Below are 56613 nucleotides of genomic sequence, written 5' to 3' on the forward strand. Positions count from 1 at the left end.
GGTCATCACCGAGAAGACCAAGGTCGTCTCGTTCGTGCTGGTCTCCAACATCCTCGGCACCGTCAACCCGGTCGAGGCGATCGTCCGCCGCGCCCAGGACGTCGGCGCCCTCGTGGTGATCGACGCCTCCCAGGCCGCCCCGCATATGACGCTGGACGTACAGGCGCTCCAGGCCGACTTCGTGGCCTTCACCGGCCACAAGATGTGCGGCCCGACCGGGATCGGGGTGCTGTGGGGCCGCCAGGAGCTGCTGGAGGACCTGCCTCCGTTCCTCGGCGGCGGCGAGATGATCGAGACCGTCTCGATGCACTCGTCCACCTACGCCCCGGCGCCGCACAAGTTCGAGGCCGGTACGCCCCCGATCGCCCAGGCCGTCGGCCTCGGCGCGGCCGTGGACTACCTCACCTCGATCGGCATGGACAACATCACCCGCCATGAGCACGCCCTCACGCACTATGCGGTCGGCAGGCTCCTGGAGGTGCCGGATCTGCGCATCATCGGCCCCACCACGGCCGATGAGCGCGGCGCCACGATCTCCTTCACGCTCGGCGACATCCACCCCCACGATGTGGGCCAGGTCCTCGACGAGCAGGGGATCGCGGTCCGGGTCGGCCACCACTGCGCCCGCCCCGTATGCCTGCGCTACGGAATTCCGGCGACCACCCGAGCGTCGTTCTATCTGTACTCCACGCCCGCCGAGGTCGACGCCTTGGTGGAGGGCCTGGAGCACGTACGGAACTTCTTCGGGTAGGGGCGTGCCGCGTGAAGCTGGATTCGATGTACCAGGACGTCATCCTGGACCACTACAAGAACCCCCATGGGCGGGGGTTGAGGAACGGCGACGCAGAGGTACACCACGTCAATCCGACCTGTGGTGACGAGATCACGCTCCGGGTGCGGCTTGACGGCGACACCATCGAGGACGTGAGCTACGAGGGCCAGGGCTGTTCCATCAGCCAGGCCAGCGCCTCCGTACTCAATGAGCTGCTGGTGGGCAAGGAGCTGGCCGAGGCACGCCGGATCCAGGAGACCTTCCTGGAGCTGATGCAGTCCAAGGGCCGGGCCGAGCCCGACGACGCGATGGAGGAGGTGCTGGAGGACGCCATCGCGTTCGCCGGTGTCTCCAAGTACCCGGCCCGTGTGAAATGCGCCCTGTTGAGCTGGATGGCGTGGAAGGACGCCACGGCGCAGGCACTGGGCGAGACCGCCGGAGGGAAGACCGCATGAGTGACAACGTGACCGCCATCAAGCCCGCGAGCGAGGAAGAGGTCCGCGAGGCCCTGTACGACGTCGTGGACCCCGAGCTGGGCATCGACGTGGTCAACCTCGGTCTCGTCTACGGCATCCATGTCGACGACGGCAATATCGCCACCATCGACATGACACTCACCTCGGCCGCCTGTCCGCTGACCGACGTCATCGAGGACCAGGCCAAGTCCGCGACCGACGGCATCGTCAACGAGCTGCGGATCAACTGGGTCTGGATGCCGCCGTGGGGCCCGGACAAGATCACCGACGATGGGCGTGAGCAGCTGCGGGCGCTCGGCTTCAACGTCTGACGGCTCCCCTGGGTTTTTCGAGCGGCCCCCGCGCTTCGGCGCGGGGGCCGCTCATGTTTCCGGAACCGCCGCATCCGGTTGTGTACGGCCGTACGCATCGTTGTGTACGCTCGTACGCATGGCATATGTGACACTCTCCGGGGCCATCCTGGCCGAGATCCTGGCGACCACCTCGATGAAGTACAGCGAGGGCTTCAGCAGGCTCTGGCCCTCGCTCGCCACGGGCGCGGGCTATCTGCTGTCCTTCGTGCTGCTCGCGCATACGCTCAAGAGCATCTCCGTCAGCACCGCGTACGCCATATGGTCCGGAGCCGGGACCGCCGTCATCGCCGCGATCGGCATGCTCTTCCTGGGGGAGGCGATGACCGCCGCCAAGGTGTTCGGCGTGCTGCTGGTCATCGCCGGTGTGGTGGTGCTCAATCTGAACGGCGCCCACTGATGGCGCGCCGCTATGACCCCGAGCGGCGGCAGCGGATCATCGACGCCGCGATCACGGTGGTGGGGGAGCGCGGAATCGCGGCGCTCAGCCATCGCGCCGTGGCCGCCGCCGCGGATGTGCCGCTCGGATCGACCACGTACCACTTCGCGACCCTCGACGATCTGCTGGTCGCCGCCCTGGAGCAGGTCAACGCCGAGTGGCTGGCCGATGTGGAGCGCTGGGTGCGCGAGGCGCCCCCCGAGGCATCGCCCGCCGACGCGATGGCCGAGCTGATGGAGCGGATGCTCCAGGGGGACCGCGATCGGCTGGAGCTGGAGTACGAGCTGTATCTCGCCGCCCTGCGGCGCGCCTCGGTGCGGCCGATCGTCGCCCGCTACCTCGACGACACGGCGGAGCTGCTGGCGCGGCGGACCGGCGATCTGGAGGTGGCGCGCCAGGTCGGCGCGCTGTTCGACGGATTGTTGCTCCAGCTCCTGCTGACCGGGCGGCCCTTCGACCGGGCCGAGGCGCGGGGGGCGTTCGAGCGGGTGACCGGGGAGGGGCGGGGCGGGGCCGCGTCATCCGGCGATGTCGCCGGTGGGTGAGGTGGCGGCTGGGAGCGGGCGGTCGCCCGGATTGGTCGCCGGGATCGCTCGCCGGGACCGGTTGCTGGGGGTTGGCTGCTGGGATTGGTCGTCGGGACGCGCCGTTGGGGCTGACCGTTGGGACCGGCTGCTGGGATCGCTCGCCGGGACCGGCCGTTGGGACCCGCCGTCGGGACCGGTCGCTGAGACCGGTTCGCCTCCCGGGCCCGGCTCCGGTTAGCGTTCTGAGCATGACCGATGCACCCACCACCCGCACCGGCGCCGTCGCCGCCGGTCTCGCCACCCTCACCGAGGACGGCACCGTTCTCGACACCTGGTTCCCGGCCCCCGAGCTGACCGCCGAACCCGGCCCGGCCGGGACCGAGCGGCTCGACGCCGAGCGCACCACGCAGCTGCTGGGCGAGACCGCCCTCAAGGCGGTCGGACCGGACGCCCGGCGCGGCGTCGAGGTCGTCGCCGTGCGCACGGTCATCGCCTCGCTGGATGAGAAGCCGCTGGACGCGCACGACGTCTATCTGCGGCTGCATCTGCTCAGCCACCGGCTGGTCAAGCCGCACGGCCTGAACCTGGACGGCCAGTTCGGCCTGCTCGCCAATGTCGCCTGGAGCTCGCTCGGCCCGGTCGCCGCCGACCAGGTGGAGCGGGCGCGGCTCGCCGCCCGTGCCGAAGGGGCGCACCTGTCGGTGACCAGTGTCGACAAATTCCCCCGGATGACCGACTACGTCGTCCCCTCCGGTGTCCGCGTCGGTGACGCCGACCGGGTCCGCCTCGGCGCGCACCTCGCGCCCGGGACCACGGTCATGCACGAGGGCTTCGTCAACTTCAACGCCGGCACGCTGGGCACCTCCATGGTCGAGGGTCGGATCAGCGCGGGCGTCGTGGTCGGCGACGGCTCCGACATCGGCGGCGGCGCCTCGATCATGGGCACCCTCTCCGGCGGCGGCAAGCAGACGATCACCATCGGCGAGCGCTGCCTGCTGGGCGCCGAGGCGGGCCTGGGCATCTCGCTGGGCGACGACTGCATCGTCGAGGCGGGGCTGTATGTGACGGCGGGCACCCGTGTCTCGCTCCCGGACGGCAAGATCGCCAAGGCTCTGGAGCTCTCCGGTGCGAATAACCTGCTCTTCCGGCGCAACTCCATCACGGGGACGGTTGAGGCGCTGCCTCGCACCGGTTCGTGGGGTGGGCTGAACGAGGCGCTGCACAGCCACAATTGAGTTGGGGCGCGCGCCTTGGGTTTCGTTGCCTGGTGCGGGGCGGTGGGAGGTGTTGTGCCCACCCGTTCCGCCCGGAACGATTGCCCACAACGGTGCGCCACCTGACGGTATGCACTCCGGGGGGCAAGCCCCCCGGAGTGGTTTGTTCAGGGGCGTAGCCGGACCACCTGCGGGTCGTGGTCGCTGGACTGGTCCGCGAACTCGGCGTTGATGTGGACGATGTCGTAGTCGGCCCGGCGCAGCGCACTGCTGGTCAGGATGTGGTCCAGCACCTGCGAATTGCCGCTGTAGACATAGCCGTAGCGCTCGTCCTTCGGCAGCCGGGTCACCAGGTCGGTCAGCACTCCGCCCTTGGCGAGGTCCGCCAGCGCGGGTGAGAACTGGTAGTCGTTGAGGTCGCCCGCGACGACCACCGCCGCCTTCGGATCGGCGTTCAGCAGCGACTTGACGAAGGTGTTGACCGCCGTGGCCTGTCCGGTGCGCTGGGTCTCCGAGGAGCGGGCCGGGGGCTGGAAGCGGCTGTCCAGGCCCTGGTCGCCGCCCTTGGAGTTGAAGTGGTTCGCCACCACGAACACCGGGCGGCCCTGGAAGGAGAACTGCCCGACCAGCGGCTTGCGGCTGTCCTTCCAGACGTCGTTCGCCGGGTCGATACGGCCCGGGGAGGCCGACAGCGTGGCCTTGCCGCCCTTCTTCTCGACCGTCACCGGGGTGGTGGAGTCGCCGCCCGGGATGTCGGTGAAGGAGACCCGCTCGGGGTTGTAGAGGAACGCCACACGGATGTTGCCGCCCGGCTCGCCGCCGTCCTGGTCGTCAACCGGGTCGATCTGGCGCCACTCGTACGAGGGGCCGCCCGCCGCCTTGATCGCGTCCGTGAGCTTCTTCAGGGTGGCGTCGGCGCTCACCACCGAGTCGTTGGTCGCGCCGTTGTCGTCCTGGACCTCCTCCAGCGCGACGATGTCCGGCGAGGCGAGGTGCTGCACCAGCCCCGTGGCCAGCCGGTCGAACTTCGACTGGGCGGTCTTGGGGGAGAGGTTCTCCACGTTGTAGGTGGCGATGGAGAGTTCGTCCGCCTTCTGCTTGCGGGTGCTCTCCCGCTCGGGGCCGTGGTCGGCCAGTTCGCCCAGGGTGTCGGCCGCGATCGTGTAGCCGCCGAAGTTGTCGTAGTCCAGCGGTCCGGCGGTGGTGCCGGTCAGCGCGTCGCCGACGTCCGCCACCGGGAAGGGGTGCTCGGCGTACGGGAGGAGGGAGACCACCTTCACCCGGCCCGCGTTCGGGTCGCGGTAGGAGCTGTAGAGGGCGCCGCCGCGCGCGGTCCGCTCATGGTGGGGCTCGGCGGTGACCCACAGCTCCTTGTAGGTGTTGGTCGCGCCGACCACGGGGGCGTTCTCGACCGAGACCCGCATGCCCTCCAGCGACTCGTAGCGGTCCAGGGCGTAGGAGCGCGGCCGCAGCGTCAGCCCCTCGATGGACTCGCCGCCGGCCTCCGGCGTGTAGCGGTCGGGGAGCGTGGCGGGGCTGAGCCGGAACGCGGCGGGCAGCGCGTTGCCGGAGGAGCGGACCGTCCAGGTCGCCTTGGAGATCTCGGTGAGCGACTGGAGACCGGCGTCCTTGCCGCCCGGGTAGTACTCGGACACCGTCCCGGAGACCAGCACCGAGTCGCCCACGGCGACCGAGGGCGTGGTCGATCCGGTGAAGACGAAGATCGCCTCGCTGGTGGCCGCGTCCTTGTCGGGCCGGGGGTCCTGGATCCAGAAGCCGCGCGACGAGCCGAAGGAGCGTATCGCCGTGACCGTGCCGGGGACGTCGGCCACCTGCTGCCCGGCGAGCGGGGATATTCGGGTGCTGCCCTGGATGTCATGGACGCGGATCTCGGCGGCGGAGGCCGAGGAGGGCACGGCGAGCAGCCCGGCCGCGAGGGCGGAGGCGGCGACGGCGGTGACGGCGACGGGTCCGCGCGGGGCGCGAAGGGACATGGTGGTGGCCTCCGGAAAGGAGCGAATGGCGAGGAAGACGCCTCTACGCGCGTCAATCTCTGTCCTCGCCAAGGAAGTTGTCAAGGGAGGAGGGATGGCTCGCGCACGGCGGAGGCGGGACGGGGGCAGGAACGAGCGCGGCCGCGCGCCCCCTCGCACCGGCCGCTTTCCCGGGTCCGCAGCGGCCCGTGCGAGGGGTCTGTCGGCCGAAATCACCGGTTGCCGTGGCACGGGATGGGGCGCGGGACCACATCGGGACGAAAGTGCCGTCCCGTTCCGTCTACGCTGGGGTCCGGGCCGTGCCCGCGCACCCGCGCCCGTACACCCGCATATCCATACCCTCATGGCTCCACGGCCCTGAGACCCCTAGCTCCACAGCCCCCATACCCCCGCGTTCGCGCGCACGACTTCCGTGCCCCTGAGGAGTGACGTCCGCCCATGCCAGAAGAGCGCCCCACCATGCCGCCCGTACGGCTTCACACCGACGCGGAACTCGCGCGGGACGCACTCGCCGCGCCGCTTCTCGCCCGCGCGGTCCGGCTGGCCCGCTGGGCCGAGCCGGGGCGGCCGGTCGCGTCGGGCGGGGCGCTGCCGGAGAGCGAGCTGTCGGCGGCGGCCGAGCTGCTGGGGCTCGCGGGGGACGAGGACGGGCCGCTGTACGCGGCGCAGGCGTGGCAGCTGGCCGTGGACACCGGGCTGGTCGAGATCGAGGAGTCCGAGGAGCCGACGCCCGGCGAGGCGTCGTCCTCCCGGCCCGGCGGCGAGAGCGGCGGCGACGGTGACCCCGACCCGGCGGACGGCGAGGCGCCGGCCGTGGGCGACTTCTCCGCCGTCGCGACCAGCGGTGCGGAGCTGCGGCTGATCGCCGAGGGCGGCCCCCGCGACATCCTGGACATCTGGCTCGACGGCTTCGAGACGGTGCTGGCCGACGCCGCCGCCCCCGATCTGAACGACATCGCCGACCAGATCGGCGAGGACGGTGAGCTCGACCTCGACGCGCTCGACTGGAACCCGGAGGAGGAGGCCGAGTTCCTCGACGGGGTGCTGGGCAACCTCTATCTGCTGACCGCCCTGGACGAGGAGGCCGCCGCGGCCCCCGTACCGCTGCCCGCGCTGGCCGCATCCATGATCGTCCCCGAGGACATGGACGAGCCCACCGACGACATCCTCGAAGAGGTCTCCGAGGCGATGGTGCGGCTGGACGACCAGTTCCGGCTGCTCGCCCCGACCGGCCTGATCGACTACCAGCCGGTGGACGAGGCGTTGATCGAGGAGGTCGACGGCGAAGGCCGGATCCAGGAGCCCGAGACGGCCCAGGAGTTCGAGGACGAGGACGTCTCCCGCTACGGCATGGTGCGGCTCACCCCGCTCGGCGTCTACGCCGTACGGGCCCGGATGGTCGAGGCGGGCATCGACGCCCCGGCCGTCGGCGACCTGGCGGACAAGGGCGCGGGCATCCTGCTGGACGCCCTCCCCGGCCACCCCGAGCCCGCCGCACAGGCCGAGGCCGAGCAGTGGCTGGCCCGCCGTACGCCCGAGGGGGCCGCCCGGGAGCTGCTGGCCGCCGCGCGTGGTGACGACGAGGACGCGCCGTTGCGCCGCCTCACCTGCCAGCAGACGCTCTCGCTGGCCGGGGTCGAGGCCGAGCCCGCGCTGCGCGAGGTGCTCGACGACCGCCATCTGGGCGGGCTGGCCCGGGTCTGGCTGGCCGAGCGCGGGGTGGCGGATGTTCCGGAGCCGTCGGAGGAGATGGTCTTCTGGCTGACCGTGGACACCCTCGCGGCCCAGCTCGCCACCGAGGGCGACTCGGCCGAGCTGCGGGATCTGGTGCGGGGCCTGGTCGACCAGTCCGGGAGCTTCTTCGACTCGGCCTGGCGGGTGGACCACCCGGCCACCGCGGATGTGCTGGAGGCGATGGGGCGGCTGCACCCGGACAAGGAGGCCGCCAAGGAGGCCCGTAAGGCTGCCTTCAAGGCACGCTCCCGGGCATAGCTGCCCCTGGTGGGCGTGCCGCCGCGCTGCCCGCCCCGCGGGCGCACCGGGCCTGCGGCCGCTCCCCGCGGAGGTGATCGCGGGGCGGCCGCCGGGCCCTCCGGGGCCCGGGTGGCGCCCGGCGGGCGGGGAAAGTCGCTCGCCGCGTCGGAGCCGTAACCCCCTGCGCACCGTATAAGGGATCGGCAGTCATTCGTCCGTTGATGTCGCGCGCCGTTCAACTGATGTTCGGCCGGGGACGGAAACGTATGGCCGCAGTCCGGAGGACACCATCCTGCGCTCGGGAGAAGACATGCCGCTCAGCCGAAGAGACTTCGCGAGGCGTTCCGCGTACACCGGGGCCGGGTTCGCCCTGGTCGGAAGCGCGGGGGTGCTCGCCACCGCACCCGGCGCGCTCGCCGCCGAGGTGACCGAGGAGGGCGTCGCGGGGGTCGAGGGCCACGGCGGCTCGTCGCTCGGCTACGGTCCGCTCGTCGCGGACCCCAAGGGCATCCTGGCCCTGCCCAAGGGCTTCCGTTACAAGATCATCACCCGCACCGGTGAGACGAAGCTGGAGTCCGGCGAGTCCACCCCGTCCAACCACGACGGCACCGCCACCTTCGAGGGTTCGCGCGGTGCGACGCTGCTGGTCAACAACCACGAGCTGGCCGGTCCCCGCAGCGACTGGCCGCACCCGGTCCCGCTGACCGAGGGCCTGGTCTACGACCCGGCGGCCTCCGGCGGCTGCACCGTCGTCGAGGTCTCCAAGCACGGTGACCACGTCACCGAGTGGGTCGGCATCGCGGGCACCGCCACCAACTGCGCCGGTGGCCGCACCCCTTGGGGCACCTGGCTGACCTGCGAGGAGACCGAGGACAAGGCCGGCCAGAACGGCATGACCAAGGACCACGGCTACGTCTTCGAGGTCGACCCGCACGACCGCAGGGCCAACCGTGACCCCAAGCCGATCAAGGCCCTGGGCCGGTACGCCCACGAGGCCGTCGTCGTGGACCCCAAGCGCGGCGAGCTCTACCTCACCGAGGACGCCTCCAAGCCGAACGGCCTGCTCTACCGCTGGGTCCCGCCGCACGGCTTCGAGCACGGCCGGGGCAAGCTGGGCACGCTCAAGGACGACGCGGGCGTGCTCCAGGCCCCCAAGTGCTACGACTCGGGCGGCAACTTCGTGGACGACCTGTCCCGCGCCACCAAGACCGGCACGGTCTACGGCGTGGACTGGGTTCCGGTGCCGGACCGCGACGCGAAGTCCGTGTCGGTGCGCAAGCAGTTCAAGGACGGCGAGATCACCCGCGCCCGCAAGCTGGAGGGCATGTGGTGGGCGGACGGCGGTGCGTACATCGTCTCCTCGTACGCCCGTGCGGAGAGCCCGCTCCAGCACGACGGCCAGGTCTGGTTCTACGACCCCAAGCGCCGCACCCTCACCCTCAAGGTGCTGCTGGGCGTCAACCCCGACCCGTCCAAGGACGGTGCCTTCGACGGCCCGGACAACATCACCGTCTCGCCGTACGGCGGTCTGGTCATCGCCGAGGACGGCGAGGGCATCCAGCACCTCTTCGGCGCCACCGATGACGGCCGGACGTACCCGATCGCGCGCAACGACCTGAACATCGGCACCGCGGAGGAGCCGGAGTTCAGCGAGTTCACCGGTGTGGTCTTCTCGCCCGACGGATCGACGCTGTACGCCAACATCCAGACGCCGGGCATCATGCTCGCGATCACCGGCCCCTGGCGCCGCCAGCGCTGACGGCACGGGGCCGGGGGAATCCCCCCGGCCGGGGCACGCGTTGACATGAGGGTGACCTCACGTCTGCGCACCACCCCCTTCTCCATCCTGGACCGCTCCCGCACCCGCCAGGGACGGGAGCGGTCGCAGGCGCTGCGCGACACCGTACGGTTCGCGCAAGCCGCCGAGGCCCTCGGCTACCACCGCTTCTGGGTCTCCGAGCACCACAGCGTGCCCGGCGTCGCCGGTTCGGCGCCCACGGTGCTGGCGTCCGCCGTCGCGGCGGCCACGCTCCGCATCCGGGTGGGCACGGGCGGGGTGATGCTGCCGAACCACCGCCCGCTGGTGGTGGCCGAGCAGTTCGGGGTGCTCGAATCCCTCTTCCCGGGCCGGATCGACATGGGCCTGGGCCGCTCCGTCGGCTTCACCGACGGCATACGCCGCGCCCTGGGCGCCCAGAAGGACGCCGCGCGGGACTTCGGCGCCCAGCTGGACGAGCTGCTCGGCTGGTTCACCGGTGAGCAGGGCGCCTACCCCCAGGTCCACGCCCATCCCGCGGAAGGGCTGCGGCTGCCCGTCTTCGTCCTGGCCACCGGAGCCGGCGCGGATCTGGCGGCGGAGGCCGGACTGTCCCTGGTGATCGGCGATCTGCGGGGCCGGGACGAGATGCTGCGCGCGATCGACCGCTACCGCACCGGCTTCCGCCCCTCGGCGTGGTCCTCCGCGCCGTACGTCGTCGTCTCCGGCAATGTGGCGGTGGCCGGCACGGCGGAGGAGGCCCGCCGGCTGCTGCTCCCCGAAGCCTGGGCGATGGCCTACTCCCGTACCCACGGCGTCTTCCCGCCGCTGGCCCCGGCCCCGGAGATCGAGGCCCGGGAGATGACCGAGAAGGAGCGCGGCTTCTACGAGCGGGGCCTGCGGGGCCAGCTGTACGGCACGGAGGACGAGGTCGCCGCCGCGCTCGAGGAGCTGATCGAGCGCAGCGGCGCCGACGAGGTGCTGGTCACCACGAGCACCTATGACCGCGAGGCCCTGCTGGACTCCTACCGCCGCCTGGCCCGTGTGGCGGGTCTGCCGGGCGACCTCGACTCCGGTCCCGTGGGCCCCGGTCCGGGCCCCGATCCGGGTCCCGGCCGGGTGTCAGAGGGCCTTGCCGGCGGGCTTGGCCATGCCGCGCACGGTGCGTGAGTCCACGTACTCACCCATCGCGGTCATCTCCCACTCACCCGAGAACTGCTTGATCAGCTTCGCCATCATCACGCCCGTGCGCGGCTCGGCGTGGGTGAGGTCGAAGCGGACCAGCTCCTCGCCGCTCTGGGCGTCGAGCAGGCGGCAGTACGCCTTGGCCACATCGGTGAACTTCTGGCCGGAGAAGGAGTTGACCGTGAAGACCAGGCCGGTGACCTCGGGCGGAAGGCCACCGAGGTGGACGGTGATGGACTCGTCGTCGCCCCCGCCCTCACCTGTGAGGTTGTCGCCGGAGTGCTGAATGGCGCCGTTGAGGATGGCCAGCTTGCCGAAGAAGCAGGCGTCGATCTTCTTACGGTCGACACCGAAGGCGATCACGGACGCGTCCAGGTCGATGTCCTTGCCGCGGAAGGCGGGCTCCCAGCCCAGGCCCATCTTCACCGAGCTGAGCACCGGGCGGCCGCCCTTGACCAGCGAGACCGTCTGGTTCTTCTGGAGGCTGACCCGGCCCTTGTCCAGGTTGATCTTCCCGGTGGACGGTGCCGCCGCGGCGGGGGCCGCGGCCGGGGGAGCGGGCGGCGGGGCGGTCGGCATCGGCGGCGGGGGCTGGAAACCGGCGGGCGGACCGCTCGGCGGGGGCGGCATCTGGGCGGCGGGGGCGACGGGAGCGGCCGGTGCCGCGGGCTCCTCGACCGTCACCCCGAAGTCGGTGGCGATGCCCGCCAGACCGTTGGCATACCCCTGCCCGACCGCGCGCACCTTCCACGCCCCATTGCGCCGGTACACCTCCACGGTCACCAGCGCGGTCTCGTTGCCCAGCCGCGGCGGGGTGAACGTGGCGATCACCGCGCCGTCGTCGGCGCCGCGCACGGTGGCGGTCGGCTCGGTGCCCGCGAACGTCGCCCCGGGCGCGTCCAGGCTCGCGGTCACCACGATCTTGTCGATGTCGGCGGGGACGGCGGCGGTGTCCACGGTGATGGTGTCGCCCGCGCCCGCCGTCCCGGCGCGATGGGTCACCCCCGGCCCGGCGGGCTGGTTGTAGAAGACGAAGTCGTCGTCGGAGCGCACTTTGCCGTTGGCGGTGAGCAGCAGGCCCGATACGTCGAGCCGCACCGGGGCGGTGACGTCAACCGCCACGCGCGCGACGGGGAGGGGGAGGTTCGAGCCGGGTGTCATAGCGGTCATGCCCGGGGTAACGAACGCACCCGCTTTACGGTTCCTTGACCTGCGGGGTGACTTCTGCCATGCCATGTCCCGCCGCGGTCGGCCCGGTTCGGCCGTGAACGGCCGCGATCGGCCGCGATCGGCCGCGATCAGTCGGGGTCGGTCGGGATCGGCCGCCATCGGTCGGGGTCGGCCGCGATCGGCTCCGTTCGGCTGTCGGTGCCGTCCGCCACCATGGTCCGCATGACGACCGAGCCCGACGCGCTGCACACCCTGGCCCGCACCCATCTGCCCGCCGACCTCGCCGACCGCTGGACCGGGCTGCTGCGCCCGGCCGCCCACCTCCGCCGGGCCGGGGCGGCCGATCCGGTCGTCGGCCGCCTCGGCGGACTGCCCCGGCTGCCCGAGGGCATGGACTGGCCGATGTGGGAGGGGCACGGCCCGCTGGCCTTCGTGGCGGAGGTGGACTGCGCCGCGCTGCCCGGGGACCGGCTGGACATACCGCTGCCCGCCGCCGGCCGTCTGGCCTTCTTCTACTACGGCGACGAGGACGACGACGCGCTGGTCGACACCGCCGACCCGGACACCTGGGCCGGTGCCCGTGTGCTCCACCTCCCGGCCGCGCCCGCCGACGCGCCCGAGCGGCCCGCACCGGCCGGTCTCACCCCGTACCCGGAGGTGCCGCTGACCGCCCATATGGGCCCGAGCGCCCCGGACTTCGATCTGCCCGCGCTGACCGCCGCGTTCGGCGAGGGCGCGTTCCCGGACGCGTTCGAGCGGGCGATATGGGGTCACCAGAGCGGTGTGGCCCATCAGATCGGCGGCCATGCCCAGTCCGTTCAGGGCGCGGTGGAGATCGTGGTCGCCCATGGCGCGCTGGGCGGGCGGGACGTGTCGTGGGAGGACCCGCGGCTCGAGCGGGAGGCGGGGCGCTGGGCGCTGCTCGCACAGTTCGACTCCGACGAGGACGCGGACATGATGTGGGGTGACGGCGGGGCGCTGTACTGGCTGATCCGCCCCGACGACCTGGCCGCGGGCCGCTTCGAGAAGGCCGTCTTCGCCTGGCAGTGCTGCTGACGGGTTTGCCGTCCCGGCAAACCCCGTTGGGGATCCGCCGAGCGCCGATCGATTCTGCGGGCCGGCCCATCGGAGAGGCCGACCCCGGCAGAGAGGCACCCCTCCCATGCATGTCTTCGTCACCGGCGCGAGCGGCTATATCGGCGGCACCGTCGCCGTCCGCCTCCTCCAGGCCGGTCATCAGGTGAGCGGTCTGACCCGCGACCCGGCCAAGGCGGGGCGACTCGCGCGGCTGGGCATCGAGCCCGTGGTGGGGTCGCTCGACGACACGGATGTCCTCACCGCGCGGGCCCGCCGGGCCGACGCCGTGGTGAACGCGGCGGACAGCGACCACCGCGCGGCCGTGGAGACGCTCATCGCCGCCCTGGCCGGATCGGACAAGCCGCTGATCCACACCAGCGGCTCCAGCACGGTCGGCATGGGAACGGAGGGCGAGGCGTCGGAGGCGGTCCACGGCGAGGACCTCCTCGACCCGGGTTCGTCCTGGGAGCCCGACCACCCCGTTCGCGCGGCCCGGGTCGCCATCGACCGTCTGGTCCTGGGCGCGGCCGGGCAGGGCGTGCGGTCGGCGGTGCTGTGCGACAGCCTGATCTACGGGCGCGGCCGGGGCCCGGGCCGGGAGAGCGTCCTGATCGCGGCGCTCGTCCGGCAGGCCCGCGCGGGTGGAGTGGTCCGCCAGGTCGGCCCCGGCCGCAACATCTGGTCCACCGTCCATGTCGACGACGTCGCCGACCTGTACCTCCGCGCGCTGGAGAAGACGCCTCCGGGCACCTTCTACTTCGTGGCGAATGGGGAGGAGTCGTTCGGCGCGATCGCCGAGGCGGTCGCCCGCGCCCTCGGCCTGCCCGGCCCCCGCCCCTGGGACCCCGACGCACCGGACAACGTCTGGGATCCCGCGTTCGCCCGGCACGCCCTGGGCGCCAACAGCCGGGTACGGGCGCACCGCGCCCGTGAGCTACTCGGCTGGGACCCGCGGCACCGCTCGATCACCGACTGGATCCTCCGCGAGCTGCGCTGACCGGTCGGGGCGGCGGCGTGCGGTGGCGGCCGTCACGCCGATCACACACACCGCCACGCCCGCGAGGGCGGTCCACCCGGGGGCGTCCCCGAACATCGCGTAGGCCCACACCAGCGTGGTCGGGGGCGTGAGATAGATCAGCGCGCTGGTGCGGGTGACGCCGTTGCGGCGCAGGCTCAGCCAGTAGAAGCCGTAGCCGCCGACCGTGGAGAGCAGCACGGTCCAGACCACCGCCGTCCAGAAGCCCCCGGCCGCCGGGGGCGCGGCATGGCCTCCGACCAGCGCGACCCCGGTGAACAGCACGGCGCTGACCAGGCAGTGGAGCGGTATGGCGTCCACGGGGTCCAGCGGCGCCCGCACCCTGCGTTCGAGGAAGCTCGCGGCCAGCAGCGCCGCCATGGCGGTGAAGGGCAGCCCGTACGCCCAGGCCGGGGCGGCGGCCGGGCCCGCCGACAGATCGCCCTGGACGACCAGCGCGACCCCGCCGAGGCCGATGGCCAGCCCCGCCCACTGGCGCGGGCTGACCACCTCCCCGAGCAGCCGCCCGGCCAGCGCGCCCGCCGCGAGCGGCTGCACCGCGGCGATCAGCGCGGCGGTGCAGGACGGCACCCCGAGCCCGACCGCCCAGACGATCCCGCCGAGATAGCCGCCCTGCGAAAGCGCCCCGATCGCCGCCTGCTCGGCCAGGGCGCGAGAGGGGATCCTGCGGCGTCTCAGCAGCAGCCAGGCGCCGCCCAGCACGGCGGCGGCCGCGAGGAAGCGCCACATCAGCAGCGTGTCGGCGGTGGCCTCCCGAGTACCGAGCTCGGCTCCGATGAAGCCGGAGCTCCACATCACGACGAGTCCGATGGAGGTGACGGCGGCGCTGATGGGCATGGGGCGTTCCTCGTTCTGGGTTGGGGTTCCGGGTCGATTCAGGCTCCGGGTATACCGGTCTGTTTACTCCCTCATGCACTAGACTAAACAGATCGGTATACACGTCAACCCTTCACCCGGAGGTGATCACGGCATGGAAGCGCTCACCCCCGCCGCGCGGCGCGTCCTCGACACCGCCGCCGAACTGTTCTACGGGCAGGGGATCAACGCGGTCGGCGTGGACCTGATCGCCAAGCGCGCCGGAGTCACCAAGAAGACGCTCTACGACCGGTTCGGCTCCAAGGAGACGCTGGTCGCCGCGTATCTGCGGGAGCGCGATGATCGGTGGCGGGCGTGGCTCACCGCCGAGGTCGAGAAGTCTCCTCCGGCCGATCGCGCCCTGGCCACGTTCGACGCGCTCGCGGAGTGGGTGCGCCGCGAGAACCCGCGCGGCTGCGGATTCGTGAACGCGGCCGCCGAACTGCCGGACGCCGCGCATCCGGCCCGGCAGGTGATCGCCGACCAGAAGCACTGGCTGCGGGGGTATCTGCGGGAGCTGTGCGAGCAGGCGGGCGTGGCGGCCCCCGATGAGCTGGCGGATGAACTGCTGCTGCTCCACGAGGGGGCCACGGTGCTGAACGGGCTCTCGGTGGTCACCGACCCCGTCGGCATCGCGCGCCGGCTTGCCCAGCGGGCGCTGGAGCGGGCCCGGCCCTGACCCGGCCTGTTCAGACCGAATTGGCCAGGACAAACTGAACAGGTTGAACTGGACAGGCTGGACTGAAGAAAATACCGTAAGGGGCATGGCAGAGACCCCTGGCGGCATGTCCGAGTCCACCGTGCGCGCCGCGCATGAGATCCGTGTGGTGATCGGCCGACTGCGGCGGCGGATCAAGGAGTCGTACGACCTCGAGGAACTCACCCCCTCGCAGACGTCCGCGCTCAGCAGGCTCAGTAAGGAAGGCCCTGCCTCGGCCAGCGCGCTGGCGGCGGCCGAGCGCGTACGGCCGCAGTCGATGGCGGCCACCCTCGCCGCGCTGGACGAGCGCGGACTGATCCAGCGTCGCCCCGATCCCGGCGACGGGCGGCGGCAGTTGGTCTCGGTGAGCGAGGCTGGCAGCGCGTTCCTGGACGACAAGCGGCGGGCGGGCGAGGAATGGCTCGCCCAAGCCCTGGAGAGCGGCTACACGGAAGCGGAACGGCAGACCATCCTCGAGGCGCTGGCCCTGCTGGACCGGCTCACCCGCGCATGATCGAGCGGCTCACACAACGGCTCGCACGACGGAGGGGCGGGGCGGACGCGGCGGGCGCCTTCGACCGGAGGCTGCTCGCGCCGATGATGCTGGGTTCGGTCCTGAACCCGGTCAACTCCTCCATCATCTCCGTGTCGTTGGTGCCGATCGGCGCCGCGTTCGGGGCGCCGCCGTCGCAGACGGCCTGGCTGGTCTCCGCGCTCTATCTGGCCACCGCGATAGGCCAGCCGGTCGTGGGCCGGCTGATCGATCTCTACGGACCGCGCCGTCTCTTCCTCGCCGGGACGACGCTGACCGGGATCGCGGGGCTGATCGGGCTGCTGGCCCCCAACCTGGGGGCGCTGATCGCCGCGCGGGTGGTGCTCGGATTCGGCACCTGCGCGGGCTATCCGGCCTCGATGTACCTCATCCGCAGCGAGGCCCGGCGGACCGGCAAGGACAGCCCCGCCGGGGTCCTCGCCACGCTCGCGATCGCCAATCAGACCGTCGCGATCCTCGGACCGCCCTTGGGCGGACTGCTGATCGGACTGGGCGGCTGGCGCAGCACGTTCGCCGTCAACCTTCCCCTCGCGGCGGCCGGTCTGCTCCTCGGCGCCCTGCGCCTGCCCAAGGCTTCCCATGAGGAGCGCGCCGCCGCGAAGGAGGTCCGGCTGGACCTGGCCGGCATGGCGCTGTTCGGCGCGATGCTCGTCTCGCTGCTGCTGTTCCTGATGGAGCCCCGGGCCGACCGCTGGTTTCTGCCCGTGCTGATGGCGGTGGCGGCGGCCGGGTTCGCGGTGCGGGAGTTGCGCGTGGCGGAGCCGTTCATCGATCTGCGGGTGTTCGGCGGGAATGTGCCCCTGCTGCTCACGTACGCCCGTGCCCTGCTCGTCTCCGTCGTCTCGTACGTCTTTCTGTACGGCTACACCCAGTGGCTCCAGGACGGTCGGGGGCTGACGGCCTCTCAGGCGGGGCTCGCCCAACTGCCCATGTTCCTGACCGGGATCGCGGTGTCCACCGTCACCGGCCGCCGCGCCGCGGTGCGCGGCAAGCTGCTCGTGGGGGGCGTGGGGCAGATCGTGGGCTGCGCCCTGCTGCTTCTGCTCCAGCCGCACAGCGCGGTATGGCTGCTGATCGTCGTCGCGCTGGTCTTCGGCGTACCACAGGGGCTGATCAACCTCGCCCTTCAGAACGCGGTGTACCACCAGGCCGATCCGGAGCGGATGGGTTCCTCTGCGGGGCTGCTCCGCACCTTCCTCTACCTCGGCGCGATGGTCGCCGCCTGCGCCAACGGCGCCTTCTTCGGCGCCCGCGCCGACACCGGCGGGCTGCACGGCCTGGCCTGGTTCATGCTCGCCATCACGGGTCTATGTCTGGCGCTGACGGTCGTGGACCGTTCGCTGGGCCGTATCGGTTCCGAAGATTCCTCTTCCGCTCGGTGACCGCAGCGGAGAAAGGCTTGATGAACATGAACGAGAGTGTGCGCGAGAGCGCGAACGAGACGGCTCTGCTGGTGATGGACGTCCAAGAGGGCATCGTGGCGCGCGTCCAGGACCCCGACTATGTGCCGCGCGTGAGCCGCGCGGTCGACGCGGCCCGTAACGCAGGAATCCCCGTCGTCTACGTCGTCATCGGCTTCCGGTCCGGCCGTCCCGAGGCATCGGCTCGCAATAAGTTGGTCGGCTCCCTGCCGCCGGGTCTCTACACCGAGGACGACCCCAATATCGCCATCCACCCCGGTGTCGCGCCGCGGTCGGGCGAGGTCGTGGTCACCAAGCGGCGGGTCAGCGCGTTCGCCGGCAGCGATCTGGATGTGGTGCTGCGGTCCGGGGACATCACGCACCTCGTCCTGACCGGCGTCGCGACCGGTGGCGTGGTCCTGTCCACGCTGCGTCAGGCCGCTGATCTGGACTTCCGGCTCACGGTGCTTTCCGATGCCTGCTACGACCCGGACCCGGAGGTCCATCGGCTGCTCACGGAGAAGGTGTTTCCGTCGCAGGCCGAGGTCATCACGGTGGGGGAGTGGGCGCAGCGGGCGGCTGTCTGACCTGGGCGGTCGGCGTCTGGCCGTTCGGCTCGGTCGGGTGCGGCGCCGTCTCGCGCCTTCGGCGCATTTGAGCATGGGTCGGGGGGTGCCTGGCCCGGTCCTCGTCGCCGGCCGCCGGGCCGGTGGGGGTGGAGGGACGTTGCGGCTCCGGCGGTCTGGGGCTGGGGTCGTTGCCGGACTGCCGCGGGGTTGGGGTACCCCTTCGGAAAACGTTTGACAAATTAGTTGCTTCAGATCAAACGTTTTTTGGAAGGGTACCCGGAGGGGCCGTCTTTGGGGCTCATGGAACCCACCGGCCCGCGCTCCGGGTCGGACCGCACTTCTCACACCGCTGAGCCGCCGCGACCTTGACACCCCACCGACCTGGCGGCCGGCGGCGGCGCCGCGCCCCCCACCCCCGGCCCCATGCTCAAAACCACCTGGCCTCGGTAAGCGGCGCCCATACGCACACGGTCCAGCCCGAAACCCTCAACGCGGCACCGAAAACCCCACCGCGGCACCGAAAACCCCCACCGCGGCACCGAAAACCCTCAACGCGGCCAGATCGGCGGGTTGGTGCAGAACGCGCCACCGAGGTGCTGATGGTCGGGGTTGTCCGGCTCCAACTCCCCCTGCTCCGCGATCAGCTTCGCCGCGTACGGCTCGGAGTCGTCCTGGGGCTCGTACCCCAGGGCGCGGGCCGAGGAGAGGTCACACCACGGGCGGGTGTTGCCCGAACTGCCGTAGACCACCCTGTAGCCCACGTTCTCCGCCGTAAGGGCGGCATGGAGCAGCCGGGCGCCGTCCGCCGGGCTAAGCCAGATGGACAGCATGCGGACCGTCGTCGGCTCGGGGAAGCAGGAGCCGATGCGGATGGCGACCGTCTCGATGCCGTACTTGTCCCAGTAGAGCGACGCCAGGTCCTCGCCGAAGGACTTCGACACCCCGTAGTACGTGTCGGGGCGGCGCGGGGTGTCGATCGGGATGAGCGGATCGTCTCCCACCGGGCGCGGGGTGAAGCCCACGGCGTGGTTGCTGGAGGCGAAGACGATACGGCGGACCCCCGCCTCGCGGGCCGCCTCGTACACGTTGTACGTGCCTTCGATATTGGCCCGCAGAATCTTCTCGAATGGGGCTTCCAGGGAGATGCCCGCGAGATGGATGATCGCGTCGACGCCCCGTACGGCCTCGCGCAGGGCGTCCCGGTCGGACAGGTCCGCGGTGATCGCGTCCGGCTCGCCCTCGATGGGGAGTTGGTCGAGCAGCCGCAGCTGGTACCCGTACTGCGGCAGCAGTTCGCGCATCAGGGTGCCCATGCCGCCGGCGGCGCCGGTGAGGAGGACGGTGCGGGGAGCGGGCATGGGGGGATCTCCTCCGTGGGGGTGTCGCGTTTTGGGGCTGTCGCGAGGCATCGCGTATGTGGTTTTTATTCGTGTATGTGGTTCAGATTCATGGACACCGTAAGGATCAGCGCATGCACCGTCAAGGGTGGCGCGACCGCGCGGAATTCGCCATCTGGTGAGTGGTGTCACGCCGTTGGCGCCCTTGACCGGCGGCCGATGGCTGCCTTACGGTGAGGATTGTTCATGAATGTAGATGACGATCAGAAACGTGCACACTGCGTCGGTGGGTGACGGCGAGTCGGTGTACACGACAGGGAGAAGGCCGTGACCTCAGCTTCACTCGCCGGGCGCCTTGACGGACTGCTGTTCTTCCCCGTGACCGCCTACGGTCCCGATGGCGCCCTGGACCTGGAGATCTACCGTGCGCACATCCGCGCCGGGATCGACGCGGGGGCGGGCGCCGTCTTCGCGTGCTGCGGTACGGGCGAGTTCCACGCACTGACGCCCGAGGAGTTCCACGACTGCGTCGCGGTCGCCGTGGACGAGGCCGCCGGGCGGGTGCCGGTGGTCGCGGGCGCCGGGTACGGGACCGCGCTGGCGATCCAGTTCGCCAAGCTGGCCGAGCGGGCCGGTGCGGACGGGCTGCTCGCCATGCCGCCGTATCTTGTCGTGGCCGGTCAGGAGGGGCTGATCCGTCACTACAGCGCCCTCGCGGGCGCGACCGACCTCGACATCATCGTCTATCAGCGGGACAACGCCGTCCTGGAGCCGGAGTCCGTGGCCAGGCTCGCCAAGGTGCCCGGCATCATCGGCCTCAAGGACGGCCTCGGCGACCTCGATTTGATGCAGCGCATCGTCAGCGCGGTGCGCGCCGAGGCCCCCGACGGGGGCTTCCGCTACTTCAACGGGCTGCCGACCGCCGAGCTGACCGGCCTCGCCTACCGCGGTATCGGCGTGACGCTCTACTCCTCCGCCGTCTTCTGCTTCGTCCCCGAGATCGCCCTCGCCTTCCACAAGGCCCTCATGACGGGCGACGACGAGACCGTCAACAAGCTGCTCGACGGCTTCTACCGGCCGCTGGTCGAGCTGCGCAACCAGGGCCGCGGCTATGCCGTTTCGCTGGTCAAGGCGGGCGTCCGGCTGCGCGGACTGGACGTGGGCGAGGTGCGGCCGCCGCTGAGCGAGCCCAGCCCCGCCCATGTCAAGGAGCTCACCGAGCTGATCGAGCGCGGCATGGCGCTGATCGGGGACGGGGAAGCGCGGTGAGGGCCTCCGCCTTCGTCTACCCCTGGGACGTCGTCGGAGACCCGGACGCCGCGCGCCGCATCGCCGATCTCGGCGTCCGGCAGGTGACGCTGGCCTCCGCCTACCACTCCACCCGGGCCCTGACGCCGCGTCACCCCGGCCACCGCATCGTCACCGCCCGCCACGCGGCCGTGCTCTACCCGCCGGACGCCGAGCGCTGGCAGGGGCGCGAACTGCGGCCGTACGAGCAGTCGTGGGTGCCGGGCGACGACCCGTACGGCGAGGCGGCCGCCGCGCTGGCCGACGCCGGTCTTGAGGTCCACGCCTGGGTGGTGCTCGCGCACAACACCCGGCTGGGCGAGGAGCATCCGCGGATCACCGTGCGCAACGCCTACGGCGACCGCTACCCATGGGCGCCGTGCATCGCCCGCCCCGAGGTGCGCGCCTATCTGGTGGACCTGGCCGCCGAGGCCGCCGTACGGCCCGGCACCCGCGGCACCGAGCTGGAGTCCTGCGGCTGGTACGGGCTCGCCCATCTGCACGCCCACGACAAGATCGGCGGGGTGCCGCTGGGCGGCGCCGGCCAGTATCTGATGTCGCTGTGCTTCTGCGAGAGCTGCGGCGCGGGCTATGAGGAGCTCGGGGCCGACGCCGAGGAGCTGCGCCAGACGGTCGTGCGTGCGCTGCGACCGGTGTGGACGGGCGAGACGACCGCGGACGGCGGTGACCGCGCGGAGGAGTGGGCCGAGGTCGAGAAGCTGCTCGGCGCCGACCACGCCGCCGTCTTCGCGGCCTGGCGCGACCGGATCGCGAGCAGCCTGCGGGCCGAGGCCGTGGCCGCCGTAAGGGCCGCGGCGGAAGCGGACTTCCGGGTTCTGCTGCATGCCGACCCGGCCCCGCACCGGCTCGGCGCCAACGTCGGGGTGGACCCGGCCGATGTGCTGGCGCGGGCCGACGGGGTCGTGCTGCCCTGCACCGGGGGCGAGGCGGCACGCTCCGGGGTGCTGCTCCCCTTCGTGCCGCACCGGACCGAACGGACCGTGCTCGCCGCCAACTTCACGGTGGTGGCGGGGATGGGCGGCAGCCCGGCCACGCTGGCCCAGGACGCGGCCCACGCGGTGGAGCTGGGCGCGGATGAACTCCGGCTGTATCACGCGGGTCTGGCCTCGGACCAGGACCTCGAGGCCGTCCGCACGGCCCTCGCCGAGCTGAGCTGAGCTGGGCTGAACAGAGCTGAGATGGGCTGAGATGGCCTGAGCTGAGCTCAACAGAGCTGAGCCGATCCGAACCGAGCTGCCCGGAAGCCCGCCGCACCCCCACGTGGCGGGTTTCCGGCATGAGTCGGCGGTCTATCGGAAGCGCGACACCTCGTGGCATCGCCACGATCGAAGGGTGCTGAAGAACCGAACCACCCCGCACCGCAGGCCCATCGCCCTGTTGTCCCTGGGACACGCCTGTGTGGACATCTACCAGGGAGCGGTGGCCGCGCTGGTGCCGTTCTTCGTCTCCGAACGGGCCTACAGCTACGCCGCCGCCTCCGGTGTCGTGCTGGCGGCCTCGCTGCTGTCGTCCGTGGTGCAGCCGCTGTTCGGGGCGCTCACCGACCGGTGGGCCATGCCATGGCTGCTGCCGGTGAGCACGCTGGTGGGCGGCGCCGGGGTGGCGCTGAGCGGGGTCACCGGCTCCTATGCGATGACCCTGGCGGTGGTCGCCGTCTCCGGGATCGGCGTCGCCGCGTGCCACCCCGAGTCGGCCCGGGTGGCCCGGCTCGCCAGCCGGGGCAGCCACCCGGAGCCGCCCTGTGCGCGGCGGTGCTACGGGCGCTGAGGGCCCCGGGCGAGGCGGCCGGGTCCGCGAGGGCGGGCCGCGGGGGAGCGGGAAGGGACGACTGGCCGTCCTTCCTCCGGCTGTCCGGGGCCATCATGTGCCGCTCGATCGTCTTCGTCGGGCTGTCCGCGTTCATCTCGCTCTATGTGCGCGAGCGCACCGGAGGCGGCGAACTGGCCGGTACCGCGGCCCTGTTCGTGCTCTACGCCGGTGGCGCCGTGGGCACGGTCGCCGGAGGCGCGCTCGCCGCCCGCTACGGCCGTATCCCGGTCGTCCGGTGGTCGTACGCCCTGACCGTCCTCGCCGTCGCGGGCGTCGTCCTCGTCCCCGGCCCGGCGCTCTACCTCTGTCTGTCGCTCGCCTCGGCCGGGCTGTATGTGCCGTTCTCCCTGCATGTCACGCTCGGCCAGGACTATCTGCCCCGCCGCGTGGGCACCGCGAGCGGGGTCACCCTGGGGCTGACCGTCAGCGTCGGCGGCCTCGCGAGCCCCCTCATCGGCGCCCTGGCCGACGCCACGACCCTGCGAACCGCCCTCGCTCCCCTGATCGTCCTCCCCGCCGTGGGCCGGCTCCTGCTGCGTCCCCTCCCCGAACCCGCCCTCCCCGAAGCGATCACCGGCCCCCGGCACCCGAAGACCGCCGACGCGCCCGAGCGGGCGTGACAACGGAAGGGCCCGGTCCGCCGACGTCCCCGGGCGCCGCCGCCCACCCCGCGTCCCGCATCACCCGCTCGACCGTCTCCTCCAGCGCGCTCGCCGCCGGGATCACCGTCTCGACCCCGCCGGGCAGCAGGTCCAGCGGCCGGTACCAGCCGCGCATCTCCCGTTCGCCGTACTCGTCCGCCTGCGGTTTCGTGGCGTGCCGCCGCAGGGTCTCGGCGAACGGGACGTCGAGGTAGTAGGCGTGGGTGCGGCCCAGGTGGTCGCGGCACAGGGCGTCCAGCGTCGGGCCGTAGTGCGCGGCGTACAGGATGCCCTCGACCACGGCGTGGAAGCCGTGGTCGAGGGCGTAGCGGGCCACGGTGTCGATGAGGCCGATGTTGGCCGCGTCCGGGGTGTCCCGCTCCCGCAGCACGACCCGGCGCAGATTGTCCTGGCCCACCAGCGCGAGGCCGCGTCCGTAGCGGGCGCGCAGCCCGGCGGCGACGGAGGACTTGCCGGACGCGGAGTTGCCGCGCAGCACGATCAGCCGCGTCGTCGCGGATCCCACCCTCATCCGGCCACGTTATCGGCGCCGGGGTGAGTCGCGGGGCGTGTGCGGACGATCGCCCGCAGTGCGCGAATTTTCGTCAGAACCGTTGACGAACCCCCGGGGCCGCCCTAATTTCATCGCGTCGTACTTCATGCGTCATATACGAGACGCGATATGTGAGATCTGAGAGCCCTCCATGGACATCGCCCCGAGCCCGATCCCCTCCCGCACCCAGTACGTGCTGGAGGCGGTCAAGCACGCGATTCTCACCGGGCGGCTGCGGCCCGGACAGGCGCTGGTGGAGGCCGAGCTGGCGGCACAGTTCGGGGTGTCCAAGACGCCCGTGCGGGAGGCGCTCAAGACGCTCGCGGGGCGTGGGCTCGTGGTGATGAGCGAGTACAAGGGGGCCACGGTCAGGACCGTGGACACCGCGATGGCGCACTCCGTCTACGATGTGCGGCTGCTCCTGGAGCCCGAGGCGCTGCGCCGGACCGTGACCGCCGGGGCCGCGCTGGAGACCGCCGGGGCCGCGCTGGAGCGGTCGGACGCGGCAGCCGATCCGGCCGGCCGGTCGCTCGCCAACCGCGACTTCCACCGGGCGCTCTATCTGCCCTGCGGCAACCCCCTGCTGACCCGGATGCTCGACGAACTGCGCGACCAGGCCGCTCTGGTGTCCGCCATCGCCTGGCAGTCGGTGCCCTCCTGGGAGCGGGAGGCGCGTGAGCACCGGGAGATCCTGGCCCGCGCGCTCGACGGCGACGCCGACGGGGCGGCGAGCGCACTCCACGACCACATCGCCTCCTTCGTCCAGCGCGCCTTCCCGGACGGGGAGCGGCACCCGGCGGCCCCGGTCGCCGACGGGGAGTAGCACCCGGCGGCCCGGTCGCCGACCCCAGCACCATTCGAACAGCCCGCCCGATGCCCACATCGAGAGAAAGGGTTCGTATGGACTGCTCACCGCTGAGGACGGCGCTCGCGGACGTCGTGGCGATCCCGGTGACTCCGTACGACGCGCAGGGCGCCGTGGACCGCACCGCCTACCGCGCCCTGCTCCGCCGGCTCCTCGACGGCGGGGTCAAGGCGGTCACGCCGAACGGCAACACCGGGGAGTTCTACGCTCTCACCCTCGAAGAGCGGCGGCTGGTCACCGAGTTGACCGTCGAGGAGGCCGCGGGCCGGGCCGCCGTGCTCGTCGGGGTCGGGCATGACGCGGCCACCGCGGTCGAGGCCGCCCGCCACGCCCGCGCGGCCGGGGCCGACATGGTGATGGTCCATCAGCCGGTGCATCCCTACGTCGCCCAGGACGGCTGGATCGACTACCACCGCGCCATCGCCGAGGCCGTCCCCGGGCTGGGGGTGGTGCCGTATCTGCGCAATCCGCTCATCGAGGGCGCGGCGATCGCCCGGCTCGGCGAGGAGTGCCCCAATGTCATCGGGGTCAAGTACGCGGTCCAGGACGCCACCCGCTTCGCCGCCGTGGCACGCGACGCCGGGCTGGACCGGTTCGTCTGGGTGGCCGGGCTCGCCGAGCTGTACGCGCCCTCGTACTGGGCGGTCGGCGCCACCGGCTTCACCTCGGGCCTGGTCAATGTGGCCCCCAATGTCTCGCTCGACATGCTGGGGGCGCTGCGCGCGGGGGACTATCCGGGCGCGATGAAGGTGTGGGAGCAGATCCGTCGGTTCGAGGACCTCAGGGCCGAGCGGCAGTCCGCCAACAACGTCACGGTGGTCAAGGAAGCGCTTGCCGCGATGGGCCTGTGCCGGCGCGACGTCCGCGCCCCGAGCAAGCCGCTGCCCGAGCCGAGGCGCGCGGAAGTCGCCGCGATCGTCGAGGGGTGGTCGGTGTGAGCACGCGACGGAGACCGCGCAAGCGCCCCGAGGAGCTGCGCAGCCACCAGTGGTACGGCACCGAGGGCCTGCGCTCCTTCAGCCACCGGGCCCGCACCCGCCAGCTCGGCTATCTCCCCGAGGAGCACCTGGGCAAGCCGGTCATCGCGATCCTCAACACCTGGAGCGATATCAACCCCTGCCATGCGCACTTGCGCGACCGCGCCCAGGCGGTCAAGCGCGGGGTCTGGCAGGCGGGCGGCTTCCCGCTGGAGTTCCCGGTCTCCACGCTCTCCGAGACCTTCCAGAAGCCCACCCCCATGCTCTACCGCAATCTGCTCGCCATGGAGACCGAGGAGCTGCTCCGCTCGTATCCGGTCGACGGCGCCGTGCTGCTGGGCGGCTGTGACAAGTCCACCCCGGCGCTGCTGATGGGCGCGGCCAGCGCCGACGTTCCCGCGGTCTTCGTCCCGGCCGGGCCGATGCTGCCGGGGCACTGGCGCGATGAGGTGCTGGGCTCGGGCACCGACATGTGGAAGTACTGGGACGACAAGCGGGCCGGGCTGATCGGCGACTGCGAGCTGTCCGAGCTGGAGCGGGGGCTGGCCCGTTCCCCCGGCCACTGCATGACGATGGGCACCGCCTCCACGCTGACGGCCGCCGCCGAGGCGCTGGGCGTGACCGTACCGGGGGCCTCGTCCATCCCGGCCGTGGACTCCGGGCACGACCGGATGGCCGCCGCCTCCGGGTTACGCGTGGTCGAGCTGGTCTGGCGGGACCTCAGACCCTCGGAGATCCTCACCCGGGAGGCGTACGAGGACGCGGTCGCGACCGTGCTCGCCCTCGGCGGCTCCACCAACGCGGTGATCCATCTGATCGCCATGGCGGGCCGGTCCGGGGTGCGGCTCGCACTCGACGACTTCGACCGGATCGCCCGTACCGTCCCCGTGCTGGCCGATCTGCGCCCCGGCGGCAGATACCTGATGGAGGACTTCCACTTCGCGGGCGGGCTCCCGGGCTTCCTCTCCCGGCTGACGGACGTTCTGCACCTGGACCGCCCCACCGTCGCCCACCCCACGCTGCGCGAACAGCTCGACGGCGCCCTGGTGCACAACCCCGCGGTGATCCGGCCCCGTGACAACCCGCTGGCCGAGGAGGGCGGAGTGGCGGTGCTGCGCGGCAATCTGTGCCCCGACGGCGCGGTCATCAAGCACATCGCGGCCGAGCCCCGGCTGCTGAGGCACACCGGCCCCGCCGTGGTCTTCGACGACTACCGGACCATGCAGGCCACCATCGACGACCCCGGTCTCGGCATCACCGAGGACAGTGTGCTGGTCCTGCGCAACGCGGGTCCGCTCGGCGGCCCCGGAATGCCCGAGTACGGAATGCTGCCGATCCCCGACCATCTGCTGAAGCAGGGGGTGCGGGACATGGTGCGGATCTCCGACGCCCGGATGAGCGGCACCAGCTACGGGGCGTGTGTGCTGCACATCGCGCCCGAGTCGTATGTGGGCGGCCCGCTCGCCCTCGTCCGCGACGGCGATCCGATCACCCTCGACGTCGCGGCGCGGACGCTGCGGCTGGAGGTGGACGACGCCGAGCTGGCGCGGCGCCGGGCGCGGTGGACGGCCCCGCCGCCGCGCTACGAGCGGGGCTACGGCGCGCTCTACCAGGAGCAGATGACCCAGGCCGACACCGGCTGCGACTTCCGCTTCCTGGCCCGCCCCGGGGCGGTGCCCGAACCCTACGTGGGCTGACGCCTTCTCACCCCAGCGTCAAAATTTTTTGTACGGGATACCGAACGATATTCGGTAAGCGCTTCACGGAAGCGCTTCACCGACCCGAGCACCTCCGACTCCGAGAACGGAGAAGCAGTCATGGCCGACGCCGTGGCGAAACCACCCCGGGTCACCCGGCGCCGTACGGGAAGACCGGCCCGCCGACTTCCGTATCTGCTGATCGCCCCCGCCGGGCTGCTGATGCTGGGCTTCATCGCCTATCCGATGCTCAGCGTCCTCTACTACAGCCTCCAGCACTACAACGTCACCAAGCCCTGGCGGAACGGCTACGCGGGCTTCGACAACTTCACCCGGATCTTCACCGACGACCCGCAGTTCTGGGACACGCTCGCCTTCAGCGGCAAATGGGTCGTCACCGAGGTGCTGCTTCAGCTGCTGCTCGGCCTCGCGCTCGCCCTGCTGGTCAACCAGACCTTCCTCGGCCGCGGCCTCGCCCGCGCCCTGGTCTTCTCGCCCTGGGCCGTGTCCGGGGTGCTGACCACCACCATCTGGATGCTGCTCTACAACCCCTCGACCGGCGTCAGCCGCTATCTCGCGGACGTGGGGCTCGGCACCTACGGCACCTCGGTGCTCTCCGACACCGGAACCGTCTTCTGGGCCGCCGTCCTGGCCGAACTCTGGCGCGGCGTACCGTTCTTCGCGATCCTCATCCTCGCCGACCTCCAGTCCATCCCCAAGGACCTCTACGAGGCGGCCTCGGTCGACGGCGCGGGCCGGGCGCGGCGATTCCGCCACATCACCCTGCCGCATCTGAAGGACGCGATCATCCTCTCCACGCTGCTGCGCGGCGTATGGGAGTTCAACAACGTCGATCTGCTCTACACCCTCACCGGCGGCGGACCGGCCGGGCAGACCACCACCCTGCCGCTGTACGTCGCCAACACCGGGATCAACGGCCATGACTTCGGCTACGCCTCCGCGCTGACCACCGTCGCCTTCGTGATCCTCCTCTTCTGCTCGATCCTCTATCTGCGCCTGAGCAAGTTCGGAGGCGAGACCAAGTGACCGCCGCACTCGCCGAGAAGGGCGCCCTGCCCGCCCCCGCGGCCGCCCCGCCGCCGACCGCCCGCGGGAGCCGCAGGCGCGGGCTCGACCAGGGCGCACCGCGCTGGCAGATCTATCTGCCGCTGGGCCTGTATCTGCTGTTCACCCTCGTCCCCTTCTACTGGATGCTGCTGTTCGCACTGCGCCCCGCGGGCTCGAACTCGCTGGTCCCCTGGCCGATCACCGGTGACCACTTCCAGAAGGTCTGGAGCGAGCGCGGCTTCGGGACCTTCTTCCAGAACAGCATGATCGTCGGCGTCGCCTCGCTGGTGATGACGACGGCGGTCGCGCTGGCCGGCGGCTACGCCCTCGCCCGCTTCGACTTCCGGATCAAACAGGGCTTCATGCTGGCGCTGCTGGCCTCGCAGTTCATCCCCGGCGCGCTGATGCTGGTGCCGCTCTTCGAGATCTTCAAGAACCTGCGGATGATCAACTCACTGGGCAGCGTGGTCATCGCGGAGACCGTCTTCCAACTCCCCCTGTCGATCATCCTCATCAGCGGCTTCATCAAGAACGTGCCGATGTCGCTCGAGGAGCAGGCGTGGGTCGACGGCTGCGGCCGCTTCCGGGCCTTCTGCGCGGTGGTGCTGCCGCTGCTGCGCCCCGGGCTGATCGCGGTCGGCTCCTTCGCCTTCGTACACAGCTGGAACCACTTCCTGTTCGCGCTGATGTTCCTCAGCTCCCAGGACAAGCAGACCATCCCGGTCGGCCTCAACACCCTCATCGGTGCGGACAGCGTGGACCTGGGGGCGCTTGCGGCGGGCGGGGTGGTCGCCGCGGTGCCGGTCGTCATTGTCTTCGCCTTCATCCAGAAGTGGCTGATCACCGGCTTCAGCGCGGGGGCGGTCAAGGGCTAGGGGTTCCGGTGGCACGCGTACGCCTGCGGCGGGCTGCTCCCCTCCCCGCCCCTTCCCGAAACTGGGGCTCCGCCCCAGCCCCCGCTCCTCAATCGCCGGAGGGGCTGGGAGGTGGGGCTCGGCCCCAGGCCCTGCTCCTCAATCGCCGGAGGGGCTGGGAGGTGGGGCTGCGTCCCAGGTCCTGCTCCTCGATCGCCGGAGGGGCTGGAAGGCGGGGCTTGGCCCCAGGCCCCGCTCCTCGATCTTCCCCAGCTACCGCTGGGAGGTGCTCCCTGGTGGGGCTGGGAGGTGGGGGCTCCGTCCCAGGCCCTGCTCCTCGATCTTCCCCAGCTACCGCTGGGAGGTGCCCCCTGGTGGGGCTGGGAGGTGGGGCTCGGCCCCAGACCCCTGGTAGCGGGAAGGGGCGGGGAGGGGGAAAGCAGCGCCGACGCTCATCCCGGCGGTGGCCGGGCGGAGCACATCTCTCACGGACAAGGAGGTCCGAAGATGCGCATGGTGCGCCCCCAGGGAGGGGGATTCCAGTGATACCTCTCGTCCTCGCGGGCGCCCGCGGGCATGGGCGTTGGCATCTGGACAACATCCGGCGGCTGACCGCCGAGGGAAAGGTCCGGCTCGCCGGGGTGTGCGAACTCGCGCCGCTCACCCGGGAGGAGCTGGGCCACGGGCTCGGCGAGCCCGAGCAGTCCACCGACCTCGCCGGGCTCGTGACCCGGACCGGTGCCCGGATCGCCGTCATCTGCACACCGATCCACGCCCACGCCGACCTGGCGCTCGCCGCCGCCGAGCGCGGTGCGCACATTCTGCTGGAGAAGCCCCCCACACCCTCGTACGCCGAATTCACCCGGATGAGCGAAGGGCTGCGCACACACGGGACCGCCTGCCAGATCGGTTTCCAGTCGCACGGCTCCCACGCCCTGCCCGCCATCCGGCAACTCGTCGCCGACGGCCGCATAGGGGCCATCCGCGGCATCGGCGCGGCCGGGGCCTGGGCCCGCGACGAGGGCTACTACACCCGCGCCCCCTGGGCCGGACACCGCACCCTCGACGGCCGCGACGTCGTGGACGGCGTGCTCACCAACCCCCTCGCCCACGCCGTCGCCACCGCCCTGCACCTCGGCGGCGCCGACCGGGCCGAGGACGTGGCCGGGATCGAGCTGGAGCTGTACCGGGCCAACGCCATCGAGTCCGACGACACCTCCTGCGCACGGATCCGCACCACCCGCGGCACCACCATCGCCGCCGCCGTCACCCTGTGCGCGGAGGAGCCCGGCGAACCGTATGTGGTCATCCACGGCGACCGGGGCCGGATCACCTTCTGGTACAAGCTGGACCGGGTCCGCGTCGAACGCGACGGAGCGCCGCCCGAGACCACCGACCACGCGCGCACCGATCTGCTGGACAACCTCATCGCGCATCTGCGCGACGGCACCGAACTGCTCGTCCCACCGGACCGCACGGGCGCGTTCATGCGCGTCGTCGAGGCGGTCCGCACCGCCCCCGCACCGGTCCCGCTGCCCGCCGACGCCTGGCGCACCGAGCGCGGTGCGAGCGTCGTCCCGCGGGCCGCCAAGCGGCGCGTGGTGCCCGGCATAGACCGACTGGTCACCGCCGGCGCCGAGCGCCTCGCCCTGTACTCGGAACTGCGCGCCCCCTGGGCCGCAACCCCCGCGGAGGTCCCGCACCCATGACACCCCTGCCCCCCTCGAATCCCCCGACCCCCTCCCTCACCCGCCGTCCTCCCTGCACCCTGCTGCGCCATGAGGGCCGGGTCGTCGGAACGTACGCCCACCGGCCCCAACTGCCCGGCGCGCTCGCGCCGCCCCCGTATCTGCACCCCGTGCGCACCCTCGGCGGCGTCACCGTCACCGGGCTGCGGCCCGCGGAGGATCCGGCCCACCTGGGCGTGTCCATGGCCATCCCGGAGGTGGCGGGACACGACTTCCGGGGCGGGCCGGGCCGACGGGACCACCAGGGGAGCCAGCGCCATCTCAGCTGGCTGCTGCGTGACCCCGACGGTTTCGTGGAGGAGCTGGCGTGGGCGGCCGGCGGGCGGCAACTGCTGCTGGAGCGGCGCACAGTGGCCGTACGGTCCCTGGGCGCCGAGTGCTGGGCGCTGGACTTCACCTCCGCCCTCACCAATGTGACGGGCCAGGAGATCGTCCTCGGCGGGGCGGGCCACGGCGGCGGCTTCTTCTGGCGCGTCCCGCGGCGCCCCGAGTCCGCCCACGTCTTCAGTGCCGAAGGCGAGGGCGGGGCGGCGGTGCACGGACGGCCCGCGGACTGGCTGGCGCTGGCCACCGACGACTGGACGCTGGTCTTCGCGGGTGCGACCGGCGATACCCGGGCCGACCCGTGGTGTGTGCGCACCGGGGAGCACCCGGGCGTCGGCTCGGCCCTCGCATGGGAGCGTCCGCTGCCCATCGCCCCCGCCGACACGGTCACCCGCCGCATCGTCACCGCGATCGCCGACGGCCGCCTACCCCGCCCCACCGCCGCCCGCCTGGCAACCCACCTCTCCGACAAAGGCGCAGCCGTATAACCCAGATTGTGGGCAATCGTTCCCCTGGCGGAACGGGTGGGCACAACCGACCCGCAGATGGCCACCTTGCTCAGCCAAGACGGCGCAACCCTCAACGACCAGCAACCGCAAGGAAACCCACAAAGGATACGGACGTACACCCATGAACCCACACACCCGCAAAGTACCCCGAACCGCAACCACCCTAACCACAGCCCTAATCTTCGCCTTAACAGCCACCGCCTGCGGCGACAACGGCTCGACCACCGGCGAGGAAGGCCCCGGCAAGGGCACCATCACCTTCTGGGACAACAACGGCGGCCCCCGCACCAAGATCTGGAAGCAGATCATCGCCAAGTTCGAGGACAAGTACCCCGACATCACGGTGAAGTACGTCCCGATCCCGATCACCAATGTGCAGTCGAAGTACGACACCGCCATCCAGAGCGGCGGCGACAGCCTGCCCGACGTCGGCGGCGTGGGCACCGCGTATCTGGCCAATCTGGTCGCCCAGGGCGCCCTCGACCCGGTGACCGACCGCATCGACGACAGCGCCCTCAAGGGCAAGCTGATCAAGAACATGGTCGAGAGCGTCCGGGCGGCGGGCGGTGACGACAAGGAGCTGTACTCCGTCCCGACCTCCGCCAACCAGGGCACCCTCTGGTACCGCACCGACCTCTTCAAGGCGGCGAAGCTGCCCGCGCCCGACAGCTGGGAGAACTTCTACAAGGCCGCCGACGAGCTGACCGACAGGGGCGGGAACAAGTTCGGCTTCACCCTGCGCGGCGGCGCGGGCTCGATCGCGCAGGCGCTGGACATGATGTACGCCCAGTCCGGTATCTCGTCCTTCTGGGACGGCGACAGGACCACCCTCGACGACCCCCGGAACGTCGCGGCGCTCAAGAAGTACATCGCCCTCTTCAAGAAGGTCACGCCGGCAGCGGACCTCAACAACGACTTCGCCAAGATGGTCGCCCAGTTCGACCAGGGCGACATCGGGATGTTGCAGCACAACCTCGGCAGCTATGTCGACCACATACGGCTGCTCGGCAAGGACAAGATCGCGGGAATACCGCTGCCGCCGTCCAGGGCCGGAGCGGCGCGCACCATCGTCTCCAACCCGGTCGACGGCCTCGGGCTGTTCAAGGCGAGCAAGAACAAGGCGGCGGCCTGGAAGTTCATCGAGTTCGCGGCCTCCCCGGAGATGAACAGCCTCTGGAACGAGGACGTGGGCGCGATCCCGGCCAACGTCGGGGCCGCGGACGACGAATGGATCGCCAAGGCCCCGCCGACCAAGGCCGCGCTGGAGTCGCTCAACGATCCGCGGACCAAGGTCGTCCAGCTGCCGTACTACCTCCCGGACTGGAACAACATCAGCAAGGCCGACAACGAGCCCAGCTTCCAGAAGGTGCTGCTCGGCCGGCTGACCGCCAAGGCGTTCTGCGACAAGGTCGCGAACGAGCTCAACGCGGCCCAGGCGGACTGGAAGAAGCACCAGAACTAGCCGCGCGCCACCACTTCACCCCATGAGCACCCCATGAGCCATGAGCCATCGAGCCCTTGGCTCTCGGGCTCTCGCGCCCTCTATGAACCCCGTGTATACATTCCGTGTATAGTGCTCGCTGAGTGCCGCCGACTTTACGTATTTATACGCCTGTTGGCGGCATCGCGACCACTACTGACCACAAGGGGGCTACGGGGATGCCAATGGTGCAAAAGGGCCGAATATCCGGGCTGCTCGTAGGCGCCGTGTCTCTCGCGCTGGGCCTCAGCGGCTGCGGTGCGTCCTACGACACCACCTCGCCGCGCAGTGCCCGGGAGCACGCGGCGGCGGACGCCGGGCAATCGACACCGGCCGCGTCCAAGCCGAACGTGCTGAAGGAGGGAGACAAGAGCGGCAAGGGCAACAAGGGCGATAACAGCGACACCGGCGACGACACCGGCTCCGTCGACTGCGCCATCGCCAAATGCGTCGCCCTCACCTTCGACGCCGGCCCCAGCGGGAACACCCCCCGGCTGCTGAAGATCCTCAAGCGTGAGCACGTCCACGCGACCTTCTTCATGCTGGGCAAGAACCACATCGTGAAACACCCCGACCTGGTGCGCCGTATCGCGGACGAGGGGCATGAACTGGCCAATCACACCTGGTCGCACAAGATCCTGACCAAGACCGACTCCGACGAGGTCCGCTCGGAGATCACCCGTGTCCAGGACGCCGTCGCCAGGCTCACCGGCCGTACGCCGCTGCTGATGCGGCCGCCGCAGGGGCGTACGGACGAGCGGGTCTCCAAGATCTGCCGGGAGCTGGGCGTGGCGCAGGTGCTGTGGAGCGTGACGGCGAAGGACTACCAGACGACCGACTCCGCGCTGATCGAGAAGCGGGTGCTGGACCAGACGAAGCGCGATGGCATCATCCTGCTGCACGACATCTACAAGGGCACGGTCCCGGCGGTGCCCGGGATCCTCGCGAAGCTGAAGAAGGACGGCTACACGGTGGTGACGGTCTCCCAGCTGATGGCCCCTGCCATCCCTGAGCCGGGCAAGGTCTATCGCCCATAAGACAACAGACCGGCAGGATCTTTGTCGTAACCGAACATCCTCGGCCACAAAATGATCAAGAGTTGTCGCAAGCTATCGCGAGCCGATCGAGATTTCGTAATCTAAGAATCCTCGGGAGCGCGGCAACCTACTCTGGACTGGCGGCAACTACGACATGGATCGGGCCGGTCCGGATCCTCCGGCCCGTTCTCTCGACGCGGAACAGGGGAGTTGCCATGAGGCTGAGACGCAAGCGGGGCCGCCACCGCAGGCGCAAGGATCGTACGCTGCCGCTGGGCAGCGCCGTGATCGTGGCGTCGGCCGTGGCCGGGGTGTATCTGACGGCTTCGCCGGACGGCGCGAGCGCCGTGCCCACCACCCTGTACGTGGCCACCAACGGCAGTGACGGCAACACCGGCACGTTCAAGTCCCCCTACCGGAGCGTCGAGAAGGCGTTCTCGTCCGCCAAGGCGGGCACCATCATCGAGGTGCGCGGCGGTACGTACTACCCCGCCAGGACGCTGCGCAGCTCCGTCAGTGGCACCCCCCGCGAGCGCGTCCAACTGCGGTCCCACGGGGCCGAGAAGGTCCGGTTCGACGGGTCCAGACTGGGTGAGGGCTCCTCCCTGCTCTCCCTCTCGACCGACTACTGGACGGTCTCCGGGATCGAACTGCGCAACGCCCCGGGCGGCGGCCTGGTCTGCACCTCCTGTACGAGAAACGTCTTCCAGAACCTCAGCACCCACGGCAACGGCGACACCGGGCTCACCCTCCGCGGCGACCGCACCAATGACAACGTCATCCGCAACCTGGACTCCTACGCCAACCACGACGACGCCACCGGCGGCCAGCGAGCCGACGGCATAGCCCTCACCCATGGCTCCGGCACCGGCAATGTGGTCACCGGATCCCGGCTGTTCAACAACAGCGACGACGGCCTCGACCTGTGGATGTGGGCGAGCCCCGTCACCATCGAGCACTCCTGGGCCTTCGGAAACGGCCGCAACCGCTGGCACATCCCCTACTTCAAGGGCAACGGCAGCGGCTTCCAGCTCGGCGCCGACCGCGATGGCGCCCCCTCGCCCGCCCATGTCGTACGGTCCTCCGCCGCCTGGTCCAACACCAAGAGCGGTTTCGACGCGGGCGGCAACACCGGAGCCCTCCGGCTCCAGCGCACCACCGCCTTCGACAACTGGGGCAAGGGCTACTCCCTCGTCGGCTCCCAGGCCCGCCTCAACCGCAACCTCGCGCTCTCCAACGGGCGCGGCAGCGCCGACACCGGGCCCCTCGCCGTCTCCCGGGACAACAACTGGGCGCCGGGCCGCCGGGCCACCCCGCCGCTGGTCACCACCGACCCCACCACGGCCTCCAACCCCCGGCGGGAGGACGGCTCACTGCCGCTCACCGGCTTCCTCGTGGTCATGGACCGCACGGAGATGGGCTCGCCGATGAACTGACGGCGGCCCGGCCGCGCGGTGCGCCGCGCGGCCGCCGATCCCGTAACAAGAACAAAACCTGAATCGCGCTCAGGGCGGGCACAATCCCTTGATCCGGCATGCCGCCGATCCGCACGCCGTCCCCGAGGAGCGCGACCATGGCGAGACAGTTCACGGACAAGGCACCGGCCCCACCGGGGCCCGGACTCCGCCCGCTCGACCGGTACTTCCGGATATCCGAGCGCGGCTCCACCCTCGGCCGGGAGGTCCGGGGCGGATTCGCCACCTTCTTCACGATGGCGTACATCCTCGTGCTGAACCCGATCATCCTGGGCGGGGCGAAGGACAAGTTCGGCGAGCAGCTCTCGGGCACTCAACTCGCCACCGCCACCGCCCTGGTGGCCGCCGTGATGACCGTCCTCATGGGCATCGGCGGCAACCTTCCGCTCGCCCTCGCCGCGGGGCTCGGGCTCAACGCCGTCGTCGCCTTCCAGATCGCCCCGCAGATGAGCTGGGCCGACGCCATGGGCCTGGTGGTCCTGGAGGGCCTGATCATCTGCGCGCTGGTGGCGACCGGGCTGCGCGAGGCGGTGATGCACGCCATCCCGCAGCCGCTGAAGCAGGCGATCAGCGTGGGCATCGGGCTGTTCATCGCCTTCATCGGCTTCATCGACGCCGGGTTCGTCTCCCGGATACCGGGCCCCACCGGCTCCACGCCCGTACAGCTCGGCTCGGACGGCCGGCTCACCGGCTGGCCCGTGCTGGTCTTCTGTGTGGGGGTGCTGCTGACCGTCGCGCTGATGGCGCGCAAGGCCAAGGGCGCCCTGCTGATCAGCATCGTCGTCTCGACCGTGCTCGCGATCGTCATCAATGAGATCGCCGACATCCGGCCGGAGGCATGGGGGCTGACCGTGCCCACCCTCCCCGACAGCGTCGTCGACACCCCGGACTTCGGGCTGCTCGGCCACTTCAGCCTCTTCGGGGCGTTCCAGCAGGTCGGCGTGGTCACCATCGTCCTGCTGATCTTCACGCTCATCCTGTCCGACTTCTTCGACACCATGGGCACGGTCGTCGGCGTGAGCAATGAGGCCGGGCTGCTCGACGCCGAGGGCAGGGTGCCGGGCCTGGGGCGGGTGCTGCTCATCGACGGTGCGGCGGCCGCCTTCGGCGGCGCCGCGTCCGCCTCGTCCAACACCAGCTACATCGAATCGGCGGCCGGGGTCGGCGAGGGCGCGCGCACCGGCTTCGCCAGCGTGGTCACCGGAGCGCTGTTCGGGCTCGCGCTCTTCCTGACCCCGCTGGCCACCGTGGTGCCCGCGCAGGCCGCCGCCCCGGCGCTGATCGCCGTCGGCTTCCTGCTGATGAGCCAGGTGCGGTCCATCGACTGGGAGCGGCTCGACATCGCCGTCCCGGCGTTCCTCACCATCGCCCTGATGCCCTTCAGTTACTCCATCTCCAACGGCATCGGCGCCGGGTTCATCTCTTATGTGGTGATCAAGGCGGTGCTCGGCAAGGCACGGGAGGTGCACTGGCTGCTGTGGGGGACGGCCGCGCTGTTCGGCGTCTACTTCGCGATCGACCCCCTCGAGCGGCTGCTCACCTGAGCCGCCTCGGCGCCGGAAGCCGCCCCGCCCCGCCCCGTCAGCTGTGGCCCATGATGGGGCGCGGGCGGTAGGGGGCCTCCAGGCGGGACACGTCCTTCTCCTCGAGCGTCAGCCCGACCGCCGCGACCGCGTCCTCCAGATGGCCGATCTTCGTGGCCCCGACGATCGGCGCGGTGACCGCGGACCTGCCCAGCAGCCACGCCAGCGCGACCTGGGCGGGGGAGACCCCGCGCTCCTCGGCGATCGCGCGGGTGGCGTCCACTATGGAGAACTCCGCGTCCGCGTACCACTTCTCCACCAGCGGATCGCTGCCCGCCCGGACCGTGGTCCCGGTGCGGTCCCGGTCGCGGGTGCCCGCCAGCAGCCCGCGCGCCAGCGGGCTCCAGGGGATGACGCCCACGCCCTGGTCCAGGCAGAGCGGGTTCATCTCCCGCTCCTCCTCCCGGTAGAGCAGGTTGTAGTGGTTCTGCATGGCGGCGAACCGGGTCCAGCCGTGTGCCTCGGCCGTGTGCTGGGCCTTGGCGAACTGCCAGGCGTACATGGAGGACGCGCCTATATAGCGGGCCTTTCCGGCCCGCACCACATCGTGCAGCGCCTCCATCGTCTCCTCGATCGGTGTCTCGTGGTCGAAGCGGTGGATCTGGTAGAGGTCCACATGGTCGGTGCCCAGCCGCCGCAGCGAGGCGTCGATGCCCGCCATGATGTGCTTACGGGACAGCCCGCGGTCGTTGGGGCCCTCTCCCATCGGGTTGTAGACCTTGGTGGCGAGGACATAGTCGTCGCGGCTGGGGAAGAGTTCCCGCAGCAGCTCGCCGGTGATCTCCTCGCTCCGGCCGAGCGAGTACATATCGGCGGTGTCGAAGAAGGTCACCCCCGCCTCGGCCGCCCGCCGCACGATCGGCCGCGCGTCGTCGATGTCCAGCTGCCAGGGCCGGTGCTCGGGGCTGCCGTAGCTCATCATGCCCAGGCAGATCCGCGACACCTTGATGCCCGAGGCACCCAGCCGTACGTACTCCATGCGTCTGCTCCTCCTGCCCTGCCGCCCGTTCGGCGGACCCGTCACAGCAGACCACCCCGGCCGGGGGATGTCAGCCCGGTGTGACGAAACCGCTCTCATACGCGGCGATCACCGCCTGGGTGCGGTCCCGCACCCCCAACTTGGTGAGCACCGCCCCCACATGGGTCTTGACCGTGGCCGGTCCCACCGCCATCCGGGCCGCGATCTCGGAGTTGGACAGCCCGTCGGTCATCAGCCGCAGCACCACCGCCTCCCGCTCGGAGAGCCGGTCGCGCAGCGCCCGCGCCGACGCCTCGCGGTCCGGGCCGCGGGCGGCGGCGTGCTCGGCGGCCAGCGCCCGCACCGCGGCCGGGAACAGCAGCGAATCGCTGCGCGCCACCAGCCGCACCGCCTGCACCAGCTCCGCCGCCCGGGCCCGCTTGAGCAGAAAGCCGCTGGCTCCCGCGCGCAGCGCGTCGTACACATAGCTGTCGTTCTCGAACGTCGTCACCACGATGACGCGCGGCGGATCCGGCAGGGTGCCCAGGATTCGCTCGGTGGCGCGGATGCCGTCCACATCGGGCATCCGGACATCCATCAGCACGACGTCCGGACGCAGTTCACGGACCACCGGCACGGCCTCGGCGCCGCTCCCGGCCTCGCCCACCACCTCGAGGTCCGGTTCGCTGGAGAGGATCGCGCGCAGCGCGGTGCGCACCATCCGCTCGTCGTCCACGAGCACGATGCGCAGGAGGGACGGCGGAGTGCTCACCGGGCCGCCTCCAGGGGGAGCCGGACCGTCAGCCGCCAGACGCCGTCCACGGTGTCCCATGCACAGGTGCCGCGCAGCAGGGTGACCCGCTCGGCGATACCGCGCAGCCCGCGCCCGCCGCCGGTGGGCCGTGTCCGGGTGGTTCCGTCCACCGGGTTCTCCATCGTGATCTCCACCTTCTTGCGGTCCTCGGCGATCCGGAGCCGCACCGGCACCCGGCCCGCGTGGCGCAGTGCGTTGCTGAGCCCCTCCTGGACGATGCGGTACGCCTCGCGGGAGACGACGGGCGGCAGCCGGTCCAGCGTGCCCGGGGCCGTCAGCTCGACGGCTACGCCGGCGGCCCGGGTGCGGGTGAGCAGCCCGTCAAGATCCATCAGGGTGGGGGAGGGGGCGGGGGCGGGGGCCGGGCCGTCCTCCCCTTCCCGTAACAGGCCCAGCACGCTGTCGAGTTCGCCGACCGCCTCCCGGGTGGTCTCCTCGATGGCCGCCAGCGCCTCCCGGGCGAAGTCCGGATCGGTGTCGAGGACCTTACGGGCCGCGCCCGCCTGGAGGGTCACCGCGCTCAGCGCATGGCCGACCGAGTCGTGCAGCTCACGGGCGAGCCGGTTGCGGGAGGCGAGCCGGGCGGCCCGCTCCTCGGCGGCGGCGAGCCGGTCGGCGGGGGCCGGGCCGAGCAGCGCGGGCGCACAGCGGGCCAGCAGCGCCCCGGCGGCCGCCGCGATCCCCATGATCAGGGCCAGCAGCCCCACCCCGGCCAGGGGCGCCAGCTCGGCGGGGGCCCCGGCGAAGGCGTGCGGCCAGCCCAGCCCGTCGGTGTACGAGTCATCGGTGAACGGCAGGGCGACCAGCAGCGCCGAGGCGGGCAGCAGGGCCAGGATGAGCCCGCTGACCAGCCCGCCGATGGCCAGGTGCAGTCCGTACCAGAACGCGGTGCGGGCGCGTGCGTCCCATGACCCGGCGGGTCCGGCCGCGAGTTCCACGGACTCCGGCAGCCCGCACAGCGACCGCGCGGCGGTGGCCTCCAGGGGGCGTACGAGCGGCAGGAGCGCGGTCGGCGCGGCCAGTGGCAGGGCCGAGGCGAAGGTGACCAGCTGCCACCGCAGCGAGGTGAACGGATCGGCGCCCCGGACGAGCATCGCGAGGACGACGGCGGTCAGCAGGTAGTACGGCATCAGCAGGGCGCCGCCCAGCACCAGATGGACCCAGCGCAGCTGGGCCCGGCGGCCGATCACCGCACGGACCGCCCGCCGCCACCCCGACCCGGTCACGGGGCCCGGCGCTCGGCCGCGCGCCCGGCACCGGCGGAGCCGCGCTCGCGGAGGAAGCGCCCGCCCGCCGCGAGGACGAGCAGTCCGACGGTCATCTGCACAGCGTAGGTCAGATTCATCAGCGCGGTCGGCTCCTTGGCGGCGTTCCCGGCGGTCAGCCCGGCCAGCAGAAGCCAGCCGCCCCAGCAGGCGAGAGCCGCGGAGCCGACCCAGGCGAGGCCGAGCGGCAGGGCGAGGCGCAGCGGGCGCCCGGCGCGGAAGGCGATCATGAGCACGCCGACGGCGGTGACCAGCGCGAACAGCACATACACGCCCTCCAGGACGGCGAAGTCACTGGTGCGGTCCTGGGCCCGGTACCGGTTCAGCCCGGTGGCCGACCCCGTGGCCCACAGCAGATGGACGGCGGCGGGCACCGCGGTGAGCAGGGCGATGACGACGGCGGCCGGGCGCCGGAGGGCGCGGTCCGGCGCGCGGACGGGCAGATCGGCGATCCGGCCGCGCCACAGATGGCCCCAGCGGCGGCGGGCGTACAGCACGAACAGGCCCCCCAGGGCCAGACCCTGCACGATGAACCCGCCGTAGACCATCCCGAAGACCCACTCGGCCAGGAACGTCCCGCCCGCTCCTGAGGACTGCCCTGGGTCCGTCCCGTCGCCGCCGAAGCCCAGCGCCCTGGCCGCCAACTGGGCCGGGAATCCGGCCATGATGGGCGCGAGCAGACCGCAGGCCACCCAGGCGGGCAGGGCCGTCAGCCAGGCCGGCGCCCGCAGCCCCCAGGGGCGGGTGAGCAGCAGGGCGAGGACGACCACGGCGCCGTCCATGAGCACCGACAGGCCGTTGACGACGACCATCAGCGTCTGCCGGCCGGGGTCGCGCAGCTCACTGCCCTCGGGGATGCCGAGGTGACTGCCGGTCATCCAGGCGGCCTTGAGGCCGATGTAGGGGAGACAGGCGAGGATCGCGACGGCCCGCAGGATCCGCGCGGTCAGGTCACCGGGCAGGCGGGCGGGTGCGGAGCGCGTCCGGGGGCCGGGGAGGGTGTGGGTCATGGTCACCAGCCTCCCGGCACGGTGGGCGCGGCGCCTCACCCCGCCCGACGATCCCCCTCCGCCGCATGGCGGAGGCGGCCGTCCTCCCGTGGGTCAGAGGCGGCGCGTCGCGAGGGTGAGCCGGTCCCGGGCGTCGAACAGGGCGTCCTTGATCATCTGCTCATGGGCGGGGGTGAGCCGGGCCACCGGCACCGAGCAGCTGATGGCGTCGCGCGAGGGGGTGCGGTACGGGATGGCGATGCCGAAGCAGCGCAGGCCCAGGGTGTTCTCCTCGCGGTCCACCGCGTACCCCTGCTCCCGGACGAGGTGCAACTCCTCGATCAGCTTCTCGCGGTCGGTGATGGTGTGCTCGGTGAGCTGGCTCAGCGTCTCCGGCAGCAGCTTGCGCACCTGCTCGTCGGAGTACGTGGCCAGCAGCGCCTTGCCCAGCGAGGTGGAGTGGGCGGGCAGCCGGCGGCCGACGCGGGTGAAGGGGCGCAGATAGTGCTGCGACTGCCGGGTGGCGAGATAGACGATATTGGTGCCGTCGAGCCGGGCGAGGTGGATGGTCTCGGTGGTGTCGTCCGAGAGCCGGTCCAGGGTGGGGCGGGCGGCGGCCACGACCTCGTCACCGTCGATGTAGGAGGTGCCGACGAGCAGGGCGCGCACCCCGATGCCGTAGCGGGTGCCGGTGGCGTCGGTCTCCACCCAGCCGAGCTCCACCAGGGTGCGCAGCAGCATGTAGAGGCTCGACTTGGGATAGCCCACGGCCTCCTGCACCGCGGCGAGGCTGTGCATACCGGGCCGCCCGGCGAAGAACTCCAGCAGTTCGACGGTGCGGACCGCCGACTTGACCTGGGCCCCACCCGTCTCGGCAGCTGACATCGCCTTGACCCCTCTGTTCGACCAGCCATAGAGTCCCAGGGGGAAATTCATCACCCGGGACAGCGTTCAGCATATCGAACACCGTCGATGTGTGAGACGCAAGCAGCGGTAACACCACAGCAGGAGGAATCCGCGGTGTCAGCACCAGTGTGGAGCGTCGACCCCCGAACCGGAAAGCAGCGCGAGCAGGTAGCGGTCGAAGCCACGGCGGAGGAGGTCGACCGCGTGGTGCGCGCGGCCCATGCCGCCCGCGGTTCCCTGGCCGACCGCGCGGTGCGCGCCGCCTTGCTGCGCACGGCCGCCGACCTGCTCGACGAGGCCCGTGACCTGCTGGTCGAGGCCGCCGACGCGGAGACCGCGCTCGGCCCCGCCCGGCTCACGGGCGAGCTGGCCCGCACCACCTACCAGCTGCGGTCCTTCGCGACCATCGTGGACGAGGGCGGCTTCCTCGACGTCCGCATCGACCACGCCGACGCCACCCAGACCCCGCCCTGGCCCGATCTGCGCCGCTACAAGCTGCCGCTCGGCGTCGTCGCCGTCTACGCCGCCAGCAACTTCCCGCTCGCCTTCTCCGTGCCCGGCGGCGACACCGCGAGCGCCCTCGCCGCGGGCTGCCCGGTCATCGTCAAGGCCCACCCCGACCACCCCGCCACCTCCGAGGTGGCCGCCTCCGCGCTGCGCCGCGCCGCCGAGCGGGTCGGGGTGCCCGCCGAGGTGATCGCGGTGGTGCACGGCTTCGACGCGGGCATCGAGCTGGTCGGGCATCCGCTGATCGCCGCCGCCGGTTTCACCGGATCGGTCCGCGGCGGCCGCGCCCTGCACGACGCGGCGGCCTCCCGCCCGGTGCCGATCCCCTTCCACGGCGAGCTCGGCAGCCTCAACCCGGTGGTGGTCACCGAGGCCGCGGCGGCCGAGCGCGGCGACCAGATCGGCGCGGGGCTCGCGGGCTCGATGACGCTGGGCGTCGGCCAGTTCTGCACCAAGCCCGGCTTCGTCCTGGCCCCGGCCGGCCCGGCGGGCGACGGCCTGGTGAAGTCCCTCACCGAGGCGGTCAGCAACACCGAGGCCGGAGTCCTGCTCGACCACCGGATGCGGGACAACTTCGTCGCCGGGGTCCAGGAGCGCGCCGAGCTGGCGGACGTGGAGGCCCCGGTCACCCCCGGCGCCGGCGGTGAGCACACGGTCAGCGCGGGCTTCCTGACCGTCCCGGCGGGGCGGCTGGCCGAAAGCGGCCCGCACGACGCGCTGCTGGAGGAGTGCTTCGGCCCGGTGACCGTCGTGGCGCGCTACGAGAGCGACGAGGAGATCAGCGCGGTGCTCGGCAGGCTTCCGGGCAACCTCACCGCCACTATCCACCTCTCCGCCGCCGAGGCCGAGGGCACCGAGGGCCGGGCCGGTGAGCTGATCGCCGAGCTCACCCCGCTGGCCGGCCGGGTCCTGGTCAACGGCTGGCCGACCGGTGTCGCGGTCGCCCCCGCCCAGCACCACGGCGGGCCCTACCCGGCCACCACCTCCACCTCCACCTCGGTCGGCGGCACCGCCATCGAGCGCTGGCTGCGGCCGGTCGCCTACCAGGACACCCCGGCCGCCCTGCTGCCGCCGGAGCTGCGCGACGAGAACCCGCTGGAGCTGCCGCGGCGGATCAACGGCGTCCGGGAGCAGCGCGGCTGACGCCCGGAACGACGGCACGGCCGCCGGACCCGCGGACCTGACCCGCGTGTCCGGCGGCCGTTTCGGCATGCCCGCGGCCGTGTACGTCGTATGGGGCCTGAGGCGGTCGGCCTGATGCGGCCGATCCGCGGGGTGTGTTCACCCGGGTGCCGTGCCACGTGGAGGAATCGCCGCAGGTCAGCGGGGATGCATAAGGATCGCTTGAAGGCATCCCACAAGAAATCGCGATGGACGCCGGGGTGAGCGCGTTCCATAGTGGTTGGACATGGAGAGCCTGGCGGGCGCCGAATTCGCGCCACACACGACGTATCTCACCACCGCGTCCAGCGGTCTGATCCCCGCACGCTCCGTAGCCGCCGTGCAGGCGGTCCTCGACGGCTCGGCCGCCGGACAGCCCATCGTCGACGTGGCCTTCGAGGCGGTCGAGGCGGCCCGTGCCGCCTATGCCCGGCTGGTCGGCGTACCGGCCCGGCGGGTCGCGGCGGGCAGCTCCGTCGCCGTGTACGCGGGGATGATCGCCACCTCGCTGCCGCCCGGCGCCGAAGTCCTGGTGGCCGAGGGCGACTTCAGCTCCCTGGTCAACCCCTTCGCCGTCCGCGGCGACCTCAAGCTGCGCATCGTCCCGCTGGAGGAGATCGCGGAGGCGGTACGGCCCGGTACGGCGCTGGTGGCCGTGAGCGCGGTCCAGTCGGCGGACGGGCGGATCGCCGATCTCGACGCCATCCGGGAGGCGGCCCGGACCCATGGGGCCCGCACCCTGGTGGACGTCAGCCAGGCGGCCGGCTGGTTCCCGGTGAACGCCGCCGAGGCCGACTACACCGTCTGCGTGGCCTACAAGTGGCTGATGTGCCCGCGCGGTGCCGCCTTCCTGACCGTGCCGGAGGACCTCGGCGGACTCACCCCCGTCTTCGCGGGCTGGGTCGCGGGGGAGAAGCCCTGGGACAGCTGCTACGGCCCGGTGGAGGAACTCGCCCACTCCGCCCGCCGCTTCGACGAGAGCCCGAGCGTCTACTCCTACGTGGCGGCCCGCCACTCCCTGGCGCTGATCGAGGAGCTGGGCACCGAGGCCATCGCCGCCCATGACCGCGCGCTCGCCGACCGCTTCCGGGACGGGGTCATCGGACTCGGCCACCGGCCCATCGCCGCCCCCGGCTCGGCCATCGTCTCCGTACCCGGCCTGGGCGACGTCGCGCCCCGGCTGGCGGAGGCGGAGGTCCATGTCTCGGCGCGGGCCGGTAACCTCCGCGCCTCCTTCCACCTCTACAACACCGCGGCCGATGTGGACCGGCTGCTGGAGAAGCTGTCCGGCTGAGTCGGCTCCCCGCGGCCAAGCCTGACGCGCCAAGCAGGCGGGTGGTGCAAAGGGACAGGGCAAAAATCTGAGGGAAGCCGGGGCACTCCGGCTTCCCTCAGATCACGGACGTCACATCAGCGCACGGCGGTTGTCACCGTACGGGCGTGAAGTCCCTCGCACCGATGAAGTCCGGCCGGGGGACCGGCGCGGCGAACGGCTCGACCGCGGTGTTCTCCACGCTGTTGAACACGATGAACACATTGCTGCGGGAGAACGGCGTGATGTTGTCGCCGGACCCGTGCATGCAGTTGCAGTCGAACCAGACCGCCGAGCCGGGCTTGCCGGTGAACTGTCTGATGCCGTGCTTGTCGGCGAAGCCGCTGAGCGCCTCGTCGGACGGGGTGCCCGCGTCCTGCATCTGAAGCGACTTCTTGTAGTTGTCCTTCGGCGTCGCGCCCGCACAGCCCAGGAAGGTGCGGTGCGAGCCCGGCATGATCATCAAGCTGCCGTTGTGCGCGAAGTTCTCGGTGAGCGCGACCGAGACCGACACGGTCCGCATGTTCGGCAGCCCGTCCTCGGCGTGCCAGGTCTCGAAGTCCGAGTGCCAGTAGAAGCCCGAGGCGCCAAAGCCCGGCTTGACATTGATCCGGCTCTGGTGGACGTAGACGTCCGAGCCGAGGATGTGCCGAGCGCGGCCCACCACACGCGGGTCGCGCACCAGTTTGGCGAAGACCTCGCTGATCCGGTGCACCTCGAACACCGACCGTACGTCCTGCGACGTCGGCTCGATGATCGAGCGTTCGTCGGCGCGCACGTCCGGATCGGCGATCATCCGGTCCAATTCGGCGCGGTATTCCGCCACCTCATCCGGAGTGATCAGCTCATCGATCGCCAGGAAGCCGTCGCGATCGAAATCGCTCAGCTCGGACGGTTGCAGCGGCCCTGGGGCTCCGGGCGCGGACCACACCACGGGGTCCACGCGCGGTGTCGCCACCTCCACAGCCCCACGGGTCGGGTACAGGTCAGTGACCGCGGTCATCGGTTCATGCCTCCTCGGTCTCGGTGATCAGCGGGTATACGCCGTTCTCATCATGGTCCTCCCGTCCGGTGATCGGCGGGTTGAATACACAGACGCACCGGAAATCCGTTTTGGGGCGCATCGTGTGCTTCTCATGTCCGTCGAGCAGATACATGGTGCCGGGCGTGATCCAGTGCTTCTCACCGGTCTCGTCGTTGGTGAGCTCGGCCTCGCCCTCGACGCACAGCACCGCCTCGATGTGGTTGGCGTACCACATCGACGTCTCGGTGCCCGCGTAGAGGATGGTCTCGTGCAACGAGAAGCCGACGCCCTCCTTGGCGAGCACGATGCGCTTGCTCTCCCAGGTGCCGGACTTGGACCTCACATGCCTCTCGGTGTCCTCGATGTCCTTGAAGGATCGGACGATCACGGTGAGTTCTTGCCTTTCTCTTCTCTGCGGTGCGGGAGGATCATGCGGTCTCGCGGACCGCGCGGGCGAGGGTCCGCAGCCCCTCGTCCAGGTCATCGGGGGAGATCGTCAGCGCGGGCAGCAGCTTGACGACCTCGCTCTCGGGGCCGGACGTCTCCAGCAGCAGCCCCAGCTCGAAGGCGCGCCGGCAGACCGCCGTGGCGCGCGGCTTGTCGTCGAACTCCAGCCCCCACACCAGGCCGCGGCCGCGGAACTGGGTGCCGGACTGCTCCTCGCAGATGGCGCGCAGGGCCAGCTCGACCTGCTCGCCGCGGGCCAGGGTCTGCTTCTCCATCTGGCCGTCGGCCCAGTAGGTGTCCAGGGTCGCGGCGGCGGTCACGAACGCGGGGTTGTTGCCGCGGAAGGTGCCGTTGTGCTCACCGGGCTCCCAGATGTCCAGCTCGGGCTTGAAGAGGGCGAGCGACATCGGCATGCCGTAGCCGCTGATGGACTTGGAGACGGTCACGATGTCCGGGGTGATGCCCGCCTCCTCGAAGGAGAAGAAGGCGCCCGTGCGGCCGCAGCCCATCTGGATGTCGTCGACGATCAGCAGCATGTCCTGGCGCTCGCACAGCTCGGCCAGGGCGCGCAGCCACTCGGGCCGCGCCACGTTGATGCCGCCCTCGCCCTGTACGGTCTCGACGATCACGGCGGCGGGCCGGTTGAGACCGGAGCCCTGGTCCTCCAGCAGCCGCTCGAACCACAGGAAGTCCGGGATCGTGCCGTCGAAGTAGTTGTCGAACGGCATCGGGGTGCCGTGGACCAGCGGGATGCCCGCACCGGCGCGCTTGAAGGCGTTGCCGGTCACGGCCAGTGAGCCCAGCGACATGCCGTGGAAGGCGTTGGTGAAGGAGACGATGGCCTCGCGGCCCTTGACCTTACGGGCCAGCTTCAGGGCGGCCTCGACGGCGTTGGTGCCGGTCGGGCCCGGGAACATGACCTTGTAGGGCAGATCGCGCGGGCGCAGGATGTGGTTCTGGAACGATTCGAGGAACGCGCGCTTGGCCGTGGTGGACATGTCCAGGCCGTGTGTGACGCCGTCACGCTCGATGTAGTCGATCAGCGCCCGTTTCAGCACCGGGTTGTTGTGGCCGTAGTTGAGCGACCCGGCTCCGGCGAAGAAGTCGAGGTACGTGTGGCCGTCCTCGTCGTACATGTGGCTGCCCTGCGCGCGGTCGAAGACGGCGGGCCAGCCACGGCAGTAGCTGCGCACCTCCGACTCCAGGGCCTCGAAGACGCTCAGGGCGGGCGGGGTGATGGTCACAGCGTTCTCCTGGGAGAGGGGTGTGAGGGGGGTGAGGAGGGTGAGGGTTCGAGGGGAATCGAGGTGGGGGTCAGGTCCGGTCGGCGCTCGGCCCGAGGGAGCCGAGCGGACCGATGCGGTAGAGCACCTCGGGCTCGTGCGCACCGTCGGGGAACAGTCCGCCATGGAAGAGCACCTCACGCTCGAGCGGCGCTTGATGCCGCTCGGCGAACGAGGTGAACAGCCGGTTCGAGGCGGTGTTGTCCGGGGTGATCGTCGTCTCTATGCCGCGGACGCCCGTCGCGGCGACCCGCTTGACCAGCCCGTCCAGCAGGGTGGCGGCCAGTCCGCGGCCACGCCGGGCGTGGTCGACGGCGACCTGCCAGACGACCAGGGTCTCGGGGCGCTCGGGGCGGACGTAGCCGGTGATGAAGCCGACCGGTCCGCCGTCGGCGTCGCGCGCCACTACGGATGTGGCGGCGAAGTCGCGGCACCACAGGAGGTAGCTGTAGGAGGAGTTGAGGTCCAGGGCTTTGGAGTCGCGTGCGATTCGCCAGATCGCGGCTCCGTCCTCGACGCGCGGGGTGTCGAGGGTCAGGTCCTCCGGCAAATCCAATTCGCTACGGACAAGGTCTGCTTGTGCGGCGGTCATGCAAATTCAATTTACCCAGCAGAATCGGAAAATGCATCGCGGTGGGGGGTTACGCGAAAGGGGGTGGTCGTGTTATCACGCGGGAGCGCGCGTGCGCGCGGCCGCACGCCGAAAGAGGCTGATTTGTGGGGGAGATACCGGGGCAAAGTGAATCTCATGTGTGGTCCGTCACATGTGCGTAATCGCCCGGTGACTGTCTTGAATTACGGGATCAGGATCCCGTGAAAAAATTTTGTGTTTAGGAATCACAAAAGCGGGCAGACGAATGTGGAAGCAGTAGCGGAAAAACGCGGAGAATTTCTGGCCAAGCTGCCATGAATTCAATCTCCCACGGTGAACCGGGGGAAGTCGCCCCGCACCGCGAAGGCCCCGGAGTCACCGTTGCCCGAGGCCGAGTAGGCGTCCCGGCCGTTGTCCCGCTCGCCCTCGGCGTGGTTGTACTGCCCCGCGAAGACGAATCGGCCCGCGGGTACGGTCGCACCCTTCCGGAGCGTCCAGCGGTAGACCAGCGCACCGTCCTCGATATGCGTGGCGGCGGTCATATCGGAGGTCGGCAGCGAGCTCCAGGAGCCGGTGGACCGCACACCCCCGGTCTCCGCGACCCGCAGCTCCACCGTCAGCGAGGTCAGCGGCCTGCCGATGGTGAGCGTGATGTCGCTCTGCGCCCAGTAAGGGTTGGAATGGGCGTTGATGGTGCCCTTGGACCGTACGGTCGGCTCGGCGAGGTGGTTTGGACCGGCCGCGGTGGGATAGGCGCTCGGCGTGTGCCGCTCAGCTTCGCTCTGCGACCCGGCGCCCGGCTCCTCCCCGGGCCGTGTGTCCGCGCCCGCGCCCGCCGGGGGCACGACGGGTTCGCTCGAGGTGCGCACCGTCTGCGGCCGCTCGGCACCGTCCGTGGCCAGCACCACGAGGCCCGTCGCGGCGACCGCCGCCGCCAGCCCGGCGACCGGGCCCACCATCCGGGACCGGCGCGGGCCCATCCGCGGGGCCCGGTTCCGGCGTCGGTCATCGGCCGCGATGCCCGCCGTGACCCTCGCCAGCATCCTGCTCCGGTCCGGTTCATGGGAGGCGGCGGCCGCGCGCAGCTCGGCGACGACATCGCGGCCCTCGGCGCGCTCGCGATGCTCGATCATCAACTGCCCCCTCCTGCGTGCCCGGCGTGGCCCATATGACCCGAGTGACGAGCGGGGCCCGTGGGACCTGTGCCCGTGGGACCTGTGCCCGCGGGACCTGTGCCCGCGGGACCTGTGTTCCCGGAGCGGAGCGTCCGTACCGTCCGCCCCGCGTCCGTCGCCCCGGGCAGCTCGCCCTCGCCGTCCGGAGGGCCGAGCAGCCGCTCCAGCTCGGCGATTCCGCGGGAGGTCTGACTCTTGACCGTGCCCACCGAAATGCCCAGCGTACGGGCCGTCTCCCGCTCGGAGAGGTCGAACGCGTGCCGCAGCACCACACATGCCCGCTTGCGGAACGGCAGCCGGACCAGCGCGGCCTGCACATCCACCACGGCGGACACATCGGGGTCGTCCACATGGTCGGAGCGCTGCGAGGAGAAGAGCGCCACCCGCCGCCGCTCGCGCACCAGGCTGCGGATCCGGGAGCGGGCCAGATTGGCGACCACGCCCCGGGCGTACGCGGCCGGATGGTCGGCGGCCCGCACCCGGTCCCACTGGTGCCAGACCGCCACCAGCGCGTCGGCCGCCAGGTCGTCCGCCCCGTCGGAACTGCCGAGCAGCAGATGGGCGAGGCGGGCCAGCTCGGCGTGGTGCCGCTCGAAGAAGTCCCGGAACTCGGCTTGTGGGTCGGGTGGGCCGGGTGGGTCGGGGTGCGGGGCGGCGCTCTGTAAGTCGGCGTGCGGTGCGGCCGGTGGGTCGGGGTGCCCAGTGGCCGGGGAGCCGGCCGGTAAGTCGGCCGGTAAGTCGGGGTGGGCGTCGGCCGATAAGCCGTCGGGGCCCTCCGGCGCGTCGGGCGCCTCCGGTGCTGCGGCCCGTGGTGGGTCCGTCGTGTGCGTCGTGTCCATCGGTACGGCTCGCGCGGTGCTCGCGGCGGCCGCGTCATCGGTCGGAGCGCTCACGAGGACCTCCTCACTGCCGCTCGTCCGGTGGGTTGCGTGAGCGTAGCAGCGCTGCGCAAGTTGTTCGAGTGGCGCCGTTCCGGCTCCTGGGAATTGGCCGGTCAACGCCCTGCCCCGGTCTCGTACAGTGCGTTGCATGAGGGATAGCGCGGTGCTCCATATCAAGGGCCGGGTCCTGGTCGGACCGGACACCGGCGACGCTGCCGGGGACATCCGGGACGAGCTGTGGGTGGTCGACGGCCGGATCACGTTCGAGCGGCCGGCCGGGGCCAGGGACATCCGGCTGATCGAGGGCTGGGTGCTGCCCGGACTCGTCGACGCCCACTGCCATGTCGGCCTCGACGCCCATGGCGCGGTGGACGACTCCACCAGCGAGAAACAGGCGCTGACCGACCGTGACGCCGGGGCCCTGCTGCTGCGGGACGCGGGATCGCCGGCCGACACCCGCTGGATCGACGACCGCGAGGATCTGCCCCGCATCATCCGGGCCGGCCGCCATATCGCCCGTACCAGGCGCTACATCCGCAACTACGCGTATGAGATCGAGCCCGAGGACCTGGTCGCCTATGTGGCCGCGGAGGCACGGCGCGGCGACGGCTGGGTCAAGCTGGTCGGCGACTGGATCGACCGGGAGACCGGTGACCTGGGGTCCTGCTGGCCGCGCGGCGCGGTCGAGGCGGCCATCGCGGAGGCGCACCGGCTGGGCGCGCGGGTCACGGCGCACTGTTTCGCCGAGGAGAGCCTGGCCCCGCTGGTCGAGGCGGGGATCGACTGCATTGAGCACGCCACCGGGCTCACCGAGGAGACCATCCCGCTGTTCGCCGAGCGGGGCGTGGCGATCGTCCCGACCCTGGTCAACATCGCCACCTTCCCGCGGCTGGCGCTGGGCGGCGAGGCGAGGTTCCCGCGCTGGGCCGACCATATGCGGCGGCTGCACGAGCGCCGGTACGAGACGGTGCGGGCCGCCTACGACGCGGGCATCCCGATCTACACCGGCACCGACGCGGGCGGCGGCCTGGCCCATGGGCTGGTCGGGCAGGAGGTCGCCGAGCTGGTGAAGGCGGGCATCCCGGCGCGGGACGCGCTCTCGGCGGCGACCTGGGGGGCGCGCGACTGGCTCGGGCGGCCGGGTCTCACCGAGGGTGCCTCCGCCGATCTCGTCGTCTACGACGCGGATCCGCGCGCCGATGTGCGGGTGCTGACGACGCCGCGGCGGGTGGTGCTGCGGGGACGCGTGGTCGGCTGACCGGGCCACGGGGGTCGACCGGACACAGGGTCCGACCGGACACGGGGGCCGACCGGACACGGGGGACGGGGCGCGGGGACGGGTGGGGCGCGGGGTTCCCGAAGGGAACGCGGTTCGAACTGGGCGGCGAACCGCACCCATTGGGGTGAACGGACATGATGTGTCTGCCTGTTTACCCTCGGTGCGCAAATATGGCGTGGTCGAGGCCGTCGGCGCCCGTGGAGTCCCCCGCGGCAGGCGCCGGCGGCTCCATGTCTCCTGTGGGGGTCTACTCACGTGTCCTGTTCCAGTAACACCTACTTCGGCATGCCCACCCGCCGTCTGGCGGCCGCCACTGCCGCTGCCGCGGTCTCCGTCCTGGGCCTGCTGCCCGCGGCGACCGCGCAGGCCGACACCGGTGCGACCACCGGTAAGGCGGGTGCGGTCGTGCTCCGCACCGATCTCGATGTCTCCCTGCTCAACAAGACCGTCTCGGCTCCGCTCTCGGTCGCGCTGAACGAGGTTCACGCGCCCGCGACCGCCAGCAAGACGGCACTCAGCGCGACCTTGGACGGCGTGGACGGGGGCCGGCCGTTCAATGTGCTCCGGGCCGATGTGGCCACTGCACGGGCCGCGGCGGACAAGCAGCGGGCCGAGGGGTACTCCAACCTCGTCAACGCCCGGGTCAATGTGCCGGGTCTGGCCGCGGTGCCGCTGATCACGGTCGAGCAGGTGACCTCGAAGGCGGTGTGTGCCGCGGGGAAGCGGCCGACCGCCCACTCCAACCTGCTCGGCAGCGTCAGCGTGCTCGGCAGGAAGGCCACCCTGAGCACAAGCGGCACCACCACGGTGGATGTGCCGTCGCTCGGCCAGGTCCGGCTCGATCTGTCACGGACGGCCACCACCTCGCGGACGGCGGCGGCCACGGCCCTCAACCTGAGGGTCTCCGTGAACCCGCTCAAGCTGAACGTCTCCGAGGTCGAGGGGCAGGTCACCCTCGCCCGGGCGACCTGTGAGGCGCCGGTGGCCGCAGCGGTGGAGCCCAGCCCGAGCGTGGGCTCCCAGACCACGCCCGAGCCCAAGCCGGAGCACCTGGCCGAGACCGGTGGCAGCTCGGCCACGCCGTACCTGGTGGGCGGCGGTGCCCTGCTGCTCGCCGCGGGCGGTGGCGCCCTCGTCCTGGCCCGCCGCCGTCGCGCCGGCGGCGGCAGCGACGCCGGCTGACGTCGGCTGACACCTGGCCTGGCCCGGGCGTCTGGGCTTGGCCCGGATGTCTGGGCTTGGCCCGGGTGTCTGGGTCGGGCGGTTGGCGCGGACGCTTGGGCCGGGTGTGTGGGTTGGTCGTGTGGGCCGGGCGCCCGGGTATGACGCCTGGCTCGGAGGTCCGGGTCTGACGTCTGATGCCTGACGGTTGGCCCGGACGCCTGAACCTGGCGCCTTACGGCTGGCGCTCGGCCAGCCGGACCCGGTGTCCGTACCGCGCGGTACGGACACCGGGCTCGGGGCACGGGGGCACGGGGGGCACGGGCAAGCCGTGGATGACCGCGTGCCGCCCCGCGCGGCGCGCGGTCAGGCTGTTGTTACGGTCAGTTGGTGCCCCCCCCATTGGCACGGTCAGTCGGCCGACTCCGCGACGGCCTTTGCCAGGGCGATCACGAAACGGTCCGTCGTGGCGGGGTCGCGGACGGCGAGCCGGAGCCAGTCCGGGCCGAGGCCCGGAAAGGTGTCACCACGGCGGACGGCGAAGCCCAGCTCCCGCAGCCGGGTGCGGATCGCCGCCGCGCCCGGCAGCCGGATCAGCAGAAAGGACCCGGCCGCCGGACCGCACACTCGCACCTCCGCCAACTCGGCCAGCCGGTCGGCCAGATGGGCCCGGTCGGCGGCCATACGGTCGGCGGCGTTTGCGGCCTCGGCGAGGGCGGACGGGGTGCAGCATGCCTCGGCCGCGACCAGGGCCGGGCTGGACACCGGCCACAGCGGCTGGACCCGCTCCAGCGCCGTGACGGTGTCCGGCTCGGCCAGTACGTAGCCGATCCGCAGCCCCGCCAGACCCCAGGTCTTGGTGAGGCTGCGCAGCACCACAAGCCCCGGCACATCGGTGCGGCCCGCCAGCGATTCGCGCTCGCCGGGGACGGCGTCCATGAACGCCTCGTCCACCACCAGCGTCCGCCCCGGCCGGGCGAGTTCGGCCAGGGCGTCGGCCGGGTGCAGTACGGATGTGGGGTTGGTGGGGTTGCCGATCACCACCAGATCGGCGTCCTCGGGCACCGCACCCGGGGTCAGCCGGAAGCCGTCCCGCTCATCGAGGACCACGCGCTCCACGGTGTGCCCCGCGTCCCGCAGCGCCGACTCCGGTTCGGTGAACTGCGGATGGACCACCACCGGGCGGCGGGTCGGCAGCGCGCGGGCGAGCAGGACGAACGCCTCTGCGGCGCCCGCCGTCAGCAGCACCCGTCCGGCCGGAAGCCCATGGCGCGCGGCGACCGCCTCCCGCGCCGCCCGCCCGTCCGGGTAGGCGGCCAGCCCGTTGAGGGACGCGGCGATCCGGGCCTTGAGCCACTCCGGAGGCGTACCGGCCCGGACATTGACCGCGAGGTCCGTCAGCGCGGCATCGGCACCCCGCACCTCCGCGTCCCCGTGATGCCGCAGATCGAACCCGGCGGATCCGGAGGACCCGGCGGACGCGGCGGACGCGGCGGACCCGGCTGACCCGGAAGACCCGGTGGACCGGGCTGACCCGGAAGGCCCGGCGGATTCGGCGGACCCGGAGGCCGGGGCCGACCCGGCGGATCCGCCATCGGCGGACCCGGCGGCGGACCCACTCGCACTCGCGGCCCCACTCGCACTCGCGGACACGCCCGCCAATGAATCAGCGGACATCGGCGTGGGCGTCGGGATGCGCGAAGGCATGGGCCTCATCGGCGCAGCCGCCGCGCCCGGCGGTGTCGGCCACCTCCTCATAGCGGTCCATGACGAGGTCGGCCAACTCCTTCGCCGGGCCGATGACATCGGCCGGGACCACCTCGACCTCGGGGTGGGCGAGCCCCCAGCCCTCCGCCTGCTGCCGCACCCGCTCCAGGGCGCCGCCCGCGAACAGGAAGTACGGCAGCACCACGACCCGGCGCGCCCCCAGCCTGGCGCAGCGGTCCAGGCCCGATGCCACATCCGGTGCGGCGAGCGAGGCGAAGGCCACCTCGACGCCCGCGAAGCCACGGCCCTCCCACATCAGCCGGGCCGCGCGGTGCACCTCGGCGTTGGCGGCGGGGAGCGGCGAACCGTCGCCCACCAGCAGCACGGTGGTCTCCGCGCGGTCCGAGGGCAGCCGGGGCCGATTGCCCAGCGCCTCGTCGAGCCGCCGCTCCAGCACGCTCAGCAGCGTGGGGTGCGGGCCGAGCGGCCGGGCGGAGGTGAACGAGGCGTCGGCGTGGCGCTCCGCCTCCTGCGCCAGCGCGGCGGCCACGCCGTCTCTGGGGGGAGCCGCCGGGATCAGCGTCATCGGGACGACCGCGAAGCGGCTCACCCCTTCCCCGACGAGTCGGGTGACCGCATCGGACAGCGGGTGGTCGCCCGGTCCGGTGAGGCCACCCGCCACGGGCAGATCCGGGTGGCGTATGGCCAACTCCTCTACGAATGCGTGGAAGGCGGCGGCATGCCTTTCGTCTCGCGTGCCGATGCCTGCGACGAGCAGGGCGGGCGGGGTCGTCACGAGGTCTCCTTGTACAGGTGATGCGGGGGTCACGGTCGGCAGAGGGCGGGCTGTTCCGCCCCGAGACGTTACTGACCTGCGTCGAGGCGGTCCACGGCAGGTCTTCGCTGCCCGCTCTGCCCGGATTTGACCGCCGCCGGACGGCGAGCGACGGCGCAGGTGGCCCTTCCGGGGCGGCCGTGCGGTGTGGATTTCCGCTTGGCGACGAGCAGTTCGCCACCCGGACCGGCGGCCAGCAGTGCGGCCGCCTCGGCGACCCCGGCCGTGCCCACGGCGGTGAGCGGCGCCGCGGACGGGTTCGGCACCTCCACCGCGGCCAGCGCCTCCGCGGGGTATCCGCACAGCGGCACTCCGAGCCGCTCGGCCGCCGTCAGCAACCCGGGCTCCCCGGTCTTGGCCTCGACTGTGGCCAACTCGGCCACGCCATGCGGTGAGAGGCCCGCCTCGGCCAGGGTCGCCTCGACCAGGCCGAGCACCTCGCCGACGGACACCCCCCGGCTCGCCCCGACTCCGATGACGAGTGGCGACCCGGGCAGGGGACATATCGCGCCCCGGCCGATGACCTCCACGTCAGCTCACCGCCTCGGCTCAACCGGCAGGGGGCACACATCTGTCGACGAACCGGGCCGCCGCCCCCGGGATCGAGGCCCAGTGCACATGCAGATAGGAGGCATGCACATCTCCCTGTGCGAACCCTTCGGTACGGCGCTCCGGGTGGACGAGACCCCAGGCGGGCTCCGGCCCCGCTCCGGGCACGATGGTGGTGCGGTGGAACTCATGGCCGTGCACCCGTGTCCCCGCGGCGGCGAGTGAGGTGTCGGAGACGGCCACGGCCTCACGGTAGCCCAGCGTCAGACGTTCCGACATCCGTGCCTCGGCGGCCAGCACCCCGCACATCGGCTCCCCGTCCAGCGAACGCGCCAGATAGAGCAGTCCGGCACATTCGGCGGCGATGGGCGCGCCGGACGCGGAGAGCCCGGCGACGGCGGCGCGCAGCGGCTCGTTCGCGGACAGCTCGGGGGCGTAGACCTCCGGGAAACCACC

At 71.6% G+C, this 56613-nt stretch carries 52 protein-coding genes and 1 pseudogene (2 of these 53 only partly in view); 33 read left to right on the forward strand and 20 right to left on the reverse strand.

Annotated features, from left to right (window positions below):
• The 6 genes from AB0E24_RS19265 to dapD all read left to right on the forward strand — a co-directional run.
• On the forward strand, window positions 1–751 hold the 3' portion of the coding sequence (locus AB0E24_RS19265) for a cysteine desulfurase (RefSeq protein WP_069869951.1). It extends 506 nt beyond the left edge of the window; 751 of the gene's 1257 nt are visible here — the last part of the coding sequence; the start codon falls outside the window, past its left edge; it ends in the stop codon at window positions 749–751.
• Window positions 752–762: 11 nt separating this feature from the next.
• Window positions 763–1227: a Fe-S cluster assembly sulfur transfer protein SufU gene (sufU, locus tag AB0E24_RS19270; RefSeq protein WP_069869950.1), complete on the forward strand. Its 465-nt coding sequence runs from the start codon at window positions 763–765 to the stop codon at window positions 1225–1227.
• Window positions 1224–1559, forward strand: a complete 336-nt coding sequence (locus tag AB0E24_RS19275; protein ID WP_069869949.1) for a metal-sulfur cluster assembly factor — start codon at window positions 1224–1226, stop codon at window positions 1557–1559. Before sufU ends, AB0E24_RS19275 begins: the two co-directional genes overlap by 4 nt.
• Before the next feature lie 118 nt (window positions 1560–1677).
• Window positions 1678–1998, forward strand: coding sequence for a DMT family transporter (locus AB0E24_RS19280; RefSeq protein WP_069869948.1), 321 nt, complete (start codon window positions 1678–1680; stop codon window positions 1996–1998).
• A complete protein-coding gene (locus tag AB0E24_RS19285; protein WP_069869947.1) occupies window positions 1998–2582 on the forward strand; it encodes a TetR/AcrR family transcriptional regulator in 585 nt (194 codons plus the stop codon). The genes AB0E24_RS19280 and AB0E24_RS19285 overlap by 1 nt, the downstream gene beginning before the upstream one ends.
• Window positions 2583–2812: 230 nt before the next feature.
• Window positions 2813–3799, forward strand: a complete 987-nt coding sequence (gene dapD / locus AB0E24_RS19290) for a 2,3,4,5-tetrahydropyridine-2,6-dicarboxylate N-succinyltransferase (protein WP_283887039.1) — start codon at window positions 2813–2815, stop codon at window positions 3797–3799.
• A 146-nt stretch (window positions 3800–3945) separates the two neighbouring features.
• Here dapD and AB0E24_RS19295 read toward each other — a convergent pair whose 3' ends face one another.
• Window positions 3946–5772 (reverse strand): DUF8508 domain-containing protein, encoded by a 1827-nt coding sequence (locus AB0E24_RS19295; protein ID WP_359378403.1) that lies wholly within the window; start codon window positions 5770–5772, stop codon window positions 3946–3948.
• 438 nt (window positions 5773–6210) lie between these two features.
• Between AB0E24_RS19295 and AB0E24_RS19300 the strand changes: the two genes are divergently transcribed.
• From AB0E24_RS19300 to AB0E24_RS19310, 3 genes are all read left to right on the forward strand, one after another.
• Entirely contained in the window at window positions 6211–7764 is a 1554-nt protein-coding gene (locus tag AB0E24_RS19300) for a hypothetical protein (protein WP_069869944.1), read from the forward strand.
• Between the two features lie 292 nt (window positions 7765–8056).
• Window positions 8057–9505 (forward strand): alkaline phosphatase PhoX, encoded by a 1449-nt coding sequence (locus AB0E24_RS19305; protein ID WP_069869943.1) that lies wholly within the window; start codon window positions 8057–8059, stop codon window positions 9503–9505.
• Window positions 9506–9550: 45 nt separating this feature from the next.
• Window positions 9551–10672, forward strand: a complete 1122-nt coding sequence (locus AB0E24_RS19310) for an LLM class flavin-dependent oxidoreductase (RefSeq protein WP_234701422.1) — start codon at window positions 9551–9553, stop codon at window positions 10670–10672.
• On the opposite strand, the gene AB0E24_RS19315 is transcribed toward AB0E24_RS19310, so the two are convergent.
• On the reverse strand, window positions 10625–11848 hold the full coding sequence (locus AB0E24_RS19315; protein WP_099016877.1) for a TerD family protein: 1224 nt from the start codon (window positions 11846–11848) through the stop codon (window positions 10625–10627). The genes AB0E24_RS19310 and AB0E24_RS19315 overlap by 48 nt on opposite strands.
• A gap of 231 nt (window positions 11849–12079) precedes the next feature.
• On the opposite strand from AB0E24_RS19315, the gene AB0E24_RS19320 reads away from it, so the two are divergent.
• Both AB0E24_RS19320 and AB0E24_RS19325 read left to right on the forward strand, forming a co-directional pair.
• The gene (locus AB0E24_RS19320) at window positions 12080–12913 is read left to right on the forward strand and encodes a YwqG family protein (RefSeq protein ID WP_359378405.1); all 834 of its coding nucleotides are present in this window, start codon (window positions 12080–12082) and stop codon (window positions 12911–12913) included.
• Window positions 12914–13019: 106 nt separating this feature from the next.
• A complete protein-coding gene (locus AB0E24_RS19325) occupies window positions 13020–13931 on the forward strand; it encodes an NAD-dependent epimerase/dehydratase family protein (protein ID WP_351374543.1) in 912 nt (303 codons plus the stop codon).
• On the opposite strand, the gene AB0E24_RS19330 is transcribed toward AB0E24_RS19325, so the two are convergent.
• A complete protein-coding gene (locus tag AB0E24_RS19330) occupies window positions 13869–14807 on the reverse strand; it encodes a DMT family transporter (RefSeq protein WP_359378408.1) in 939 nt (312 codons plus the stop codon). The genes AB0E24_RS19325 and AB0E24_RS19330 overlap by 63 nt on opposite strands.
• A 133-nt stretch (window positions 14808–14940) precedes the next feature.
• On the opposite strand from AB0E24_RS19330, the gene AB0E24_RS19335 reads away from it, so the two are divergent.
• The 4 genes from AB0E24_RS19335 to AB0E24_RS19350 all read left to right on the forward strand — a co-directional run bounded on the left by AB0E24_RS19335 (window position 14941) and on the right by AB0E24_RS19350 (window position 18065).
• Window positions 14941–15504 (forward strand): TetR/AcrR family transcriptional regulator, encoded by a 564-nt coding sequence (locus tag AB0E24_RS19335; protein ID WP_359378410.1) that lies wholly within the window; start codon window positions 14941–14943, stop codon window positions 15502–15504.
• Between the two features lie 85 nt (window positions 15505–15589).
• Window positions 15590–16039, forward strand: a complete 450-nt coding sequence (locus AB0E24_RS19340) for a MarR family winged helix-turn-helix transcriptional regulator (protein ID WP_069869939.1) — start codon at window positions 15590–15592, stop codon at window positions 16037–16039.
• Window positions 16036–17460 carry an MFS transporter gene (locus AB0E24_RS19345; protein ID WP_283887050.1) on the forward strand — a complete coding sequence of 475 codons (1425 nt, stop codon included), beginning with the start codon at window positions 16036–16038 and terminating at the stop codon, window positions 17458–17460. The genes AB0E24_RS19340 and AB0E24_RS19345 overlap by 4 nt, the downstream gene beginning before the upstream one ends.
• Window positions 17461–17480: 20 nt before the next feature.
• Window positions 17481–18065, forward strand: a complete 585-nt coding sequence (locus tag AB0E24_RS19350) for a cysteine hydrolase family protein (RefSeq protein ID WP_359378414.1) — start codon at window positions 17481–17483, stop codon at window positions 18063–18065.
• Between the two features lie 530 nt (window positions 18066–18595).
• Here the strand turns inward: AB0E24_RS19350 and AB0E24_RS19355 are convergent.
• Window positions 18596–19405 carry an NAD-dependent epimerase/dehydratase family protein gene (locus tag AB0E24_RS19355; RefSeq protein WP_069869937.1) on the reverse strand — a complete coding sequence of 270 codons (810 nt, stop codon included), beginning with the start codon at window positions 19403–19405 and terminating at the stop codon, window positions 18596–18598.
• 306 nt (window positions 19406–19711) lie between these two features.
• Here AB0E24_RS19355 and AB0E24_RS19360 point away from each other — a divergent pair, with 306 nt between their 5' ends.
• The 3 genes and pseudogenes from AB0E24_RS19360 (at window position 19712) to AB0E24_RS19370 (ending at window position 23121) form a co-directional block, all read left to right on the forward strand.
• A complete protein-coding gene (locus AB0E24_RS19360) occupies window positions 19712–20653 on the forward strand; it encodes a 5-dehydro-4-deoxyglucarate dehydratase (RefSeq protein WP_359378417.1) in 942 nt (313 codons plus the stop codon).
• Window positions 20650–21849, forward strand: a complete 1200-nt coding sequence (locus tag AB0E24_RS19365; protein ID WP_093701625.1) for a hypothetical protein — start codon at window positions 20650–20652, stop codon at window positions 21847–21849. Before AB0E24_RS19360 ends, AB0E24_RS19365 begins: the two co-directional genes overlap by 4 nt.
• Window positions 21850–22024: 175 nt before the next feature.
• A pseudogene (locus AB0E24_RS19370) lies at window positions 22025–23121 on the forward strand (MFS transporter).
• Here AB0E24_RS19370 and AB0E24_RS19375 read toward each other — a convergent pair.
• Window positions 23072–23674 (reverse strand): AAA family ATPase, encoded by a 603-nt coding sequence (locus tag AB0E24_RS19375; protein WP_359378420.1) that lies wholly within the window; start codon window positions 23672–23674, stop codon window positions 23072–23074. The pseudogene AB0E24_RS19370 and the gene AB0E24_RS19375 overlap by 50 nt on opposite strands.
• A gap of 172 nt (window positions 23675–23846) precedes the next feature.
• On the opposite strand from AB0E24_RS19375, the gene AB0E24_RS19380 reads away from it, so the two are divergent.
• From AB0E24_RS19380 to AB0E24_RS19430, 11 genes are all read left to right on the forward strand, one after another.
• Window positions 23847–24518: a GntR family transcriptional regulator gene (locus tag AB0E24_RS19380; RefSeq protein WP_251771715.1), complete on the forward strand. Its 672-nt coding sequence runs from the start codon at window positions 23847–23849 to the stop codon at window positions 24516–24518.
• A 77-nt stretch (window positions 24519–24595) separates the two neighbouring features.
• Window positions 24596–25498 carry a dihydrodipicolinate synthase family protein gene (locus tag AB0E24_RS19385; RefSeq protein WP_251771716.1) on the forward strand — a complete coding sequence of 301 codons (903 nt, stop codon included), beginning with the start codon at window positions 24596–24598 and terminating at the stop codon, window positions 25496–25498.
• A complete protein-coding gene (araD, locus tag AB0E24_RS19390; RefSeq protein ID WP_079260399.1) occupies window positions 25495–27234 on the forward strand; it encodes an L-arabinonate dehydratase in 1740 nt (579 codons plus the stop codon). The genes AB0E24_RS19385 and araD overlap by 4 nt, the downstream gene beginning before the upstream one ends.
• A 120-nt stretch (window positions 27235–27354) precedes the next feature.
• Entirely contained in the window at window positions 27355–28281 is a 927-nt protein-coding gene (locus AB0E24_RS19395) for a carbohydrate ABC transporter permease (protein ID WP_359378424.1), read from the forward strand.
• Window positions 28278–29177 (forward strand): carbohydrate ABC transporter permease, encoded by a 900-nt coding sequence (locus AB0E24_RS19400; protein ID WP_102934243.1) that lies wholly within the window; start codon window positions 28278–28280, stop codon window positions 29175–29177. The genes AB0E24_RS19395 and AB0E24_RS19400 overlap by 4 nt, the downstream gene beginning before the upstream one ends.
• 521 nt (window positions 29178–29698) lie before the next feature.
• Window positions 29699–30865 (forward strand): Gfo/Idh/MocA family protein, encoded by a 1167-nt coding sequence (locus AB0E24_RS19405; RefSeq protein ID WP_435865297.1) that lies wholly within the window; start codon window positions 29699–29701, stop codon window positions 30863–30865.
• On the forward strand, window positions 30862–31716 hold the full coding sequence (locus AB0E24_RS19410; protein ID WP_359378429.1) for a DUF6807 domain-containing protein: 855 nt from the start codon (window positions 30862–30864) through the stop codon (window positions 31714–31716). Before AB0E24_RS19405 ends, AB0E24_RS19410 begins: the two co-directional genes overlap by 4 nt.
• Window positions 31717–31858: 142 nt before the next feature.
• Window positions 31859–33199 (forward strand): ABC transporter substrate-binding protein, encoded by a 1341-nt coding sequence (locus AB0E24_RS19415; RefSeq protein ID WP_359378432.1) that lies wholly within the window; start codon window positions 31859–31861, stop codon window positions 33197–33199.
• A 197-nt stretch (window positions 33200–33396) separates the two neighbouring features.
• The gene (locus AB0E24_RS19420) at window positions 33397–34254 is read left to right on the forward strand and encodes a polysaccharide deacetylase family protein (RefSeq protein ID WP_434101077.1); all 858 of its coding nucleotides are present in this window, start codon (window positions 33397–33399) and stop codon (window positions 34252–34254) included.
• A 215-nt stretch (window positions 34255–34469) separates the two neighbouring features.
• On the forward strand, window positions 34470–35690 hold the full coding sequence (locus tag AB0E24_RS19425) for a right-handed parallel beta-helix repeat-containing protein (protein ID WP_079257188.1): 1221 nt from the start codon (window positions 34470–34472) through the stop codon (window positions 35688–35690).
• Between the two features lie 137 nt (window positions 35691–35827).
• Complete coding sequence (locus AB0E24_RS19430) at window positions 35828–37273, forward strand: NCS2 family permease (protein WP_347235057.1); 1446 nt, start codon at window positions 35828–35830, stop codon at window positions 37271–37273.
• Between the two features lie 37 nt (window positions 37274–37310).
• On the opposite strand, the gene AB0E24_RS19435 is transcribed toward AB0E24_RS19430, so the two are convergent.
• The 5 genes from AB0E24_RS19435 to AB0E24_RS19455 all read right to left on the reverse strand — a co-directional run bounded on the left by AB0E24_RS19435 (window position 37311) and on the right by AB0E24_RS19455 (window position 42223).
• Entirely contained in the window at window positions 37311–38291 is a 981-nt protein-coding gene (locus tag AB0E24_RS19435; protein WP_359378436.1) for an aldo/keto reductase, read from the reverse strand.
• A gap of 70 nt (window positions 38292–38361) precedes the next feature.
• On the reverse strand, window positions 38362–39102 hold the full coding sequence (locus tag AB0E24_RS19440) for a response regulator transcription factor (protein WP_373567898.1): 741 nt from the start codon (window positions 39100–39102) through the stop codon (window positions 38362–38364).
• On the reverse strand, window positions 39039–40310 hold the full coding sequence (locus AB0E24_RS19445) for a sensor histidine kinase (protein WP_359378440.1): 1272 nt from the start codon (window positions 40308–40310) through the stop codon (window positions 39039–39041). Before AB0E24_RS19445 ends, AB0E24_RS19440 begins: the two co-directional genes overlap by 64 nt.
• On the reverse strand, window positions 40307–41359 hold the full coding sequence (locus AB0E24_RS19450) for a hypothetical protein (protein ID WP_359378442.1): 1053 nt from the start codon (window positions 41357–41359) through the stop codon (window positions 40307–40309). The genes AB0E24_RS19445 and AB0E24_RS19450 overlap by 4 nt, the downstream gene beginning before the upstream one ends.
• Window positions 41360–41452: 93 nt before the next feature.
• Window positions 41453–42223 (reverse strand): IclR family transcriptional regulator, encoded by a 771-nt coding sequence (locus AB0E24_RS19455; protein WP_069869920.1) that lies wholly within the window; start codon window positions 42221–42223, stop codon window positions 41453–41455.
• An 87-nt stretch (window positions 42224–42310) separates the two neighbouring features.
• Here AB0E24_RS19455 and AB0E24_RS19460 point away from each other — a divergent pair, with 87 nt between their 5' ends.
• Window positions 42311–43894: an aldehyde dehydrogenase (NADP(+)) gene (locus AB0E24_RS19460; protein WP_099013358.1), complete on the forward strand. Its 1584-nt coding sequence runs from the start codon at window positions 42311–42313 to the stop codon at window positions 43892–43894.
• A 265-nt stretch (window positions 43895–44159) separates the two neighbouring features.
• Window positions 44160–45206, forward strand: coding sequence for an aminotransferase class V-fold PLP-dependent enzyme (locus tag AB0E24_RS19465; RefSeq protein ID WP_347235055.1), 1047 nt, complete (start codon window positions 44160–44162; stop codon window positions 45204–45206).
• A 133-nt stretch (window positions 45207–45339) separates the two neighbouring features.
• Here AB0E24_RS19465 and thpD read toward each other — a convergent pair whose 3' ends face one another.
• The 6 genes from thpD to AB0E24_RS19495 all read right to left on the reverse strand — a co-directional run bounded on the left by thpD (window position 45340) and on the right by AB0E24_RS19495 (window position 50320).
• The gene (thpD, locus tag AB0E24_RS19470) at window positions 45340–46227 is read right to left on the reverse strand and encodes an ectoine hydroxylase (protein ID WP_069869917.1); all 888 of its coding nucleotides are present in this window, start codon (window positions 46225–46227) and stop codon (window positions 45340–45342) included.
• 4 nt (window positions 46228–46231) lie between these two features.
• Window positions 46232–46636, reverse strand: a complete 405-nt coding sequence (locus AB0E24_RS19475) for an ectoine synthase (protein ID WP_069869916.1) — start codon at window positions 46634–46636, stop codon at window positions 46232–46234.
• A 40-nt stretch (window positions 46637–46676) separates the two neighbouring features.
• On the reverse strand, window positions 46677–47939 hold the full coding sequence (gene ectB, locus AB0E24_RS19480; protein WP_093700080.1) for a diaminobutyrate--2-oxoglutarate transaminase: 1263 nt from the start codon (window positions 47937–47939) through the stop codon (window positions 46677–46679).
• A gap of 70 nt (window positions 47940–48009) precedes the next feature.
• Window positions 48010–48570 carry a diaminobutyrate acetyltransferase gene (gene ectA, locus AB0E24_RS19485; RefSeq protein ID WP_069869914.1) on the reverse strand — a complete coding sequence of 187 codons (561 nt, stop codon included), beginning with the start codon at window positions 48568–48570 and terminating at the stop codon, window positions 48010–48012.
• Between the two features lie 320 nt (window positions 48571–48890).
• Complete coding sequence (locus AB0E24_RS19490) at window positions 48891–49703, reverse strand: hypothetical protein (protein WP_174885583.1); 813 nt, start codon at window positions 49701–49703, stop codon at window positions 48891–48893.
• Window positions 49703–50320, reverse strand: a complete 618-nt coding sequence (locus AB0E24_RS19495; RefSeq protein ID WP_430541499.1) for a SigE family RNA polymerase sigma factor — start codon at window positions 50318–50320, stop codon at window positions 49703–49705. Before AB0E24_RS19495 ends, AB0E24_RS19490 begins: the two co-directional genes overlap by 1 nt.
• Window positions 50321–50774: 454 nt before the next feature.
• Here AB0E24_RS19495 and AB0E24_RS19500 point away from each other — a divergent pair, with 454 nt between their 5' ends.
• Window positions 50775–51884 (forward strand): amidohydrolase family protein, encoded by a 1110-nt coding sequence (locus AB0E24_RS19500; RefSeq protein WP_251771724.1) that lies wholly within the window; start codon window positions 50775–50777, stop codon window positions 51882–51884.
• A 306-nt stretch (window positions 51885–52190) separates the two neighbouring features.
• Window positions 52191–53087, forward strand: coding sequence for an SCO1860 family LAETG-anchored protein (locus AB0E24_RS19505; RefSeq protein WP_167460008.1), 897 nt, complete (start codon window positions 52191–52193; stop codon window positions 53085–53087).
• 390 nt (window positions 53088–53477) lie between these two features.
• On the opposite strand, the gene cobC is transcribed toward AB0E24_RS19505, so the two are convergent.
• From cobC to AB0E24_RS19525, 4 genes are all read right to left on the reverse strand, one after another.
• The gene (gene cobC, locus AB0E24_RS19510; protein ID WP_435865300.1) at window positions 53478–54512 is read right to left on the reverse strand and encodes an Rv2231c family histidinol phosphate aminotransferase CobC; all 1035 of its coding nucleotides are present in this window, start codon (window positions 54510–54512) and stop codon (window positions 53478–53480) included.
• A 220-nt stretch (window positions 54513–54732) separates the two neighbouring features.
• Entirely contained in the window at window positions 54733–55569 is an 837-nt protein-coding gene (locus tag AB0E24_RS19515; protein ID WP_102934230.1) for a sirohydrochlorin chelatase, read from the reverse strand.
• Window positions 55570–55637: 68 nt separating this feature from the next.
• The gene (locus AB0E24_RS19520) at window positions 55638–56138 is read right to left on the reverse strand and encodes a cobalamin biosynthesis protein (protein ID WP_093706932.1); all 501 of its coding nucleotides are present in this window, start codon (window positions 56136–56138) and stop codon (window positions 55638–55640) included.
• Window positions 56139–56157: 19 nt separating this feature from the next.
• Window positions 56158–56613, reverse strand: partial view of a cobyrinic acid a,c-diamide synthase CobB gene (locus AB0E24_RS19525; RefSeq protein ID WP_079257176.1) — the 3' end only. Its footprint extends 996 nt past the window's final position; 456 of the gene's 1452 nt are visible here — the last part of the coding sequence; its start codon lies beyond the right edge, outside the window — the gene reads right to left on this strand; its stop codon occupies window positions 56158–56160.

This window comes from Streptomyces malaysiensis subsp. malaysiensis (genome assembly GCF_040653035.1).
GTDB lineage: Bacteria > Actinomycetota > Actinomycetes > Streptomycetales > Streptomycetaceae > Streptomyces > Streptomyces malaysiensis.

Excerpts from the sequence above, each read along its gene's own strand:
- AB0E24_RS19275 (WP_069869949.1), top strand. The coding sequence starts at position 1,224 with ATGAGTGACAACGTGACCGCCATCAAGCCCGCGAGCGAGGAAGAGGTC.
- AB0E24_RS19280 (WP_069869948.1), top strand. The coding sequence starts at position 1,678 with ATGGCATATGTGACACTCTCCGGGGCCATCCTGGCCGAGATCCTGGCG.
- AB0E24_RS19285 (WP_069869947.1), top strand. The coding sequence starts at position 1,998 with ATGGCGCGCCGCTATGACCCCGAGCGGCGGCAGCGGATCATCGACGCC.
- dapD (WP_283887039.1), top strand. The coding sequence starts at position 2,813 with ATGACCGATGCACCCACCACCCGCACCGGCGCCGTCGCCGCCGGTCTC.
- AB0E24_RS19295 (WP_359378403.1), bottom strand. The coding sequence starts at position 5,772 with ATGTCCCTTCGCGCCCCGCGCGGACCCGTCGCCGTCACCGCCGTCGCC.
- AB0E24_RS19300 (WP_069869944.1), top strand. The coding sequence starts at position 6,211 with ATGCCAGAAGAGCGCCCCACCATGCCGCCCGTACGGCTTCACACCGAC.
- AB0E24_RS19305 (WP_069869943.1), top strand. The coding sequence starts at position 8,057 with ATGCCGCTCAGCCGAAGAGACTTCGCGAGGCGTTCCGCGTACACCGGG.
- AB0E24_RS19310 (WP_234701422.1), top strand. The coding sequence starts at position 9,551 with ATGAGGGTGACCTCACGTCTGCGCACCACCCCCTTCTCCATCCTGGAC.
- AB0E24_RS19315 (WP_099016877.1), bottom strand. The coding sequence starts at position 11,848 with ATGACACCCGGCTCGAACCTCCCCCTCCCCGTCGCGCGCGTGGCGGTT.
- AB0E24_RS19320 (WP_359378405.1), top strand. The coding sequence starts at position 12,080 with ATGACGACCGAGCCCGACGCGCTGCACACCCTGGCCCGCACCCATCTG.
- AB0E24_RS19325 (WP_351374543.1), top strand. The coding sequence starts at position 13,020 with ATGCATGTCTTCGTCACCGGCGCGAGCGGCTATATCGGCGGCACCGTC.
- AB0E24_RS19330 (WP_359378408.1), bottom strand. The coding sequence starts at position 14,807 with ATGCCCATCAGCGCCGCCGTCACCTCCATCGGACTCGTCGTGATGTGG.
- AB0E24_RS19335 (WP_359378410.1), top strand. The coding sequence starts at position 14,941 with ATGGAAGCGCTCACCCCCGCCGCGCGGCGCGTCCTCGACACCGCCGCC.
- AB0E24_RS19340 (WP_069869939.1), top strand. The coding sequence starts at position 15,590 with ATGGCAGAGACCCCTGGCGGCATGTCCGAGTCCACCGTGCGCGCCGCG.
- AB0E24_RS19345 (WP_283887050.1), top strand. The coding sequence starts at position 16,036 with ATGATCGAGCGGCTCACACAACGGCTCGCACGACGGAGGGGCGGGGCG.
- AB0E24_RS19350 (WP_359378414.1), top strand. The coding sequence starts at position 17,481 with ATGAACATGAACGAGAGTGTGCGCGAGAGCGCGAACGAGACGGCTCTG.
- AB0E24_RS19355 (WP_069869937.1), bottom strand. The coding sequence starts at position 19,405 with ATGCCCGCTCCCCGCACCGTCCTCCTCACCGGCGCCGCCGGCGGCATG.
- AB0E24_RS19375 (WP_359378420.1), bottom strand. The coding sequence starts at position 23,674 with ATGAGGGTGGGATCCGCGACGACGCGGCTGATCGTGCTGCGCGGCAAC.
- AB0E24_RS19380 (WP_251771715.1), top strand. The coding sequence starts at position 23,847 with ATGGACATCGCCCCGAGCCCGATCCCCTCCCGCACCCAGTACGTGCTG.
- AB0E24_RS19385 (WP_251771716.1), top strand. The coding sequence starts at position 24,596 with ATGGACTGCTCACCGCTGAGGACGGCGCTCGCGGACGTCGTGGCGATC.
- AB0E24_RS19395 (WP_359378424.1), top strand. The coding sequence starts at position 27,355 with ATGGCCGACGCCGTGGCGAAACCACCCCGGGTCACCCGGCGCCGTACG.
- AB0E24_RS19410 (WP_359378429.1), top strand. The coding sequence starts at position 30,862 with ATGACACCCCTGCCCCCCTCGAATCCCCCGACCCCCTCCCTCACCCGC.
- AB0E24_RS19415 (WP_359378432.1), top strand. The coding sequence starts at position 31,859 with ATGAACCCACACACCCGCAAAGTACCCCGAACCGCAACCACCCTAACC.
- AB0E24_RS19420 (WP_434101077.1), top strand. The coding sequence starts at position 33,397 with ATGCCAATGGTGCAAAAGGGCCGAATATCCGGGCTGCTCGTAGGCGCC.
- AB0E24_RS19425 (WP_079257188.1), top strand. The coding sequence starts at position 34,470 with ATGAGGCTGAGACGCAAGCGGGGCCGCCACCGCAGGCGCAAGGATCGT.
- AB0E24_RS19430 (WP_347235057.1), top strand. The coding sequence starts at position 35,828 with ATGGCGAGACAGTTCACGGACAAGGCACCGGCCCCACCGGGGCCCGGA.
- AB0E24_RS19435 (WP_359378436.1), bottom strand. The coding sequence starts at position 38,291 with ATGGAGTACGTACGGCTGGGTGCCTCGGGCATCAAGGTGTCGCGGATC.
- AB0E24_RS19440 (WP_373567898.1), bottom strand. The coding sequence starts at position 39,102 with ATGGGACACCGTGGACGGCGTCTGGCGGCTGACGGTCCGGCTCCCCCT.
- AB0E24_RS19450 (WP_359378442.1), bottom strand. The coding sequence starts at position 41,359 with ATGACCCACACCCTCCCCGGCCCCCGGACGCGCTCCGCACCCGCCCGC.
- AB0E24_RS19455 (WP_069869920.1), bottom strand. The coding sequence starts at position 42,223 with ATGTCAGCTGCCGAGACGGGTGGGGCCCAGGTCAAGTCGGCGGTCCGC.
- AB0E24_RS19460 (WP_099013358.1), top strand. The coding sequence starts at position 42,311 with ATGTGTGAGACGCAAGCAGCGGTAACACCACAGCAGGAGGAATCCGCG.
- AB0E24_RS19465 (WP_347235055.1), top strand. The coding sequence starts at position 44,160 with ATGGAGAGCCTGGCGGGCGCCGAATTCGCGCCACACACGACGTATCTC.
- thpD (WP_069869917.1), bottom strand. The coding sequence starts at position 46,227 with ATGACCGCGGTCACTGACCTGTACCCGACCCGTGGGGCTGTGGAGGTG.
- ectA (WP_069869914.1), bottom strand. The coding sequence starts at position 48,570 with ATGACCGCCGCACAAGCAGACCTTGTCCGTAGCGAATTGGATTTGCCG.
- AB0E24_RS19490 (WP_174885583.1), bottom strand. The coding sequence starts at position 49,703 with ATGATCGAGCATCGCGAGCGCGCCGAGGGCCGCGATGTCGTCGCCGAG.
- AB0E24_RS19500 (WP_251771724.1), top strand. The coding sequence starts at position 50,775 with ATGAGGGATAGCGCGGTGCTCCATATCAAGGGCCGGGTCCTGGTCGGA.
- AB0E24_RS19505 (WP_167460008.1), top strand. The coding sequence starts at position 52,191 with ATGCCCACCCGCCGTCTGGCGGCCGCCACTGCCGCTGCCGCGGTCTCC.